Raw genomic sequence first — 57,671 nt, forward strand, 5'->3', positions numbered from 1 at the left:
CGCAATTTTGTGCCCCGCACAGAGATATTTACCCTGGGGTCGGCAAAGGGTATCTTACGCCGCTGTTTAAAGGAGAATGCCATGACTTCCCAAAAGCCGGGGTTGCACCCGCGTAACCGTCACCGCAGCCGTTATGATATGCAGGCGCTGTGCCTGAGTTGCCCACCGTTGCAGGACTTTATTGTGCAAACGCCTGCGGGTGAACCGTCGGTTAACTTTGCCGATCCGCAGGCTGTCAAAATGCTCAATAAAGCGTTGCTTGCCCACTATTACGGCGTTACGCACTGGGATATTCCCGAAGGCTTTCTCTGCCCACCGGTTCCGGGGCGCGCGGACTATGTTCATCATCTTGCCGACCTGCTGGCGGAAGATAACGCAGGCGTTATCCCGAAACAGGCCACGATCCTGGATATCGGCACTGGCGCGAACCTGATTTATCCGCTGATTGGCGCGCATGAATACGGCTGGCGTTTTACCGGAACGGAAATTGACGCCAGCGCCTTCTCCAGTGCGCAGGCGATTATCAACGCCAATGCCGGACTCAGCCGTACCATTCGACTGCGTCGGCAGAAAGATGCCGCAGACATTTTTAACGGCATTATTCATAAAAATGAGCAGTACGATGCCACCCTGTGCAACCCGCCGTTCCATGACTCTGCGGCTGCTGCGCGCGCTGGCAGCGAGCGTAAACGCCGTAATCTGGGGCAGGCGGAAGATGGCGCGCTGAATTTTGGGGGTCAGCAGCAGGAGCTGTGGTGTGAAGGTGGCGAAGTGGCCTTCATTCTCAAAATGATCGACCAAAGCAAAGCCTTTGGCCGCCAGGTGAAATGGTTTACGACCCTTGTTTCCCGCGGGGACAACCTGCCGCCGCTGTATCGTGCGTTAACGGAAGCGGGTGCGGTTAAAGTGGTGAAAAAAGAGATGGCGCAAGGCCAGAAGCAGAGCCGCTTTATCGCGTGGTCGTTTATGGACGATAACAAACGCAAAAAGCAGGCCTGAACCCGTAGGCCCGGTAAGCGCAGCGCCACCGGGCAATAAGGCTACAACGTCGGTTCCTGCGGCGGTGGCGCTGATGCCGGTGATGGCAATACCTGATAGGTCTGCACCGGCATTCGCACATCCGCCAGATCAAAGTGTTTTTTCACCATGCTGTCGAGCGCGAATCGCACGGTCCACTGTTTAAGCGGCTGAGTGGTAAACGACACGCGCAGCGTGAACGCCGTATTGGTAAGCCCGACAATGCCAGCGAAAGAAGGCTCGCCAATGATAAGCCCGCGAATGCCGTCCATCTCCAGCAACTCTTCCACCGCATCCTTTAGCGCCAGCTTTGCTTTATCGGCATCTTCATGGCGGTCAACATCGTAATTCGCCACTACTGAGCCAATACCGCGTACGAAGTTCGCGAAGGTGGTAATCGATGACCACGGAATAATGTGGTACGCGCCGGTATCCTGACGCACGCCAACAGAACGAATGGACATCCGTTCGACCGTGCCGGTTAATGGCCCGATAGTCACCAGATCCCCGGTGTTCATGCCGTTCTCAAACTGAATAAAGATACCGGTAATAATATCCTTCACCAGCGTTTGCGACCCGAAGGAGATAGCCAGCCCCAGTGCGCCAGCACCGGCCAGTAGCGGGGCGATATTCACGCCTATCTCTGACAGGACAATCATGATGGTAATGGTGCTGATAATGACCGCCAGCGCATTGCGAAACAGGGTTAACAGCGTGCGGGCGCGGGCGCTTGGCAGCGGCCTGCCGTGAATATCTGAAACCAGACGGTTCTCTATCAGGCTCGCCAGCAGCGTCCAGCCTACGGCGGAGAAGAACAGGATCAGCGCGATGCGAATCAGAATATCGACGGTCTTTTCCCCCGCGCCATTGTGCAGCCAGTTCCAGAAATCAAATAGTCCCCAGGCATTCAGCAGCAGCATCACGGCAACACAGACGGTAAGAATTCGCGCCACTTTAAGTGAAACCGACGCCCAGCCATTCACCCGCTTTTGCAGCTCCGGGTAGTTGCGCTGAACCTGCGGCGACAGGGTGATAGTTTTTGAGATCCAGCGTGAAAGCAGGCCCGAGACGAAGGCGGCAATACCGATAATGGCCAGACTTTTGAACGTTGCCCCCATCATAAATTTCAGGCTGTTGCCTGGGTCAAACAGGGAGAAGAAACAGAGCACAATAAAGTAAGCGCTTGCCAGCCAGTGCCACACCAGCGCGAAGGCGCGTATGAACAGGCTGAAGAACGAGAGAGAACGATCGGCCAGTTGCAGCAGACTTTCGGTGATGTGCTTTTTGTTGTGAAAGATCAGGTATAACGCCCAGACGGTAATACAGAGCATGATCAACACATTGGCCAGTGCGCCGAACTGGACATTCACCTGATTAGAAATGATCGGCACGGCAACCAGCAGCCCGTAGCCAATCAACCCGCTGAGAATACTCAACCGCAGAGCCCAGTATCTGGCGCTCTTATCCTGAATGGCAAAAGGACGAAGCTCCGGCACGCCCGGGCAAAAAATCAGCCGTAGCAGCGCCTTAAAGAATTCAATCAGGGCAAACGCGTTCAGGAACAGCGCCTGCTGAAAGGCGATGGTTTTACTGCCGGCATTCAGTGCGTCGCTCGATATCTGCCCGACAAACAGGGTGAGAGCCAGCAGCAGTAAATCAATGATAAATGCGCCGGTAATCATTAGCGGTAACGGAAACCAGCTGCCCTTGTCGCGGTTCTTTTTTCGTCCCCACTGGCCCATTTTGCGGTACAGCGGCCAGGCGCACAGGCGTGCCAGCCAGTAAAAAGCAAACACAACGGCTGCCAGCATCAGGAAATGGCTCACCGCGGTGGTAAAAGTCTGCGGGTTGAATGGCTTATGCGGAGAACCAATCAAGTTGCGCCAGAGCTGGGCAAAGCGTGACGAGAGGGCTTCACTGTAGAACCGGCTTACTTCGGTAACATTTTCCAGCACCGTTTTTTGTTCAGCTGTCTCTGGCGGCGCAATAGCGGGGACAGGCTCCTGAGATGGCGTGGCGGCGGCGTTACGTAACTGGCCGATGAGTGCCTGGCGTGAAGTATCGTTCTCAAGGATATCGGCCAGCGCGCTATAGGCCGCTTTTTTCTGTTCGGCATCAGGTTCTGGTGGGGGCGTATTCTGCGCGGTGGACGAGGTTCCGGTGGTAACGCCCGGGATCGCGACCGCAAGAGAAGGGGCGCAAAACAGGCTAAGTACAAGCAACAGTATCCACGGCACGGCGTCCTCCGGTGAAAATGTCGAATGAAATGATAAGTATAGAAGGCAGGAGGCGGTGGAGGATTTTTGGGAACAATCTGGCAAAAAAAAGCCGGGTGCAGCTTTCGCTGACCCGGCCCTGTGGCTGAAAGGTGTATCAGGAAACGTGTTGCAGGAATTCCTGCAAACGCTGGCTTGGCGGGTTCGCAATAAGTTCTTGCGGGTTGCCATCTTCAGCGATACGGCCTTTATCAATGAAAATCAGGCGGGAAGCCACTTTCTCGGCAAAGCCGATTTCGTGGGTAACGATAACCATCGTCATCCCTTCTTCTGCCAGATCCTGCATCACTTTCAGCACCTCGTGGCGCAGCTCAGGATCGAGTGCAGAGGTTGGCTCATCAAACAGCATCATTTTCGGTTTCACTGCCAGCGCGCGGGCAATCGCCACACGCTGTTGCTGGCCGCCGGACAGCTCAGAAGGGTAGTGGTGCGCACGCTCCGCCAGACCGACTTTCGCCAGCAGATCTTTCGCCAGCGCTTCTGCCGCCGCTTTGTTTGCCCCGCGCACGCGCAGTGGGCCAAACATCACGTTTTCGAGCGCCGTCAGGTGCGGGAACAGGTAGAACTGTTGGAACACCATTCCTGCTTCCTGACGGATCAGACGGTCGTCCACTTTCGGGTCATTGACTTTCAGACCGTCGACAATCAGATCGCCGCTGGTGATCTCTTCCAGCTTGTTGATGCAGCGCAGCAGGGTAGATTTACCGGAACCGGATGGCCCGATAATGACCACGACTTCGCCCTGTTTAATGTTTAAATCGATATTGTGCAGCACCTGGGTTGGACCAAAGTGCTTGGAAACGTTTTTAAATTCAATCACAGGATTTTCATCCTTCTTTCAAGACGACGCAGAACAAAGCTCAGAACCAGAGTGATAATCAGATAGACAACGGCTACCGCACTCCAGATTTCCAGCGCGCGGAAGTTGCCAGCAATAATCTCCTGGCCCTGGCGGGTCAGTTCAGCAACGCCGATAACAATAAACAGCGACGTGTCCTTAATACTGATGATCCACTGGTTACCCAGCGGTGGCAGCATACGGCGCAGCGCCAGCGGGAGGATAACGTGACGGATCGTTTCGCGACGAGAAAGACCCAGAGCCAGGCCCGCTTCGCTGAAACCTTTATGAATCGACAGTACCGCACCACGGGTGATTTCCGCGATGTACGCACCGGAGTTAATCATAATAGTGACAACGGCCGCGCTGAACGGATCGATGCGCAGGTCGGTGAATGCCATAGGCAGGGCGAAGTAGATGAACATGACCTGTACGACGATTGGCGTACCGCGGATCACTTCGATGAAAACCAGTGCGATGTGGTTAGCAATCCAGCCACCGTAGGTGCGAGCGAAACCGGCGACAAGACCGATAATCAACCCGCCAACCAGACCGAGGACCGAAATCCACAGGGTCATTTTGGCGCCTTCAAGCAAGAGAGGAATGGCAGGCCAGATGGCGCTCCAGTCAAACTGCATGATAATTTCCTGTTACTGTTACCGTGGTAAAAACAAAAAGTTAGCCGGAGGGATAACTAAAATTGTAGGCCCGGTAAGCGTAAACGCCACCGGGCTTTACTGTACCTGATGGATCAGGTTGATTTATTTAGGTTCAGTACCGAACCATTTTTTGTAGATTTCGTTGTACGTGCCGTTCTCTTTCAGGGTTTTCAGCGCGCCGTTAACTTTAGTGCGCAGGTCGTCGCTGCCTTTAGGGAACGCAATACCGTACTGCTGAGCTTCCAGAGAATCACCCACTGCTTTGAACTTGCCGTTGCCCGCAGTTTTGATGAAGTACAGGATGTTTGGCGTATCGTGCAGAACGGCATCAGCACGGCTGGTACCCAGTTCCATGTACGCGTTGTCGATGTTCGGGAACTGACGCAGATCTTTGGTTTTGATGTTTGCTTTTGCGTAGTCAACAGAACCGGTACCGCCTTTTACAGCAACCACTTTACCGTCGAGATCTTTAACGCTTTTAATGTCGTTATTGTCAGCTTTAACCATCACCAGCAGACCGCTTTTGTAGTAGCCGTCAGAGAAGTCGATCGCTTTTTTACGTTCGTCAGTAATGGTGATACCTGCCAGCGCCAGGTCAACGTTTTTGGTTTGCAGTGCCGGGATGATACCGCTGAAATCCATAGGCTTCAGGGTGTAATCCAGTTTGAGTTCTTTTGCGATAGCGGCCCACAGATCCACATCGAAACCAACGTATTTGTCACCCTGTTTGAATTCAAACGGAACGAACGCCGTGTCGGTCGCCACAACCAGTTTGTCGGCGGCCTGAGAAGACACCGCAAAAGCCAGGGTAAGTGCAGCCAGTGAAACTTTTAATACAGACTTCATAGCATTTCCTTTTATATCCACGGGGCGATCCCCTGCGAGAACAACAGACACTATGAAAAAATCGTGCCAACTTTACAACTTGTTGTTTTGCAAAGAGGATGATGTCACAGGTTGCACAATAAACGTGGCAACTCTGTTTTATTGCACCAAGATGGAGCACCCTTTTGGTGCGCTTCGTTTTGGTCAACTGACGGGGTGATATTTAGCGCAGATTCCGACGAAAAAACAATCTTCTGTTAACGGTTGTGTGAGGTGATTATTACATTTTGTTCACTTTTTCAGGGGGTGAACAAAAAAATGCGCACCATAAAAGTGCAAAACCCCCGCCGAAAGCGAGGGTTTGATAGAAAAATCGTATGGATTACTCGATGTTAGACTCGATGAACCACAGGAATTTATCCAGATCGCGGGAAGCGGCGGTGAAGATGTCCGCGGTGTCTTCGTCTTTGGCTTCACCAATCGCTTTACGAACGTCGTTAGCGACAATCGCGTACCTGTCCGCCAGCTCTTTCAGGTGATCCTGAACGGTGTGAATATCCAGCGGGTAACTTTTCAGCGGCGTTTTGCTGTTAATGACCTGCGTTGTACCTAGTGCAACGCCCCCTAGCTGAACAGCACGTTCGGCCATGGTATCCAGGTGGTCGGTCAGGGCGGTACGGAATCCATCCAGCATTTCATGGACGGCAATAAAGTTTGCGCCGCGCATGTTCCAGTGAGCCTGTTTCGTTATCAGCGACAGATCAATGAACTGGATCACCTGGCGATTCAGCAACTCAACAGTCGCTTTCTTATCGCTATCTGATACATCGTTGCGGGTATAAAGCAGATTAGATGATTTCGTTTTTACCAGTTTAGCGGTACTCATAATCTCATATCCTCTTGATGTTTGTGTCCCAGGTAATTAACGAAAATGAGTATAGCACCCGTTCAGGATATTGCGGCTTCGGTCCTGCCTATCAGTTTAATAGCGTAGAGTGTCTTGAGGGTGAAATGTCTTTATAATCATTGCGATAATGTATTGGTTGCAGAAATGTTACTATTTCCCATCGTGCGAAGCCGCACGGTAATGATATTTCAGAATAATGCGAAAATTGTGAGTGAATAATACAGGAAGGGATGCTGGCGTATATTCTGCATGGCTATTTCGCCATGCAGAATCAAGCTTATCAATTAATATCGATTTTTTCGACTTTGCTTTCGCGGCGCAGGGTCAGCGTGGAGCCCATTGACGCGGCAATAATAGAGCAGAGAGCAAGTGTCTGGGTGAAGGTCAGCGTCTCTCCGAGGAACACCATCCCGGAGATCGCCGCCAGCGCGGGCTCCATACTCATCAGCGTTCCAAAGATCCTTGTCGGCAGACGCGTAAGGGCAATCATCTCCAGGGAGTAGGGCAGTGCCGTAGAGAGGATGGCAACCGCAAGCCCTATCGGCATGACTGACCATTGCCAGATAGATTCCGTTGCCTGCGCCATGCCAACAGGGACAAAGACAATCGCGGCAATTAATGAGCCCAGGGCAACCGTTGCCGGGCCATGCTCTTCACCCGCACGCTGGCCCGTAAGAATATAGACCGCCCAGCAGGCTCCCGCGCCCAGCGCCAGTGCAGCACCTGTTAAATCAATCTGGGACACATCCTGGCCGAGCGGCAGCAGGAACCACAAGCCCAGTACGGCTAACACTACCCAGATAAAGTCTACCGGGCGGCGGGAGGAGAAAAGCGCTACGGCCAATGGGCCGGTGAATTCGAGAGCAACGGCAATCCCAAGTGGTATGGTCTGAATAGAGAGATAGAACATATAGTTCATGGCCCCCAGAGACAGCCCGTAAAACAGCAGAGGCAGGCGTTGTTCTTTTTTGAAGCGCAACCGCCAGGGCTTGAAAATGACCACCAGAATCGCAGTACCCAGCGCGATACGCAGCGCGGTTACGCCAGGCGCACCGACCAGCGGGAAAAGTGATTTTGCCAGCGACGCACCACTTTGAATGGAGAGCATGGCGATGAGTATGACTGCAACCGGCATCCAGACCGACGTTTTGCGGGATAACCCAGGCATCCTTTCTCCTGTCAATTTATGTCAAGTGAAGTAAAAGCCGCAGTGTATATGGAAATATGCTGCAACGGTTGAGACTCCGTTGAAAAAAAAAGGTGTGAAATCCGTAAAATGGTTAAGCGTTGATGGATTTATCGGCTATCAGATTAAGAATAATCTGGATGAATGCAGCGGCATGGACGCGCAGTATTAGATTTTTGATGTGGAAATTCTGCGTTATTTGAAAGAGATAGCTGATGCTGGAAACGTTCTGTTACAGGAAAGGCTTCATTAGACATCATGAATCAGAAAGAGTTTCACAAGAATTTTTGATATATTTAAAACTTACGGATTTACTTGAAGCACATTTGAGGTGGTTATGAAAAAAATTGCATGTCTTTCAGCACTGGCAGCTGTTCTGGCTGTTTCCGCAGGTACCGCTGTAGCTGCTACTTCTACTGTTACTGGTGGTTACGCTCAGAGCGATATGCAGGGCGTGATGAACAAAGCTAACGGTTTCAACCTGAAATACCGCTACGAGCAGGACAACAACCCACTGGGTGTGATCGGTTCCTTCACTTACACTGAGAAAGACCGTTTCGACAACAGCGCTTACAACAAGAGCCAGTACTACGGTATCACCGCTGGTCCAGCTTACCGTCTGAACGACTGGGCAAGCATCTACGGCGTTGTGGGTGTTGGTTACGGTAAATTCCAGCAGACTGAAAACGAAGGTGCTAACCGCACTGCAAGCACCAGCGACTACGGTTTCTCCTATGGCGCGGGCTTACAGTTCAACCCAATCGAAAACGTTGCTCTGGACTTCTCCTATGAGCAGAGCCGTATTCGCAGCGTTGACGTTGGCACCTGGATCGCGGGCGTAGGTTACCGCTTCTAATCACTCCGGTGAGCCAATAAAAAATCCGCCCAATGTGGCGGATTTTTTTTATGGAAGGTAAAAGCAAAACGGCAACCCAGGGTTGCCGTTTTTGGTGTTTACTCCCTCTCCTTTTTGGGGAGAGGGCTGGGGTGAGGGCATCAGACCGCACGAGGCTGCACAGGTCACTTACTCTTGATATCGAAGATATCCGTACCCAGGTGGTTATAGTCAACTTTCTGTAACTTGAAGTTGGTAATGTACACTGGGGAAGCCTTCTTACCCGAAACAAACGGGTAATCATTTTTTATCTCTTTTGCGGAAATCCCTGTCCACTGGGAGAAGAACTCCAGGAAATCATTTGCCGAACGGCGTGCTTTCACGATCCGATGCGTTTTATCATCGCTCGACAGCACCATAAACGGCACCTGGAAGTTTTGCTGGTACTTGTCGTCATGCGCCAGGTACTGCACCTCTTTTCCACGTTCTTTGAACGCTAATCCGTGGTCAGAGAAATAGACCATCGAGAAACTTTCCCCGGTATTACGCAACTGATCATAGAGCTTGCTCAGCAGCTCATCCGTTTGCGTCATGGTATAGAGGTAGCACGAGGTTTCCTTCGACTGAACGAATTCCGCGTATTTCCCCTGAGTGCGGTCGCAGGCCTGCGGGTGTGAACCCATCAGATGTAAGACAATCAGCTGTGGCTGCGTGCGCTGGTTGGCAAAGACCTGAGCGGTCATTTTCAGCAGCGCTTCATCTTTGGTGTTTTTATCGGCTTCAAAATCACCGCTTTTCAGGAACTGAACTTCGTCAGCGCGCTTTGCAATGCTGGCGATTGCCGTATCGTACTCGCCAATCTGCCCCTGATTTGAGAACCACCAGGTCTGGAAACCGGCGCGGTTAGCCAGGGTGACAAAGTTATCCTGATACTGCGGTTTACCGTCGACCACGCGGTTTAAGGTCAGACCGAGCGATTTTTGCGTCGAGCCGCTGGCGGCAATGTAATCGGTAAATAAAGTGCCATTAACCGAACTGGCAAACGGCGTGTTATCCCAGTGACCGCCAAATGCACCCATCGCATCCCGACGGGCGCTTTCACCAATCACCACCACGTAGGTATGGTACTTAGGCTTCACGGCCAGCACGTTCCAGGTGTCTTTCATGGTGGAGAGTTCAGCCATACGCGCCTGCTCGTCGAGAACCTCTTTATTATTAACCACGACGTCTTTCACGAAGCGGAAAACCGGATAGCCGATATTGATGAGCCTTAGCTTACCGTCCCAGGGAATATTCTGGATGGGGGCGACAAACGCCACGGCAATGCTGAACACCAGACAGAGTATGTCGATCTTACCCCAGGATTTTTTCTCGCCTGACTGACGGCGGATGGCGATAACGCCCAAAGCGAAGATAAAGAGCCCGACCACGTAGCTGTACCATGGGAAGATCGTCAGGATCTCCGTCGACTCTTCCATATTGGTCGAATGCAGAGCCAGCAGGGTATTAAAGTTTGGCGAGCCATAGGCCTGGCCAAACGGGAAATACATCGCAGCAACCAGCGAACAGACCCCGACCAATGCTTTCTGCACGCGCGGTGCACTCCGCCACAGCACGTGGAGCACGCAGGTAAAGGCCACGGCATAAAGCAGGCTAAATGGATAGCCAAGCGCAAAGTTAATCAGCAGCGATTGCAGAAAGTAGAATCCCGTCCACGGGCTTAAGGCCCGACTGCGGGTAACAAGTGTATCTTTCAGGGTTAAATTCATAGGTCACTATCATGAAAACGCCATGTGCTCACCCTGGCGTCAAGGGTCAAAGCCTGCCTGACAGTGCGTGGAAAGGGAATGTGGGTCCGCTTCAGCGAGCCGCAAATAGTGCAGGGCTGCACGAAGATAGTGCGAGCGGTAAATAAGATCAACAGTTGCTAAGCAGATGTTTTGCGAGGGGGATTGCAAATCCGCAAAAAAGTGCGGGAATTAGGCGGCCGGAAGCCAGTCTACACGGGGATTGTGACGAAAAAATGAAGCGGCGTACCGCGACGCCGCTTAGTGAGAAGGTTTATCGTCCTGCTGCGGTTTGTTGTTAAACATATCGCACAGCATGTTCAACAGCATTAAGCGCACTTTAAAAGGAGAGTGGGTAAACACGTTCATACACCTCTTGAATTCGTTCATAAGACCTCCTGATTTCTGATCCCTTCGATCCGTGAAGGGTGACTGCATTACATACAGATATAGCACAGGCTATATTGTATAGCTACGGCTATTTCGTTAATTTTTTGTGCTTGTACAGCTATGGTTTACAATGGCGCTCTCGTTACACGGCGCTGGAAGCGTCACCCCCATTGAGGACACACAATGAACCGTCGCGCAGGTAAGCCAACAATAAAAAAAACGACGCAACTGGTTAATGTTGAAGAGCATGTTGAAGGGTTTCGTCAGGTGCGCGAAGCGCATCGTCGTGAGTTAATTGATGACTACGTTGAGCTGATCTCGGATTTGATTCGTGAGGTTGGGGAAGCGCGCCAGGTAGATATGGCCGCGCGTCTGGGTGTTTCACAACCGACTGTCGCCAAAATGTTAAAACGACTGGCCTCGGTGGGCTTAATTGAAATGATCCCCTGGCGCGGTGTGTTCCTTACGCCTGAAGGCGAAAAGCTGGCCCATGCGAGCCGCGAGCGCCACCAGATAGTAGAGAACTTTTTACTGGTACTGGGTGTAAGCCAGGACATTGCGCGTCGGGATGCCGAAGGCATGGAACACCACGTCAGTGAAGAGACGCTGGCAAAATTCCACGAATTCACCATGAAATACGGACCATCTGCGGAATGACGTTCCCGGGATTGCAGGCGCTGAAACGCGATCGTTTCTTTCATCTCTTATTGATTATCGGGGCAGGGTTAAGCTTTTTTGTCCCTTTTGCTCCGCACACCTGGTTTGCGGCTATCGACTGGCGCACGATCATCACGCTCAGCGGTTTAATGATGCTCACCAAAGGTGTCGAGCTGAGCGGCTATTTTGACGTACTGGGGCGCAAAATGGTGCGCCGCTTTGCCACTGAGCGCAGGCTGGCGCTGTTTATGGTCTTGTCAGCTGCCGTGCTGTCGACCTTCCTGACCAACGATGTGGCGTTGTTTATTGTTGTGCCGCTGACTCTTACGTTACGTAAGCTCTGCGAGATCCCGGTCACCCGGCTAATCATTTTTGAAGCGCTGGCGGTTAATGCGGGTTCACTTTTAACGCCCATCGGTAACCCGCAAAATATTCTGCTGTGGGGGCGTTCCGGGCTGTCTTTTGTGGCATTTACCTGGCAGATGCTGCCGCTGGCACTGGTGATGATGGCGTCGTTGCTGGTGGTCTGCTGGTTTGCGTTCCCGAATACGAGATTGCAGTACCACAGCGGAACCACAGGCCCGGAGTGGAAACCGCGTCTTGTCTGGAGTTGCCTGGCACTGTATATCGTTTTCCTGACCGCGCTGGAGATGAAACAAGAGCTGGCCGGCGTGGGGCTGGTTGCCTGTGGGTTTTTAATTCTCGCCCGACGAGTTCTGGTTAGCGTGGACTGGACGCTATTGCTGGTATTTATGGCGATGTTTATTGATGTCCATCTGCTTATCCAGCTGCCGGTTTTACAGCATGTCCTGCACAGCGTCAGCGGTTTGTCGCAGGCAGGTTTGTGGCTCACGGCAATCGGTTTATCGCAGTTTATCAGCAATGTTCCTTCAACCATTTTGCTCCTCAATTATGTGCCTCCGACTGTGCTACTGGCCTGGGCAGTAAACATCGGCGGGTTTGGTCTGCTGCCCGGTTCGCTTGCCAATCTGATTGCCCTGCGCATGGCCAACGACCGCCGTATCTGGTGGCGCTTCCATTTATGGTCGCTGCCGATGCTGGCCTGGGCCGCGGCGATCGGATTCGGACTATTCCTTCTCATATAGTGCGCTATTTGTCAGTTTATCCTGGCAAATGTATAGCAACGTCCTAGCTTTAGTGAACGGCATAGTGTGATGCTGCTCACTGACAGGACCGTTGCTGAACTATGGCAGAAGATCAAAACCCACCTGCTGACGAGCAGGACAACAACAATAACGCGCGCAAGCGCCCGGGCAAAAAACCGTTAATTATCCTTGGCATCGTCGTCATCGCGATGGTGATGGTGGCGGCAGTCTGGTGGTTTTTGACCCGTAATGAAGAGACCACTGACGACGCTTTTACCGATGGTGACGTGGTGACCATTGCCCCGAAAACGGCGGGTTACGTGACCGAGCTTCGCGTGCGGGATAACCAGCGCGTGAAGAAAGGGGATGTGCTGGTGGTGATCGATCCTCGTGATACCACGGCCCAGCGCGATCAGGCTCAGGCCCAGCTTGGGCTGGCGCTGGCTCAGCTCCATCAGGCGCAGGCGCAGCTGGCGCTCTCCAAAGTGCAATATCCCGCTCAGCGCGACGAGGCCAAAGCCCAGGTGCTGAAAGCGCAGGCCGATATGGCAAACGCGCAGGCAGAGTACCGCCGTCAGCGCGGCGTTGACCCACGTGCAACGACCCAGCAAAGCATTGATTCCGCCAACGCCCAGTTGCGCAGCGCTCAGGCAGGGCTGGCGAGCGCGCAGGCGCAGCTGGAAGTGGCAGAGCAGGTTCAGCTGCAGATCCGCCAGCAGGAAACCAACGTTGAAGCCCGCGAGCGCCAGGTTGACCAGGCCAAAGCGCAGCTCGAAACCGCGAATCTCAACCTCTCTTATACCGAAGTCCGTGCCCCGTTCGACGGTTTTGTCACCAAACGCAACGTCCAGCCCGGCACGCTGGTGCAGGCGGGCACAGCGCTGTTCTCGCTGGTTTCCCCAAACGTGTGGGTCGTGGCGAACTTTAAAGAGTCACAGCTAGAGCGCATGAAGCCTGGCAATAAGGTGCAAGTCTCCGTTGATGCCTGGCCGGATATGGCGCTCGAAGGCCACGTTGATAGTATCCAGCAGGGCAGCGGCTCGCGCTTCTCCGCGTTCCCGTCGGAAAATGCGACAGGCAACTTTGTGAAGATCGTGCAGCGCGTGCCGGTGAAAATCGTGATTGATAAAGGGCTGGATCCGAATAAACCGCTGCCGCTGGGGCTGTCGGTTGAGCCGAAGGTTACGCTGGAATGACGGATCACAGTCACGATAACTGGAAGCCCGTCAGCAACCCGTGGGCGGTGGCGATTGTGGTCACCCTGGCGGTATTTATGGAAATTCTGGATACCACCATCGTTAACGTGGCGCTGCCGCACGTCGCAGGGTCGCTCTCGGCCAGCTATGACGAATCCACCTGGGTGTTGACCAGTTACCTGGTGGCGAACGGCATTGTTCTGCCCATCTCAGCCTTCCTTAGCCGATTGTTTGGCCGCAAGCAGTTCTTCCTGATCTGCATTGTGATGTTCACCATCTGCTCGTTTCTGTGCGGTATTGCCACCGAGCTGTGGCAAATCATCCTGTTCCGCGTGATGCAGGGCTTCTTTGGCGGCGGGCTGCAGCCTACCCAGCAGTCGGTTTTGCTCGACTACTTCAAGCCTGAAGACAGGGGCAAAGCCTTTGGTCTTTCGTCCATTGCCATCATCGTTGCACCCGTGCTTGGGCCGACGCTTGGGGGCTGGATCACCGATAACTACTCCTGGCGCTGGGTGTTCTTCATCAACATTCCGGTGGGGATTGTGACGGTGCTGGCAATCTATCAACTGCTGGAAGACCCGCCGTGGGAGAGCAAATCGAAAGAAAAACTGTCGATTGACTGGACGGGGATTGGTCTTATCGCCCTCGGCCTGGGCTGTCTGCAGGTGATGCTCGATCGTGGTGAAGATGACGACTGGTTCTACTCGAACTTTATCCGCACCTTCGCTGTGCTGACGCTGGTTGGCATTATCGGCGCCATCTACTGGCTGCTGTATGCCAAAAAGCCGGTGGTCGATCTGCACTGTATGAAGGATCGCAACTTCACCGTCTCCTGCCTGCTAATGGCGGGTATGGCGATGATCCTCTACGGCAGCTCGGTGGTGATCCCGCAGCTGGCGCAGCAGGATTTAGGCTATACCGCCACCTGGTCCGGGCTGGTGCTTTCGCCCGGCGCAGTGCTGATTGTGTTGACCATCCCGCTGGTTTTGAAATTGATGCCGGTGGTGCAGACGCGCTGGATTATTGCCTTCGGATTTACCTGCCTGGCAGTGTCGTTCTTCTGGTCGCGCACGCTGACGCCGGATATCGATTTCGAAACCCTGGTGCTGTTCCGCAGCGCCCAGTCGATTGGGCTGGGGTTCCTGTTTGTGCCGCTGACCACCATTGCCTTTATCTCGATACCGAGGCGGCTGAATGCCGATGCGGCGGCGCTGTTCACCATGTTCCGCAACGTGGCGGGTTCGGTTGGGATCTCGCTCTCGACGGCGGCGATAACCGAACGTTCACAGGCGCACAGCGCGCATCTGGCGTATCACGCCTCGCCGTTTAACGAACAGTTCCAGCTGGCGATCCGCGAAAGCGCTCAGGCGATCCAGAACTTCACCACCCAGGTGGGTGACCCGACCGGTATCGCCACCGGGCGCATGTACCAGACCATGATCGAGCAGTCGCGCTTCCTGGCCTATATCGACGTTTTCACCCTCCTGAGCGCGGTGGCCTTGTTACTGATCCCGTTTTGTTTGTTGCTCTCGCCGGTTAAGAGCGAGGGGAGTGCAGGAGCACACTGATGATACACAGACGTTTACACCCCCTGATGATAATGATGCTGCTGGTAGGCTGCGCCGTCGGGCCTGATTACCAGCAGCCTGCGCCACCTGCCCCTTCGCACTGGAACGACAAGGGCGACAGAGAGGTAAAATCAAAAACAGAATCGACGGCAACCAACCCGCGCTGGTGGAAAACCTTCGGCTCGCCACAGCTCGACAGCCTGGTTGAACGCGCCATCGCCGGGAATTTGTCCCTGCAGCAAACGGTGCTGCGCATCGCCGGCGCGCGCGAACAGATTAACCAGGCGGGTGGGGCCTTTTACCCGTCGGTGAACGGCAATCTGCAGGCAACCCGGCAGCAGCTTGGTCTGGAAGGGGAGCTAAAATCCCACGGCGCCTATCACCAGTTAGATAACGTCGATCCTGAGCTGAAAGGGGCATTAGGCCCGCTGACGCAGCCGGTTAATCTCTACCAGGGCAGCTTCGACGCCCAGTGGGAAATTGACCTGTGGGGCAAGGTGCGCCGTCAGGTGGAGGCCGCCGAAGCGCAGCAGAAAGCGGCGATAGAGCAGCGTAACGACGCGCTGGTGTCGCTGGAGGCCGAAGTGGCCCGGGCGTGGCTCCAGCTGCGCGGGGCGCAGAGCATTATCTCCACGCTCAATACCCAGATTGAGAGCGCCCAGCAGACGCTGGATCTGACCGAAAGCCGCCAGCGCGGCGGGCTGTCTCCACAGATGGATGTGGAAAATGCCCGGGCGCAGCTGGGGAATCTTGAAGCGCAGCTGCCGCAGTACCAGGCGCAGGAGCGGCAGGCGATGAATGGCCTGGCCATCCTGCTTGGCAAACCGCCGGGCGCGCTGGATGCGGAACTACAATCAGCACAGCCGATGCCCGCGCTGCCGGATATCGTGCAAACGGGCATTCCGTCCACGCTAGCGCGACGTCGCCCCGATGTGCGCGAAGCGGAGGCGAACCTTCACGCCGCCACGGCGCAAATCGGCGTCTCGGTGGCCGAGCTGTTTCCGAGCTTTACGCTTTCCGGGCAGTTTGGCCTGCGCAACAGCGAAACCAACTGGCTGACCGACTGGAGCAGCCACTTTTACAGCTTCGGCCCGCAGGTTTCTATTCCCATCTTCCAGGGCGGTCGGCTGGTGTCCAGCGTCAAGGTGGCGCGCGCGCAGCAGGGCGCGGCGGTGCTGGACTATCGCCAGACGGTGCTGACGGCGCTCGGAGATGTGGAAAATGCGCTGGTGAGCTATCGAACCGACCAGCAACGTGAAGCGGGGCTGGCGAAAACCATCGACGCGCTGCAAAGCGCCTTTGACCTGGCGAGCGACAGCTACCGGCAGGGCATCGCCAGCTTTATCGACGTGCTGGACGCCCAGCGCCAGCTGGCGCAGGCGCAGCAGCAGCGCGCGCAGGCGCAGGTGCAAAGCGCGCTCGACCTGGTCGCGCTCTATAAAGCGCTCGGCGGCGGCTGGGAGCCGTATCAGCAGGTGCAGCTGCCGGATTACAAGGTCTTCGGCGACGCCCCACGCGGGTAAAGATTCAGAGGATTGGGCAAGAAACGGACAGGAACGCCACATTCGCGATGGCTGAGGGGCGGGTATAACTAACAGACACCCAATCGACATGCGAGGAAAGCATTATGCGTTATCAAAAACTGGGCAATACCGGACTGTTTGTTTCTGAACTGTGCCTCGGCACCATGACCTTCGGCGGAGAGGGCGGCATGTGGGGCAAGATTGGCCAGCTGCGTCAGAGTGAGTCAGAGCAGCTGGTAGGGCGCGCACTGGATGCCGGGATCAACTTTATCGATACGGCGAACGTCTACTCAGAAGGGCGTTCGGAAGAGATAACCGGCCAGGCATTGAAAAACCTGAAAGTCCCGCGTGAAAACGTGGTGGTCGCCACCAAAGTGTTCGGCGAAACGGGCACGGCAGGAGTGAATTCCCGGGGTAACTCTCGCTACCATATCATCGGCAGTGTGAAAGAGAGCCTGCGCCGCCTTCAGCTTGATCATATCGATCTCTATCAATTACACGGCTTCGATCCTGCCACGCCAGTTGAAGAAACGCTTTACGCCCTCGATAACCTGGTGCAGCACGGCCACGTGCGGTACATCGGCGTTTCCAACTGGGCAGCCTGGCAAATCATGAAGGCGCTTGGGATCTCCGAGCGGCTTGGGCTGGCGCGTTTTGCGTCGTTGCAGGCCTATTACACCATTGCCGGGCGCGACCTGGAGCGTGAACTGGTGCCGATGATGCAAAGCGAGGGTGTCGGGCTGATGGTCTGGAGCCCGCTGGCGGGCGGTTTGCTGAGCGGGAAATATGGCCGTGACGGGCAGGGCGAGGCTGGCAGTCGCCGTCTGGAATTTGATTTCCCGCCAGTTAACAAAGAACGTGCGTTTGACTGTGTGGATGTGATGCGCACCATTGCCGAAAGCAAAGGCGTATCGGTTGCACAAATTGCGCTGGCGTGGCTGCTGCATCAGAAGGCGGTCAGCAGCGTCATCATTGGCGCCAAACGCGTGGACCAGCTTGATGACAATATCGCGGCAACTCACATCCGTTTAAGCGACGATGAGCTAAAACAGCTGGATGCCGTCAGCGAGTTGCCGCGTGAATATCCGGGCTGGATGCTTGAGCGCCAGGGCGAGTATCGTCGTAATCAATTAGCACAGCAATAACCCCGCTTTCCCCGGTAGCGATTCGCCTGCCGGGGTCACTATTTTTCCCGCACTGCTCACAAAAAACGATCCTTCTCTTTGATTGATTTTTCATCTTCACCTATATGACTAGTCATGAAATTTAAATGACTAGTCATATAGGGAGAGTCCATGAAGAAATTACTGCCGGCCAACTTTTTATGGGGAAACTCGGTTTCCAGTATGCAGACCGAAGGCGCATGGAATGAGGGCGGAAAAGGGATGTCGGTGTACGACATTCGGGAAGCCAGTGAACACGCCTCTGACTGGAAAGTGGCAACCGATTCTTACCATCGTTACCGTGAAGACTTTGATTTGATGCAGGATTTGGGCATGAACTGCTATCGGTTCCAGATTTCCTGGAGCCGCGTGTGCCCGCAGGGTGACGGTGAATTTAACGAAGAGGGTATCGCTTTTTACGACCGCTTTATCAACGACCTGATTACCCGCGGCATCGAGCCGATGATTTGCCTCTACCACTTTGATATGCCGCTGGCGCTGGCGCAGGAGTACAACGGTTTTAACGATCGCCACGTGATGGACGCGTTTGTCCGTTATGGCAAAAAGATGATCGACTGCTTTGGCGATCGCGTGAAGTACTGGCTGACATTTAACGAGCAGAACATTTTCCATATGCCGGAAGCCTTCAGAATTTCCGGTTACATGAAAGGGGAGAAAACCCTGCGCGAACTGTATGAGCTTCAGCATCATACGATGGTGGCGCATATGGCGCTGACGGAATATCTGCATCAGACCAAACCGGGCAAGCTGATGGGCGGGATGCTGGCGCACCAGCTTATCTATCCGGCCACCTGCAAACCGCGCGATATCTTCTGTGCCCAGCAGTATGACGAATTCCTTAATCAAAACCTGTTGCGCGTCTTTGCAGGCCAGGGTTATAGCCCGGCGGTGATGGCTGTTGTCGAACAACAAGGTTTTGAGGATATCTACCATCCTGAGGATCTGGCGCTGCTGGCGCGCACCAAAAACGACTACATGGCGTTCAGCTATTACGCCAGTAAAACCCTCGACAGCGATGCCATCCCGGAAGGGACGCCGGTTAACTATTACCTGCTGCATGGCGACAAAAACAACCCGTACCTGAAAGCGACCGAGTGGAACTGGCAGATTGACCCGTTGGGTTTCCGCACCATTATCACCCGCTACTACAACGACTGGCGTCTGCCGGTGTTCCCGATTGAAAACGGGATTGGGGTAATTGAATCCTGGGATGGCGTTAACCCGATTGACGATACCTACCGCATTGATTACCACCGCGCACACATCGAGGCCATGAAAGAGGCCATGTCTGAAGACGGAGCGCAGGTTATTGGCTATCTCGGCTGGGGGCTTATCGACATTCTGAGTTCGCAGGGCGACATGCGTAAGCGTTACGGCGTGGTGTATGTGAACCGCGAGAACCATGACCTGCGGGATATGAAACGTGTGCCGAAAAAGAGCTATGCGTGGTTGAAACAGGTTATCCATACCAACGGGCGCGAGATGTAAGTTGTACGCTGCCGGGCTGTTTTTGTGACTGATGAATGGGAATATCCGCTATGTCTGAAACAAAAATTACACCTGCGATGCAGTCCTTCGTCGACAGATTTGTTGAGTTTTCGGCGCGCCTGGCCAATCAGGTGCACCTGCGTTCCCTGCGCGATGCCTTCGCCACGGTAATGCCCATTTTTATCCTCGCCGGTTTAGCGGTGCTGGTGAACAATGTGGTATTTCCGTGGATCTTTCACGGCGACACGCTGACGCAGTTCAAAGTGTGGGGAGAGGCGATTATCAACGGTACGCTGAATATCGCCGCGCTTTTGCTTGCACCCATGATTGCCTGGTCGCTGGCACGCAACAAAGATTTCGACAACCCGGTTTCGGCAGTGGTTATCGCGGTCAGCAGTTTTATCATCATGATGCCAATGCATCTGCAACTGACCCCGGTCGGTAGCCAGACCACGGTCAATGTCACGCAAGTGCTGACGTTTGCCAACATCGGCTCCACCGGGATTTTTGCCGGCGTACTGATTGGTTTACTCTCGACGGAAGTGTTTATCGCCATTTCCCGACTGAGGGCACTGCACATCTCGCTTGGGGAAAATGTGCCGCCGGCGGTGAGTAAATCCTTTACCGCGCTGATCCCAACGATCCTTACGCTCTCGTTATTTGCCGTACTGGCCGCAGTGCTGGCAACCGTGATGCATACGGATCTTATCCATCTTATAACCACTTTTATTCAGCAGCCTTTGCGTCTGATTAACACCAGCCTGCCGGGCACGATTTTTATCTATAGCTTCGGCAATTTCTTGTTCACGCTCGGTATACATCAGTCGGTGGTCAACAGCGTGGTGCTCGAGCCGTTCCTGCTGATTAATACCAATGAGAACATGCTCGCCTTCGCCAACGGCCAGCCGATCCCACATATCATCAACAATATTTTTGTTCCGACCTTTGGCATGGTGGGTGGCACCGGCAGTACCATCTCACTGCTGATCGCTATTTTTGTCTTCTCACGGCAAAAGTCTGCCAAACAGGTTGCGCGCCTGTCTCTGGCGCCGGGCTTATTCAATATCAACGAACCCGTGATTTTTGGTCTGCCGATTGTCTTTAACCTGCCGCTGATGATCCCGTTTGTCCTGTTGCCTGCCATTGGCATTTACTTTGCCTGGCTCTGTACCACGTTCGGATTAATGTCGCGTTGTGTGGTGATGATCCCCTGGACAACACCGCCCATTCTGAGCGCCTGGCTGGCGACGGCAGGGGACTGGCGGGCTGTTGTCGTGCAGTTGGCAATCATTATATTTGGTGTATTCTTCTACCTGCCTTTCCTCAAGATTGCCGAGAGAGTGGCGTTGAGAAACAGCGGGACAGAAAACTAACGGAAGGAAAGGACGATGGCGGCGAAGTACATCACCATAGCGCGTGAAATCAAAAAACGTATTATCAGCCAACAGTATGCCGCCAATGAACCGCTGCCGGACCAGTTTGCGCTGGCAGCGGAGTTCAGTACCAGTCGTATGACTATTCAGCAGGCCATGCGGCAGCTGATTGTTGAAGGGCTGGTGTACACCCGTCAGGGGCAGGGGACGTTCATTCGCAAGAATTTCCTGCAACTCTCGCAGTGGGATCTTTCAGGAAGCGACTACTTTGGCGCGACAAAAACCTGGGAGCATCTGGGCACGGTCAGCAGCCAGGTTGTCCATTTCGAACTGCGTTTTCCCAATGAGAAAGAACAAGCCTCGCTGATGATTAACGGTGATGCACCCGTGTACGACTTTGTTCGCCTGCGGCTGCTCAATGGCGAGCCCATGTCACTGGATTCAACCGTGATGCCGCTCAATCTGGTGCCCGGTCTGAATAAAACACATCTGGAAAGCTCGGTGTTTCGCTACGTGCAGGAGACGCTGGGCCTGAAAATCATGGGGTCATACCGAGTGGTGCGGGCGCTAAAACCCAATGCGCTGGATATGCAGCATCTGGTTTGTGAGCAAACCGATCCGGTTCTGGAGGTTGAGCAGGTTATCTATCTGGAAGATGGCACACCGCTGGAGTATGCCCATTGTCACTACCGTTACGATCACGGCGGGATCGTGATCGTCAACAATGGCTAACGCGCTATTCAGCTTTCAGGAACACGTCTCAAAGTAGCTGTCGGTGTCTTTAATGTAGAGATCGTTCTGGCACAAATAGTTAATCTGACCAGGCTTAAACGTAAATCGAATTTTTTGAAAAAGTGAACGTTTAATTTTACTGGTATTTGCGCGAGACAAACCGTAGTCATGAATAATTTCATGAACAAAACGGATGCTCTGGGCCGAAACATAGACGGGCGTTTTGGTTAACTGGATAAGTTTACTGATCCAGATATCGTCCGCACGAGGACAAACTTTAAGGAAGTCCTCATTGTAGTGAAAATACTCCGGGATCATACTTTTCTTGAGCACAACACCACCCAGACCGGTGATGATATAGTCCTGCTCAATCACTTTCGGCACCGTAATTAACGGGAAATTACGATAGGTATCGAGGATATCTTTCTTCTTCTTTACCGTTTTACGCACGCGGGCCGCGACAACACATTTTTGATTATGACGATAAAAGTCATCAAGAAGAGTTTGCGCCCAAATTTCGTTATAAATGGCATCGTCATCGGCATAGATCAGAATATCGTCATCCGTGGCAACTTGCAGTGCCGGGAATAATTTACGATAAGGTCCTGTATTCTTTACCCATTTAAAGACGAGGTTAGTGCCTGTCTTGCGAATTTTATCCGCCCACTCAGGCTCTTCAGTGATGCCATCGTCACTGAGATATGCGGTGCTGGAAACCCACACAACAATTTGATCGACCCTGGTACTCTGGTTCGCAAGTGACCACACTGTTTGCGAACAGAGATAAAGGCGCGATTTTGTTGTTGTTAAGTTAATACTGATCATCGTGACTAAGCAGGCTCCAGAAAGAATTCACAACCCTACAAAATGCAGAAAAAACTGATTTTATAAGTTGGCGCATGATAGCACTTAGACGAAAAGAAGTAACCCCGAAGCTTTAGCAGAAGATGGCGGAATGGTGGAAATAGCAATTAATGTCTTTTGGCCGCGACAGAAATGTGGGATAGCGCAAATAAAAAACCCCGACAGTGCGGGGTTTTTCGGATTATCTAAATAACGGGTGCATTTAGTTTAAACGCACTGGCATCCCGGAACGGTTCTGAACCGCCTGGTCAACAATCGTGGATTCTACGTCAGCCTGGGAGGTCACAGATTGCACTGCGCTGGTCAGCGTAATTGGCACGATCTCATTGTTGTTGATCTGGTCTTCACTGGTAGACAGTGGGTTATGAACTTCGATGTAACGGCTGCCGTCCGGCTCGGAAGTGGCTTTTACCGGCTCGTTAATGAACTGCACGCGGGTCCCGACCGGTACGTTTTCGAACAGGAACTTGATGTCGTCGTTACGCAGACGCACACAACCGTGGCTCACACGCAGGCCGATACCGAAGTTGGCGTTGGTCCCGTGAATAGCATACAGACGGCCGATGTACAGGGCATAAAGACCCATTGGGTTATCCGGGCCTGCCGGTACAACGGCTGGCAGCGGCTCGCCTGCGGCAATATATTCCGCGTGCATTTTCGCCGTTGGGGTCCAGGTTGGGCCTGCTTTCTTACGCTCAACTTTGGTGGTCCAGTTCAGCGGGGTGTCTTTACCCAACTGACCGATACCGATAGGCAGCACGATCACGGTGTTGGTGCCTTTCGGGTAGTAGTACAGACGCATTTCTGCGCTGTTGATCACAATACCTTCATGCACGGTATCTGGCAGGATCAACTGCTGCGGAATGTTCAGCACGGTACCAGCTTTTGGCAGATACGGGTCAACACCCGGGTTTGCTTCCAGCATGTTTGACAGGCCGAGCTGGTATTGTGCAGCAAAATATTCCAGTGGCTGAGAGTTACCCTCTTCAACGGTGACAACCTGGTTTTGACCCACCAGACGGCTACCGTCTGTCGGCAGAGGATAAGTCACCGCAGAAGCGGTTTTGCAAAAACCTACTACGGCTAACGCCGCCGCAAAAAGCGTTTTTAATTTCATGTTCATGTTGTGCGAGGTATCTAAGCCACTCTGGCGATTAGTTGATAAGTCTGAATCTGTGATGGGAGCGCATTATATGTGCATTCCCTCTCACAGGGAATTCAGATGTGTACGAAATCACACTTTTTTCGATTTTGTTAAAGTTTAGTGGAAAGCTGCAACACGGGATCTCAATTCGGAATTGTGGCATAATGCCGTGTTTATCACACTTTTCGCAGGAATCTCCCGTGTTAGTTACCAGCAACGTCACTATGCAGTTTGGCAGTAAGCCGCTGTTCGAAAACATTTCCGTCAAATTCGGCGGCGGCAACCGTTACGGCCTGATTGGTGCCAACGGTAGCGGAAAATCCACCTTTATGAAGATCCTCGGCAGCGATTTAGAGCCGACGCTTGGCAACGTATCGCTCGACCCTAACGAGCGTATCGGTAAGCTGCGTCAGGATCAGTTCGCCTTCGAAGAGTTCACCGTGCTCGACACCGTGATCATGGGGCATGGGGAACTGTGGGAAGTGAAGCAGGAGCGCGATCGCATCTACGCGTTGGCCGAAATGAGCGAAGAAGACGGCTATAAAGTGGCCGACCTGGAAACGCAGTACGGCGAAATGGACGGATACTCTGCGGAAGCGCGCGCGGGTGAACTGCTGCTGGGCGTTGGTATTCCTGTTGAACAGCATTACGGCCCGATGAGCGAAGTTGCGCCAGGCTGGAAGCTGCGTGTGCTTCTGGCGCAGGCCCTGTTCTCTAATCCGGATATCCTGCTGCTCGACGAACCAACGAACAACCTGGACATCGACACTATCCGCTGGCTGGAGCAGACGCTGAACGATCGCGACAGCACCATGATCATCATTTCGCACGACCGTCACTTCCTGAATATGGTCTGTACGCATATGGCGGATCTGGACTACGGCGAACTGCGCGTTTATCCGGGCAACTACGACGAGTACATGACGGCTGCAACCCAGGCGCGTGAGCGTCTGATGGCAGATAACGCCAAGAAAAAGGCACAGATTGCTGACCTGCAATCCTTCGTCAGCCGCTTCAGCGCCAACGCCTCTAAATCCCGTCAGGCGACGTCTCGCGCGCGTCAGATTGACAAAATCAAGCTGGAAGAAGTCAAAGCCTCCAGCCGTCAGAACCCGTTCATCCGCTTCGAGCAGGACAAGAAACTGTTCCGTAACGCACTGGAAGTGGAAGCCCTGGCAAAAGGCTTTGAGAACGGCCCGCTGTTTAAAAAATTCAACCTGTTGCTGGAAGTGGGCGAGAAGATTGCCATTCTGGGCGCCAACGGCGTGGGTAAATCCACCATGCTGAAAACCCTGGTGGGCGAACTGCAGCCGGACAACGGCACCGTGAAGTGGTCTGAAAACGCGCAGATTGGCTACTACGCGCAGGACCATGAATACGAGTTCGAAAACGATCTGACCGTCTTCGACTGGATGAGCCAGTGGAAGCAGGAAGGCGATGACGAGCAGGCAGTGCGCAGCATCCTGGGGCGTCTGCTGTTCAGCCAGGACGACATCAAGAAGCCTGCAAAAGTGCTCTCCGGTGGTGAGAAGGGCCGTATGCTGTTCGGCAAGTTGATGATGGAAAAACCAAACATCCTGGTGATGGATGAACCGACCAACCACCTGGATATGGAATCTATCGAATCGCTGAACATGGCGCTGGAGATGTATCAGGGCACCCTGATCTTCGTCTCTCACGACCGTGAGTTCGTCAGCTCGCTGGCGACCCGCGTGATTGAAATTACGCCAGAGCGCGTGGTGGACTTCACCGGTAACTACGAAGATTATCTGCGCAGCAAAGGTATCGAGAACTAAAAAAAAGCCGGGTGGCGGCTTCGCCTTACCCGGCCTACGTTCTGTTCCCTCTCCCAGTGGGAGAGGGTTAGGGTGAGGGCATCAGGCCGCACTACATCACCCACTCGCTCCCTTCAATCCCATTCACCAGCAGCCTGCGTTTTTCCCCTGCCGGTAACGACACCTTCAGCGCTTTCCATGCCGGACGATAATCCCCACGCGCATTAACCTTCAGGTTAATGGTTGCACCATCGCACACCATTTCCCACTCAACCCACAGCGCATTACCTTTCTGATAACCCCAGCTTTCGCCATCGTCTTCAAACAGCAGTCCGCTTGTCGTGCCCACGCCTTTTACCGGGAACAGTTTCAGCTCGCGGGTATCGTCTTTTTCGGCACTCACGTGGGTAATACGTTCGCTCAGCGGCAGACCCGCACCGGCGCGTACCAGCAGCGGCAGTTTTTCCAGCGGCGCATCGCGGGTGATCCACTGGCCGCCAGAGAACCACTCGTGGGTGTAAAAATCATACCAGCCGGTTTCGTTATCCGGCAGCCAGACGCGACGTTCACGCTGCCCGGCTTCGACCACGCTTGCCACCAGCACGTCACGACCCAGCAGGAAGTCATCGCACTCCTCAAACGTCTGCGCATCGTGCTCGTGATCGAGGAAGGTCGGGCGCAGCATCGGTTCATCGTCGGCGTGCGCCTCCCAGAGCAGGGTGTAGAGATACGGCAGCAGACGGTAGCGCAGCTCAACCGCACCGCGAATGGCAGGGGTCACACCCGGATACATCCACGGCTCGTTCACGGTGTGGTCATCATTCCATGAGTGAATGGTAAAGCGCGGATGCATCACGCCGTTCTGCACCCAGCGAACGAACAGCTCGGCGTCTGGTTTATCCCCGGAGAAACCGCCGACATCGTGGCCCACGTTAAACAACCCGGACAGGCTCATGCCCAGGCCCATACGGGTGTTAAAGCGCAGCGTGTCCCAGTTGGTGCGGTTATCGCCACTCCATGTCTGCACGTAGCGCTGCATCCCGGCACAACCGGAGCGGGAGATCAGATACGGGCGTTTTTCCGGGGCAAAACGCTGCTGCGCTTCCAGCGAGGCACGCATCATCAGCAGCGGCATCACCGGGCGAATGTGCTTGATGGCGATCTCCTTGCCGAAGCCAAAGCAGCGCGCTTCCCCGTCCCACACTTCGTATTCGTTGTTGTCGTTCCAGGTGGAGTCGATACCCATCTCCAGCAACTGCGTGGTGACGCCGTTCTGCCACCACTGCACCGTCTGCGGGTTGGTAAAATCGAGGTGCGAGCCTTCGTCATCCCAGAAGCTGGAACGTTCCGGCGCATCGGCTTCTGAATCGCGGATGAACAACCCTTTTTCTGCCACTTCGTTATAGCGCGGATGATCCTGCAGCAGGCACGGTTTAATGTTCGCGGCGAGTTTCAGCCCCGCGTCGTGGAACGCCTGGCTCATCACCTTCGGCTGCGGCACCTTGTCATGGTTCCAGTTAAAGACGTAGCGCTTGCCGTTGATGGAGGTATAGCCGGAAGAGAGCTGGAACGAGTCGCACGGAATGGCGTGCTCTTCACACAGGCGGATAAAGTTCATCAGCTGGTTTTGCGCGTCCGGTGCGTCGGTGTAGTGCATGGTTGAGCCGCTGTAACCCAGGCTCCATTTTGGACCAAACAGTGTTTTCCCGGTCAGACGCACGAAGGCTTTGGTGACATCCAGCACCTTTTTGCCGGTAAAAATGTAGTAATCGATATCGCCCGCTTCCGCCTGCCAGCGGCGGTAGGCGGTGTGGTAGTTGTCGATCTCGTTGCCCAGATCCAGCCAGCAGCTGCTCAGGTTGTCATAAAACAGGCCGTAGCTCACGTCATCACGACGGGCGATAGTGAAAGGAATATGTTTGTAGAGCGGGTCGGTGCTGACCGCGTTATATCCCATGGCGTCAAGGTTACGCATCTCATAGCGCTTGCCGTTACGCTGCAAATCACCTGCTTTTTCACCCAGACCGTAGAAACGTTCGTCTTTACGACGGCTCAGGTAATGCGCAACGCCGTCGCCGTGGGCGTTCAGCAGGTAGGCGCTGGTCGGGCGGTCATTCACCAGAGGCTGCCACTCGCCCGCGTCATTCCGGTAATGCCACTCCAGCCACATCGGCTGATGCAGCGTCACCCGCAGTTGTTCAGTGGCGACCGTCAGGGTATCGCCCTGTTGCGTCAGCGTCCAGGCAGGGCAGGAGAACCCGCTCAGATCGTCGCGGCGACGGCCTTCCCACGGCACATCTTTCTCTGGCGCGATGCTCCAGGTGCGGTCCAGCGCCAGTTCGCCTTTGCGTTTAATCAGCACGCGGAACAAGTTCTCTTCCAGCACATACAGGCACAGGCGGTGCTGATTATCGACCACCAGTTCCAGATGGTTTGCTGACTGCTTATCTACAGTCCAGTTTTTCAGGGTTTTCATATGCAATACATCCACTATCAGGCGCGTTTAGCGCGACGTTCAGCAATAAATGCCACCAGGAAAACAGCGCCAATCAGGTCAAAGAAGCCCATGGCAATGAACAGCGGGTTAAAGCCGATTTTGTCGGCAGTAACACCAATCAAAAGAGAGAACAGGAAACTGGCGATCCACGCCGCCGAGCCGCGCATCCCGTTGACGGTGGCCATCTGGCCTTTATCAAACGACTCCACCACCAGGGCGCTTAACATGCAGGAGATAATCTGATGCCCAAAACCCCCGATGGAGATCAGCACAATAGTGATATACGGGTCGCGGGTAATGGCGACGATGCCCAATGAGATCATCAGGAACGCGCCGGTGACGGAACTGGCCACCACTGAGTTCACGCGGGAGCAACCGAACAGCCGGGTATAAAGACGTGTGAGGTAACCACTGGCCACGCTGCCGAGATCTGCGGCAAGGAACGGCAGCCAGGCGAACATCGCAATCTGTTTCAGATCCATGCCGTGCTCTTTGGCAAGGTACAGCGGCACCCAGAAACTCAGCACCGCCCAGGCGGGCTCAGCCATAAATGCCGGAATAGCGATACCGTAAAAGCGTTTGTTTTTAGAGACGGTTTTAAGCGCGGTCAGGAACGGCAGTCTCACCGCCGGCGGTTCGTTATCCTGCTTGATAAACGCCAGCTCGTCCTTGCTCAGATTTGGGTGCTGCTCTGGGTTGTGGTAGAACGCCCACCAGAGGATCACCCACAGCAGCGCCAGCACACCGGTGAACATAAATGCACCCTGCCAGCCGAATGAGGCATGGGCAAAGTAGATAATCGGCGGCGCCAGCATCGCGCCAATCGAAAAGCCGACACCCGCCCAACCGGCGGCCACAGGGCGTTCAGATTTCGGGAACCATTCGCCGATGGTTTTAGCATTCGCCGGGGTGGCCGCTGCTTCCGAGGCGCCCATAAAGAAGCGCAGGATCGCAAGATGCAGCCAGCTTCCAGCGCCCGCGTGGAAAATACACATCAGCGCCCAGATCCCGGCGCAGACCATAAAGCCAATCTTCAGGCCGATAACGTCAATCAGCCAGCCACACAGCGGCTGGAAAATGGTGTAGGCAATCTGGAACGCGCCGACGATCCAGGAGTATTGCTCGGTGGTGATACCCAGGCTCTCTTTCAGCTCGGGTGCAAGTATTCCCAGTGAGTTACGGGTGATGTAGTTAACGGTGACGCCAAGTAAAAACAGCACCAGCACGTACCAGCGCAGGTTCTTGATGACGCGACGGGTTTTGCTTGTCGCAACGGTGTTATTGATATCCTGACTCATTTCTCTCTCCACAAGAGGGACGGTAGGGGGCAGACGTTTCGGATGTCACACACATTTTTATATGGCTTTGATAGTTATCCGTTTTGCTGATACAAGTTGCTATACAACTAGTATGGAAGCTGTGTGATAAATTCACAGTAAGGGAGAAAATGGGCAGGCAATAGCAGATTTTGTGCAAGCTTTCTCATAACTGGCCGCAATCATTTGGCATCATTGCGTCTAACGCACTGTTTACCTGATATTCACGTTATGAAAATTTTTTCATTTCGCAAATGGAGCAAGATCACAAAATGGATAAAAGGCTAAAAATCGCTGAAATTGCCGCCCGCACTCAGCTTTCCATTAGCACGGTTTCGCGGGTGCTGGCAGGCAAAGCGAACACCAGTGAAAAAGCGCGCAGCAAAGTGCTGGAGTGCGCGCGGGAGCTGGGCGTGATGGACGGCATGGCAGCGGGCAGGCTGCTGCTGAATAGCCTGATGGTCTTTGCGCCGCAGCGGGCATTTGATGAGCGGTCCGACATCTTTTACTACCGTGTGATCCAGAGTGTGAGTAAAGGGCTGGCGTCTCATGAAGTCCGGCTGCGCTATTGCGCGCTGGAGGAGAACGACAGCGACGCCCAGCTCTTTCTGGCACGGATGAATGAAGTCGATACGCAGGCCGCGATTTTACTGGGAATAGACGATCCGCATATCCACGATCTCGCGGTGGATGTAGGTAAACCCTGTATGCTGATCAACTGCCGCGATCGCCTGATGCGCCTGCCTGCGGTTGCTCCTGACCACCGGGCCATCGGTGAACGCGCGGCTGAGTATTTGTTTGAAATGGGGCACCGTGAAGTGATGACCGTACTGTGCCTGCGTCGTTACACTATGGAGCTACGTCTGGCGGGCATTCGTGAAGCGTGGCAATACCATAACCTGAAATTTACGGACAAGCGTGACCTGCTGGTGGTGCCAAGCTTTAGCGCGAAAGAGACCGAACAGCTGGTCAGCGAATGGCTTCGTCAGCGAGAGGGGAAAGATCTGCCCACGGCGTTTTTAGTTGGCGGTGATTTTATGGCTGCGGGAACCATAAGCGCCTTGCAAAAGCACGGGCTGCGCGTGCCGCAGGATGTGTCGGTGATGAGTATTGATGGTTTTAACCTGGCGGCCATCCAGGATGTACCGCTCACGGCGATACACGTGCCGCGCGATGAACTCGGGACAGAAGCAGTGCATATGCTTCAGCAGCGGCTGATGCGCCCGACGGCACCGGTAGGCACGTTATTGCTGAACGGGACGCTGACGATTCGGGGATCGGTACGGCGGATACGTCAGGGGAAACGACGCACCGCCGTTGAGCGGGAAGGATTATACGACAGTTAGATCATGCCCAGCGCGCGCTTACCGTGGATATTCAGGTCATTCACGGTAAAGCGATCCTGCCAGGTGGTTTCATAATCTTCACGCGGGAAATCCCCCGGAGATGCGCCGGTTTCCAGCGCCGCTTTCACCTTTTTCGCATAGGCGAGGTTTTTCTCGCACATCGGTGCGGCAGGGATATACATCACGTTACCCCAGCCTTGTTGTTCCTCAACCGGTGCGACGGAGTGGATCACATCGCAGTGCCACCAGACGGAATCGCCCGCTTCCAGCGCCGGAATGCTGGTTAACGCTTCGATTAACAACGGATGCCATTTCTCAGAAATCGGCAGCACGCGGCCTGGTGCCACGCCACAAAGTTCATCTTCCGGTACATCGTCCAGCAGTGGGCGCAGCAGAATGTAAGCCATCGCTTCCGGGATAGGCACTACGTGCAGCAGGCCCTGACCCGGGATCATATCCGACAGCGCCGTCCAGCCCTGGAAGGTACGGAACACAGAACACTTCGTGGTGTTATCCACGGTGTACTCTTCCACTTCGGTACGGTGCGCGGCATTCCACGGATCGTATTTCTCCACATTGCCGTCAAACACGCGAGCAAACACCTGCTGGTAAGCCGGCAGCAGCCAGCGCTCCAGCGCGCCGGAATCGGTGTGCGCCCCCAGGCCTTTGGAGGTGGTTCCCGGCGGACGACGGCGAATACGGTCTGGATAAATGACGCTCACATCCGGGTTGAACCACTGTTTGCCGTTGCTCTCGAATGTCCATAAACGGTTCAGGAACGATTGTACCTGGGCCATCTCTTCGCTCTGGCGAGCCTGCATCTGCGCCTGTGACCAGTAGATCGGGTAAATTTCCGGGCGGGAAGCCGTTAAGGTGCCGAAAAAGTTATCGCCCGGGCCTTTATACACGTCATCGAACTGATTGAGATCGAGGTAGTCGAGCATCGAGTTATCCCATGCCAGCGCCTGCTCGCGAGGGAAGTGACCTTTGATCACCGCACAGCCGCGGCGTTTTACTGCGTCCCGCTGTGCATCCGTGATCTGACCGTTTTTGACATCCGCAAACGGGATCACCGGCCAGACGGACTCGCCCTTATTTTTCAGCGCATTAATCTCTGCCACACGGGTAGCGATTTTATCACTGAGCTTGTCGAACACCGCCTGAACGTCACCGATCTGCGCACGTAATTCGCGTTTCATCTGACGGATTGCTGCTTTGTGGTCCGCAGGCAAAATTTCACTGGTAAACGTCAACGTCATAACTGCCTCGCATCTTTCATTCGAAAGTAAAAGTATCTACAAGTGATACTTTAAGTTAAAAATAAGTTAATGCAAGTTTAAAAACTTGACGTGCAGCACAGGATGAAAAAAGAGTGAGGTGCCGGGGCTGTACCCCGGCGGGAGGCGATCAGAGGTCGAACGGGGAATGCGTGTCGAGCACGGCCTGAATGACATTCAGCGCGCCCTGATTATTGTTATCGTCGGTGCTATAGCGGCTGATCTCTTTAATGCTCTGCGCGGCGTTGCCCATCGCAAACGAGAATTTCACCAGCTTCAGCATTTCTGCATCGTTGCCGCTGTCGCCGATGGCCACACACTCCTGCGGGGAGATTTTCCAGCGTTTCAGCAGTCGGCTAATGCCGTTGGCTTTGTGCAGGCCCGGGATAATCAAATCAACAAAGCCGAAGCCGCTGGTGACAGGTTTCATAATACCGTCCAGCGAGACATGCAGTTTGTCGATAAGGTTCGGGATATCGCTGTCCGGCAGATTCAGGGAGAACTTAAACAGAATGTCGTCGATTTCGCGGTAATCGCTGATGCGTTTTAAGCGGTGATAGTGCTTTGACATCAGTTTCACGAATTCATCGGGGGCCTGATCGCTGACGTAAGCACTTTCGAGCCCGCAGGCCACGAAATTCAGTCCCTTGTCTTTCAGCAGCTCGCCGACGACGATTTGCGACTCATGACGGGTGAGCTCGCCATGGAAAATCTGTTCGCCATGATCGAAAACCAGAGCGCCGTTTTCCGCCACGAAGGAGATCTGCTCTTTCAGCTCCGGGAAGAAGGAGATGAGCTGGTAATACTGGTTGCCGCTGGCGACAACGAATTCAATATTACGGGCTTTAAGCTGCTCAAACTGTGCCTGAAAGCGGTCTCTGTCGTACTGCTTGGCATCATCAAGGAAAGTTCCGTCCATATCGGTGACGATAACTTTAACGGTCATACTGTGCTCCTGGGTCACTGCGTTTGAAACATTCTAATAACAAGGTGACGGGGAGCACAAATTTAATTTCATTCGAAAGTAAAAGCAAAACGGCAACCTCGGTTGCCGTTTTTAATGTTTTCTCCCTCTCCCCGTGGGAGAGGGCCGGGGTGAGGGCATCAGCGTGCGCCTTCCCCCCTCACCCTAACCCTCTCCCTCAAGGGAGAGGGGATACACCGTTACAGCGTATGTTCCGTACGCGCAATAATATCGTCCTGCGCATCCGGCGACAGGGCGGTAAAGAACGCCGAGTAACCTGCGACACGCACCACCAGGTCGCGGTACTGGTCTGGGTGTTTCTTCGCTTCCATCAGCGTTTCGCGCGACACGATGTTGTACTGAATATGCCAGCCCTTATGCACCTCAAAGAAGGTGCGCAGCAGGACCATCAGCTTCTGGCGGTCGCTATCGTTTTCCAGCGTCGCCGGGTTCAGCTTCTGGTTAAGCAGCACGCCGCCGAGAATCGCCTCGGTAGGCAGTTTACCGACTGAACCAATCACTGCCGTTGGGCCAAGATGGTCAGTACCGGACGCCGGACTTGCGCCTTCCGCCAGTGGCGTATGCGCTTTACGTCCATCCGGGGTTGCCATCGTCGCAGCGCCGAAGGGTACGTTTGCGGAAATAGAAGAGGTGCCCGCGTAGTAGTTACCGCCAATCGGGCCACGGCCGTAGCGCGGGTTATGGTACTGCTTAAGTTCCGCAATATAGGTTTCATACGCGCGGGTTAACAGTAAATCGACGCTGTCATCGTCGTTACCGTATTTCGGCGCACCGTTGATCAGACGCTGGCGCAGCTGCTCGTGGGTTAAGCCTTCGTAATCGTCTGCAAGTGCTGCCGCCAGCTGCTGCTGACCGATTACGCCCTGATCGAACACCAGCTTCTTCACCGCCGCCAGGCTGTTGCCAAGGTTGGCGATCCCCACCTGCAGACCGGAAACCCAGTCATACTTCGCGCCGCCCTGCTTGATGCTTTTCGCGCGCTCAATACAGTCGTCCACCAGCGCCGAGCAGAGAATATCGTGGACGTTCTCTTCCAGCATGGTGTCCACCACGTACTCAATCTCGATGGATTTGCGGGTGTAGTAACGGATCTGGGTATCCCAGGCGGCCATCACTTCGTCGAAGTTGTTGAAGTTACCGGCGGAAAGCGCTTTTTCCTGCGGCAGGAACACTTTACCGCTGGTGGCATCACGGCCGCCTTCCAGCGCGGCCAGCATCACGCGCGCAAAGTTAATAAAGCTCATGCCGGTGCAGCGGTAGCCCCATTTGCCACCGACGGCGGTTTCGATACAGCCAATCGCCGCATAATCGTAGGCATCGTCTTTTTCAACGCCGAGTTTGATGAATTCCGGGATCACGATTTCATCGTTGTTAAAGGCTGGCATCCCGAAACCACAGCGGATCACCTGCACGCAGGCGTCGAGGAAATCGTTGCTCATTCCCGCATGGTAACGCACGCTCAGGTTTGGCTGGGTAGAGCGCAGACGGCCACAGGATTCGAGAATGGCGTAAGAGAGCGGGTTCACCGCATCCATCGGCTCGCCGTTCACCAGTTTCTGACCGCCAATGGTGACGTTCTGGTACAGCGGGCTGCCCGCAGACGCTTTCGAGTGTGAGCCCGAGCGGATCTTGTTCACTTCCAGCAGCTTCAGCCAGCAGCTGTGCAGCAGCTCAATGGCGTGTTCGCGATCGAGAGACTGGCTCAGTTCGACATCGCGACGATAGTAAGGGTAGAGATACTGGTCCATACGGGCGAACGACACGGAGTGGCCGTTGGACTCAATCTGCAGGATCAGTTGAATGAAGTAGCACAGCTGCAGCGCCTGCCAGAAGGTTTTTGGCGGTTCGTGGGCAATCACATCACAGTTTTCAGCCATCGCCAGCAGTTCGTCACGGCGGCTTTCACGGGTTTCTGTTGACGCCATTTCACGTGCCAGCGCGGCAAAACGTTCAATGTGCAGGCTGACCGCTTCCAGCACAATATCAATCGCTTTCAGGAACTGATCGCCGTGCAGATCGTCCAGCACGGTCAGGTTAATGCGGGTGCGGCGTTCGGCAACTTTGGCACGCATCCCGTCAAGGCCTTTCTCCAGCACCAGCGGGAAGTTCACGGCCAGGTGCGCGTCACCGGATGTCATATTGCCTTCTGCCTTGATGATGCCGGTTTCCAGCAAGCCTTTTTGCTCGTCGGTAAACATGCCGTAGCAGCGATCCTGCACCGTCTGCCCACGCCACCACGGGCAAATTTCATGCAGCACGCGTTTATTCTCTTCGCTTACCGCGAAACCTGCCCCCGGGCGATCTGCCAGGTCATCAATCTCTTTTTCAATCCAGGAGACGGTGTATTCCGGGAAGATCGGCGCAGCGCGCACTTCGCTTGCCTGGTTACCGATGATCAGCTCATCGTGCTTGATCCAGATGGTGCGTTCAGCCAGGTGATGCGCCAGAGCCAGCGCACGACGTACCGGGATCGGCTTGTCCATGTGCTGCTGATACATTTCGGTGTAGTGCTGCGCGCGCTCGGTACAGACCGGTGGCTTAACAATGTGCACCAGTGCCGTTTTGTGTGCCTTAATGCGGTCGCTGAGGGTGTTGAGATTCAGGGTAGTCATAGGTTTATCCTCGTAAGGTCGCGGTTAACCCTTTCCGGCAGGCATACTGTTGCGCGAAATCCAGCAGCGCAGGGTTATCCAGCGGTTTATCAGGGGCAGAGTAGGGTTGGCTGAGCAGGGTGTATTTGTTCATGCCCAGCGTGTGATACGGCAGAAAATGAATATCGCGGACGTTCAGTTCATCGGCGGCGAAATTAGTGATGGCGGTGATGGAGGCCTCATCGGCGTTAAAGCCCTGGATCAGCGGCACGCGAATGGTGAGCTGTTTTCCGGCAGCGGCAAGGCGCTTAAGGTTATCCAGCACGCGCCTGGCCGAGCCGTCCGTCCACTGTTTGAAGATGTCGCCATCCACGTGCTTCAGGTCGGCCAGAAACAGATCGACATAGGGTAATGAGGGTTCAATATAGTGCCACGGCACGTGGAGACAGGTTTCGACCGCGGTATGAATTCCCTGGTCGTGGCTGGCTTTAAACAGTGCGTGCGCCAGATCCGGGTTCATAAACGGCTCGCCACCGGAGAGAGTGATGCCGCCGCCGCTGCGGTCGTAAAAGGGTTTATCGCGCAGCACGGTCGCCATAATCTCCTCGACCTGCTGTTCTTCACCGCAGACGGTGAGAGCCTGAGTCGGGCAGCAGTCGGTGAGGGCGTCCAGCGTTTGTTCGTTCAGCTTTTCGCGGTGGATGAGCAGCCCGTTTAATGCCCGCTCAATATACCCCGGGGCAGCCTGCTGGCACAGGTCGCAGCCGTCCAGGCACAGGCGAGCGTCAAACAGCACGTCCCGGGTTCGGGAGCGGCTTTCCGGGTTCTGACACCAGCGGCAGCCCAGGGAGCAGCCTTTCAGGAACACCACGGTACGAATACCTGGGCCATCGTGGGTAGAATAACGCTGTATATTGAAGATCATTATTTCGCCTCTCACCTTGCATATGAAGATTAAATTACTTTCGAATGAAAGTTATCTTGATGCAGGTCAACTCTTGAGCGGGTTTTGCCGTGGTAGGGTAAATGCAGGCTAATTTTGAGGGTTACATCATGGAACTTTATCTCGACACATCCGACGTTGCGGCAGTCAAAAAACTGGCCCGCATCTTCCCGCTGGCTGGTGTAACCACCAACCCGAGCATTGTTGCGGCAGGTAAAACACCGCTGGATGTTTTACTGCCCGAGCTGCACGACGCGCTGGGCGGCAAAGGTCGCCTGTTTGCACAGGTGATGGCGACCACTGCAGAAGGCATGGTGGAAGATGCGCGTAAGCTCCGTGCCATTATCAATGACCTGGTGGTGAAAGTGCCGGTGACGGCAGAAGGGCTGGCTGCAATCAAAATGCTTAAAGCTGAAGGTATTCCAACGCTTGGCACGGCGGTATACGGTGCCGCGCAGGGGATGTTGTCCGCGCTGGCAGGCGCTGAGTATGTTGCACCATACGTTAACCGTGTGGATGCGCAGGGCGGTGACGGTATCCAGACCGTTGTGGAATTGCAGCAGTTGCTGTCGCTTCATGCTCCGGAGTCCAAAGTGCTGGCCGCCAGTTTCAAAACGCCGCGTCAGGCCCTGGATTGCCTGCTGGCGGGCTGTGAGTCAATTACGCTGCCACTGGATGTGGCGCAGCAGTTTATTACCTCACCGGCAGTGGATGCGGCGATTGTGAAGTTTGAGCAGGACTGGCAGGGGGCGTTTGGACGGACGTCTATCTGATGGGTGCGGCCTGATGCCCTCACCCCAACCCTCTCCCACAGGGAGAGGGAGCAAACATTAAAACGGCAACCTGAAGGTTGCCGTTTGCTTTAACCTCCGCAAACCTCACACCCCGGATTACGCATCAGCTTCATCTCGCGGAACTGGCAGGTCATCGCGTCATACATCACGATTTTGCCTGCCGCAGGGGTGCCGTAACGGGTCAGCACCTTGATGGCTTCCATCGCCTGCATAGAGCCAATCACCCCCACTAACGGAGCCATCACTCCCGCCTCAACACAGGTCAGCGCATTCTCACCAAACAAGCGGCTCAGGCAGCGGTAGCAGGGCTCGCCTTCGGCGTAAGTGAATACGCTGATTTGCCCTTCCATACGGATTGCTGCCCCGGAAACCAGCGGCGTTTTATGGGCAAAACAACCTGCATTGAGCTGATTACGGATAGCCACGTTATCGGTGCAGTCCAGCACCAGGTCATGCCGGGCGATTTGCGCGAACAGCGCGTCTTCATCCAGCATGGCGTTAATAAGGGTGAACTGAACGTGAGGATTGATGCGCGTCAGTGCCGTTTTTGCTGACTCGACTTTGGCTTCGCCGAGCGTGGCATCGCTGTGCAGCGTCTGGCGTTGCAGATTCGACAGCGACACGGTGTCAAAATCCAGCAGCGTCATGTTGCCGACGCCTGCCGCAGTCAGGTACTGCGCGGCGGCACAGCCAAGGCCACCCAGACCCACCACCAGCACACTGGCGGCTTTAAGCGCTTCCTGGCCGTCGAAGTCAAAACCGCGCAGCACAATCTGGCGGTTATAGCGCAGCATCTCCCGATCGCTCAGTTCCACCGTCATGATTACCCCCCGAACAGGTGGTTAAAGGTTTCCACCTCAACCCATTCGCCTGCTTCCACATGGCCGCGTTCGCGCTCGAGCACGATAAAGCAGTTGCCCTGGCTGAATGAGCTGAAAATATGTGAACCCTGATGCCCCGTGGTGCTCACTTCCAGCTCGCCATCGGCGTTGCGCGCCAGAATACCGCGCTGGAAATCAAGACGACCCGGTGATTTCTTCAGACGGGTCGCCGCCCGAACGCGCAGGCGTTGCGGAAGCGGGCTGGCGTTATTGCCAGACAGTTTTGCCAGCAATGGCTGCACCAGCTGATAGAAGGTCAGGGCGGCGGATACCGGGTTGCCCGGCAGGCCGCAAAACCAGCTGTGCTCCAGCTTGCCAAAGGCGAACGGTTTACCCGGTTTGATGGCCAGTTTCCAGAAGCCGATTTCACCCAGCTCTTCAAGAATGGTTTTGGTGTAATCCGCTTCACCAACAGACACACCGCCGGAACTTATCACCACATCCGCGCATTTATCTGCTTCAATAAAAGCGGCACGCAGTTGTTCGGGATCGTCAGGAATAATGCCCAGGTTGACCACTTCACACCCAAGCTGTTCCAGCATCAGGTGCACCGCCAGGCGGTTGGTGTCGTAAATCTGCCCCTCTTGCAGCGGCTGACCCGGCAGTTGCAGCTCATCGCCGGTAGAGAAAACCGCAACGCGCACGCGACGGATGACGTCGATATCGGCGATACCCAGAGACGCCAGCACCGGCAGCTCTGCTACCGTCAGTTTTTGCCCGGCGCTGAATACGGTCGCGCCAAGCGTAATATCTTCACCCGTGCGGCGGATGTTCTGGCCTGCCTTGACGCTGGCGGTAAAACGCACGCCATCGTCGGTTTGTTCTGTCTCTTCCTGCATCACCACGGCATCGCAACCGGCTGGCACTGGTGCACCTGTCATGATCCGGATGCAGCTACCGGCAGGCCATTCACCGTTAAACGGCTGTCCCGCAAAGGCTTTGCCCGCCACCGGGAGCGCCAGGCCCGTCTGGATATCCGCCAGGCGTACTGCGTAACCGTCCATCGCGGAGTTATCGAATCCCGGCACATTGAGCGGAGAAACGATATCACGCGCCGCAATGCGCCCGAAACAGCGTACTAAGGGCAGCGTTTCGTGGTCTTGCAGCGGGGAAATGCGGTCGAGCATCTGGGTCAGTGCCGTGTCGAGCGGCATCAGTCCGGCGGTAAAATCCATGGGTGGCTCCTGCGGAGTAACAACGAAAGCGCTCATTATGGCAGAAAAGTGCCACTAACTGTATGACCCGATGGGTGTACCCTTTACATCACCGTGGCGTCTTTCTATATTCAAAAATTATCTGAAGAATCAGCAACGATAATGATATTTATAGAAAAAGCCGCTGGTCAGGCGGATGGGTGATGCGAAATGGTTAATGCGGTAATCGCAATTCATGGCGGCGCTGGGGCAATCACCCGTGCGCAGCTCAGTCCCGAGCAGGAAAAGCGTTATATCGACGCGCTTTATAATATTGTGGAAACAGGGCAGCGAATGCTGGAAGCGGGCGAGAGTGCGCTGGATGTCGTGACTGAAGCCGTTCGTCTGCTGGAGGAGTGTCCGCTGTTTAATGCCGGGATTGGTTCGGTCTTTACCCGCGACGAAACGCACGAGCTGGACGCCTGTGTGATGGACGGCATCACCCTTAAAGCCGGCGCGGTTGCCGGGGTAAGCCATCTGCGTAACCCTGTTCTGGCGGCGCGTCTGGTCATGGAAAATAGTCCTCATGTCCTGCTGACAGGCGCAGGGGCGGAACAATTTGCCGTCGCGCACGGGATGGAATCGGTATCGCCTGACCTGTTTTCGACCCCGGAGCGCTACCAGCAGTTGCTGGATGCCCGTTCAGAGGGGATTACACAGCTTGACCATACCGCACCGCTGGATGAGAAAAGCAAAATGGGTACGGTGGGGGCGGTTGCGCTGGATAAAGCTGGCAATCTTGCCGCTGCAACGTCTACCGGTGGCATGACCAACAAGCTGCCAGGGCGGGTCGGCGACAGCCCACTGCCTGGTGCGGGATGCTATGCCAATAACGCCACGGCGGCGGTCTCCTGTACCGGAACCGGTGAAGTATTTATTCGCGCACTGGCAGCGTATGACATTACCGCGCTGATGGATTACGGCGGCTTAAGCCTGGCGGAAGCCTGCGAGCGTGTGGTAATGGAAAAACTCCCGGCGCTGGGCGGTGTGGGCGGGTTAATCGCTGTGGATCATGAGGGGAACGTAGCGTTGCCATTCAACAGCGAAGGTATGTACCGCGCCTGGGGCTATGCCGGAGATGCGCCCAGTACGGGGATTTATCGTGAATAAGGGGGTTATGCGTGCCGCACAGTGAAAAGCTGGACAGCCGTGAGGTTCTGTCGGTTCAACAACTGAATATTGCGTTTCAGGAAGAGCGGCAGTTCGTCCCCGCAGTAAAAAATCTGTCGTTTTCGCTTAACCGCGGCGAAACGCTGGCAATTGTGGGTGAATCCGGTTCGGGTAAGTCAGTCACGGCGCTGTCATTAATGCGTCTGCTCGAACAGTCGGGGGGAAAGGTAGAGTGCGACACGATGCTGCTGCGTCGTCGCAATCGCCAGGTTATTGATTTAACCGAACTGAGTTCATCGCAAATGCAGGGAGTTCGCGGCGCGGATATTGCGATGATTTTCCAGGAGCCGATGACCTCTCTGAACCCGGTTTTCCCGGTAGGTGAGCAGATTGCCGAGTCTATCCGCCTCCATCAGGGTTTAAGCGGCGATGAAGCGCTGGCTGAAGCCAAACGGATGCTGGAGCAAGTGCGTATTCCGGAGGCACAGGCCATTTTGTCGCGCTATCCACATCAGCTTTCTGGCGGGATGCGCCAGCGCGTGATGATTGCGATGGCGCTGTCATGTCGACCGGCGGTGCTGATTGCCGACGAACCGACCACCGCGCTGGATGTGACTATTCAGGCCCAGATCCTGCAACTGATTAAAGTGCTGCAACAGGAAATGGAGATGGGGGTCATTTTTATCACCCATGACATGGGCGTTGTGGCGGATGTCGCCGATCGTGTGCTGGTGATGCACCAGGGCATTGCCGTTGAAATGGGCAGTGTTGAGCAGATATTCCATGCCCCGGAACATCCCTATACCAAAGCCTTACTGGCTGCCGTACCACGTCTGGGCGCAATGAACGGCAGCGCGTTACCGCGGCGTTTTCCGCTGATTTCGCCGGGTGATACCGGGCGACAGGAAGCTGAAACAGAACAGGACACGGTTGTGCCGGGTCAGCCTGTTTTGCAGGTACGCAATCTTGTGACCCGCTTCCCGCTGCGCAGCGGGTTGTTTAATCGCGTGAAGCGGGAAGTTCATGCTGTAGAGAACGTCAGTTTTGATCTCTGGCCAGGTGAAACGCTGGCGCTGGTCGGGGAGTCGGGCTGCGGTAAATCCACCACCGGGCGGGCGCTGTTGCGGCTGGTGGCGTCTCAGGAAGGGAGTATCACCTTTAACGGGGAACGTATTGATACTTTGCCTTCCAGCAAGCTCCAGCCGCTGCGTCGGGATATTCAGTTTATTTTCCAGGATCCCTACGCCTCGCTCGACCCGCGTCATACCGTTGGCTATTCGATAATGGAGCCGCTGCGGGTGCATAACCTGCTCGACGGTGAGGCGGCCCAGCGGCGGGTGGCCTGGTTACTGGAACGTGTTGGATTACTGCCTGAACATGCCTGGCGGTATCCACATGAGTTTTCCGGTGGTCAGCGACAGCGGATCTGTATTGCACGCGCGCTGGCGCTGAACCCGAAAGTGGTGATTGCCGATGAATCGGTGTCGGCGCTGGATGTCTCTATTCGCGCGCAAATCATTAACTTATTGCTCGATCTACAGCGGGATATGGGCATCGCATTTTTATTTATCTCGCACGATATGGCCGTTGTTGAGCGCATCAGCCACCGGGTCGCGGTGATGTTACAAGGGCAGATTGTTGAGATTGGCCCCCGTCAGGCGGTATTTGAAAACCCGCAGCATCCCTATACCCGTAAGCTGATGGCGGCTGTACCGGTTGCTGATCCTGCCCATCGTCACGCCCAGCGCGTGCTGTTGCAGGATGAGATGCCGGGCAATATTCGTAAACCTGGGGAATCGGTGGAGCGCGTGACGCTTCGCGAAGTCAGTCCGGGTCATTTTGTGGCACCTCCGCGTCAGGACAATGCATTCTCGCGGTTATAACTTACAACAGGCAGGAGAACACAATGGTTAAATTTGTTGCTCGTACATGGCTGTTAGCCGCGAGCGTGACGGCAGCCCTGGCCGCAGCCCCCGCGTTCGCTGCCAAAGATGTGGTTGTTGCGGTTGGTTCTAATTTCACGACGCTTGATCCGTATGACGCCAACGACACCTTGTCGCAGGCGGTCGCCAAATCTTTCTATCAGGGCCTTTTTGGCCTCGATAAAGAGATGAAGCTGAAAAACGTGCTGGCCGAAAGCTACACCGTGTCGGACAACGGGCTGGTGTATACCATTAAGCTTAAAAGCGGCGTGAAGTTCCAGGATGGCACCGATTTCAATGCTGAAGCCGTCAAGATTAACCTCGATCGCGCCAGCAACCCGGAAAATAGCCTCAAACGCTATAACTTGTTTAAAACCATCGCCAGCACCGAGGTCGTTGATCCTTCGACGGTGAAGATCACTCTGAAAGAGCCGTTCTCCGCGTTTATCAATATTCTGGCGCATCCGGCAACGGCGATGATCTCCCCGGCAGCGCTGAAAAAATACGGCAAAGAGATTGGCTTCCATCCTGTTGGCACCGGGCCGTACGAACTGGTCACCTGGAATCAGACCGATTTTGTGAAGGTGAAAAAATTCGACGGTTACTGGCAGAAGGGCTTACCGAAGCTGGATACCATTACCTGGCGTCCAGTGGTTGATAACAATACCCGTGCGGCGATGCTGCAAACGGGTGAGGCGCAGTTTGCCTTCCCAATCCCTTACGAGCAGGCGGCAATCCTTGCAAAAAACAGCAAGCTTGAGCTGGTGGCCAGCCCGTCTATCATGCAGCGCTACATCAGCATGAACGTCACGCAAAAACCGTTTGATAACCCGAAAGTGCGTGAAGCCATCAACTACGCGATTAACCGCCAGGCGCTGGTGAAAGTGGCGTTTGCCGGTTATGCAACTCCTGCAACCGGCGTGCTGCCGCCAGCCATTGCTTATTCGCAAAGCTATCAGCCGTGGCCGTACGATCCGGCCAAAGCGCGCGAGCTGCTGAAAGAAGCGGGTTACCCGAATGGCTTCAGCACTACGCTGTGGTCATCGCATAATCACAGTACCGCGCAAAAAGTGTTGCAGTTCACCCAGCAGCAGCTGGCGCAGGTGGGGATCAAAGCGCAGGTCACGGCGATGGATGCCGGACAGCGTGCCGCCGAAGTGGAAGGTAAAGGGCAGAAAGAGAGCGGCGTAAGAATGTTCTACACCGGCTGGACGGCTTCGACCGGCGAAGCAGACTGGGCGTTATCGCCGCTGTTTGCCTCCCAGAACTGGCCGCCAACGCTGTTTAACACCGCGTTCTACAGTAATCCGCAGGTGGACAAAGACCTGGCGGATGCCCTGAAAACCACAAAACCGGAAGAGAAGGCACGTCTCTATAAAGATGCGCAGGACGTTATCTGGAAAGAGTCTCCGTGGGTACCGCTGGTGGTGGAAAAACTGGTTTCGGCGCATAACAAAGCGCTGAGCGGGTTCTACATCATGCCGGATACGGGCTTTAGTTTTGATGACGCTGATTTGAAATAAAAGACTCATTCCCGCAGGCGACGGCCTGTGGGATGAGAGGGAAAGGCATGTTGAATTATGTTTTTAAACGCCTGCTGGGGCTTATCCCGACGCTGCTGATTGTGGCGGTGCTGGTGTTTTTGTTCGTCCATATGCTGCCGGGTGATCCCGCGCGGTTAATCGCCGGGCCAGAAGCGGATGCGTCAGTGATTGAGCTGGTCCGCAAACAGCTGGGGCTCGATCAGCCGTTGTATAAGCAGTTCCTGCACTATATTGGCAACGTGTTGCAGGGCGATTTTGGCATGTCGATGGTATCGCGCCGCCCGGTAGCAGAAGAGATTGCCAGCCGCTTTATGCCAACGTTCTGGCTCACTATCGCCAGCATGACCTGGGCGGTGCTGTTTGGCCTGGTGGCCGGGATTGTCGCGGCCGTCTGGCGCAACCGCTGGCCGGACAAACTGGGCATGGCGCTGGCCGTGACCGGTATCTCCTTCCCGGCGTTTGCGCTTGGGATGCTGCTGATGCAGGTTTTCTCCGTTGAGCTTGGCTGGCTGCCGACCGTAGGGGCAGACACCTGGAAACACTACATTCTGCCATCGCTCACGCTGGGGGCAGCCGTGGCGGCGGTGATGGCGCGGTTTACGCGCGCGTCGTTTGTCGATGTGCTGAGCGAAGACTATATCCGCACCGCGCGGGCGAAAGGGGTGAGCGAGAAGTGGGTCATCCTCAAGCATGGTTTTCGCAATGCGATGATCCCGGTGGTCACGATGATGGGGCTTCAGTTCGGCTTTTTGCTGGGCGGCTCGATTGTGGTGGAAAAGGTGTTCAACTGGCCAGGGCTAGGGCGCTTATTGGTTGATTCCGTCGACATGCGTGATTACCCGGTTATTCAGGCCGAAGTGCTGCTGTTTTCGCTGGAGTTTATTCTTATCAACTTAGTGGTGGATGTGCTCTACGCCGCCATTAACCCGGCTATCAGGTATAAGTAAGATGCGATTGTTAAACTGGCGTCGTCAGGCCGTTTTGAACGCCATGCCGGGGTTAAAGCCGGACCATATCAGAACCCCGTGGCTGGAATTCTGGCGGCGATTTCGCCGCCAGCCGGTTGCCATGACGGCAGGGTTGTTTGTGCTGCTGCTGATAGTGGTGGCGATCCTCGCCCCGTGGATAGCCCCCTTTGATGCGGAAAACTACTTTGATTACGACCGCCTGAATGACGGCCCCTCGATGCTGCACTGGTTTGGGGTAGATTCGCTCGGGCGTGATATTTTTAGCCGCGTACTGGTGGGCACGCGTATCTCACTGGCGGCCGGGGTGTTTGCCGTGTTGATCGGCGCAGCCATAGGCACGGTGTTCGGCCTGCTGGCGGGGTACTACGAAGGCTGGTGGGACAGAATCATCATGCGCATTTGCGATGTGTTATTCGCGTTTCCTGGCATCCTGCTGGCCATCGCCGTCGTGGCGATTATGGGCAGCGGCATGGCGAACGTGATTATCGCCGTCGCGGTTTTTTCTATTCCCGCGTTTGCCCGCCTGGTACGCGGAAATACGCTGGTGCTTAAGCAACAGACCTTTATCGAATCGGCGCGCAGTATGGGGGCCAGCGATACCACCATTCTGTTCAGCCATATTCTGCCGGGTACGGTGTCCTCCATCGTGGTCTATTTCACGATGCGTATCGGGGTGTCGATTATCTCTGCGGCGAGCCTGTCGTTTCTGGGGTTAGGGGCTCAGCCTCCAACACCGGAGTGGGGTGCAATGCTCAACGAGGCAAGAGCGGATATGGTGATAGCGCCGCATGTGGCGATATTCCCGAGTCTGGCGATTTTCCTGACCGTGCTGGCGTTTAACCTGCTGGGTGATGGGTTGCGCGATGCGCTGGATCCACGGATAAAAGGGTAGTGCAGTAAAATGTGCCGGGTGGCGGCGACGCCTTACCCGGCCTACAAAACAGGAGTCGGGAGATTAAACCCGGCTACCCCACAGATCATACTCGTCCGCGTTTTCGACTTTCACACGTACGATATCACCCGGTTTCACGTTGGTTTCACCGTTCAGGTATACCGCGCCGTCGATTTCCGGGGCGTCTGCCATACTGCGGCCGATAGCACCTTCTTCGTCAACTTCATCGATAATGACCAGAACTTCGCGACCCACTTTTTCCTGCAAGCGTTCAGCAGAGATCTGCTGTTGCAGCTGCATAAAGCGGTTCCAGCGCTCTTCTTTCACCTCTTCCGGCACCTGATCGGCCAGTTCGTTTGCCGTCGCGCCTTCTACCGGGCTGTATTTGAAGCAGCCTACGCGGTCCAGACGCGCTTCTTTCAGGAAGTCGAGCAGCATCTGGAAATCTTCTTCCGTTTCACCCGGGAAGCCAACGATAAAGGTTGAACGCAGGGTCAGGTCCGGGCAGATTTCACGCCACTGTTTGATGCGCGCCAGCTGGCGATCAACAGAGCCTGGGCGTTTCATCAGCTTAAGAATACGCGGGCTGGCGTGCTGAAGCGGGATATCCAGGTATGGCAGGATCTTGCCTTCAGCCATCAGTGGGATCACGTCATCAACGTGCGGGTAAGGGTAGACGTAGTGCAGACGCGTCCAGATACCCAGTTTAGAAAGCTGCTCGCACAGGCCAACCATGCTGGTTTTCACCGGCTCGCCGTTGTGGAAGCCGGAACGGTGCTTCACGTCAACGCCGTAAGCAGAAGTATCCTGAGAGATCACCAGCAACTCTTTCACGCCAGCATCGGCCAGACGCTTGGCTTCTGCCAGCACTTCGCCAATTGGGCGGCTCACCAGGTCGCCACGCATGGACGGAATGATGCAGAAGGTGCAACGATGGTTGCAGCCTTCAGAAATTTTCAGGTACGCATAGTGGCGCGGAGTCAGTTTTACACCCTGCTCTGGCACCAGACTCAGGAACGGGTTGTGCTTTGGTTTTGGCACATAGTGGTGCACGTGCTCCAGCACTTGTTCGTAGCTGTGCGGGCCGGTGATCTCCAGCACTTTCGGGTGCACTTCGCGGATTTGATCCACTTTGGCGCCCAGGCAGCCGGTCACAATCACTTTGCCGTTTTCAGTCAGGGCTTCACCGATGGCTTCCAGAGACTCCTGAACCGCGCTGTCGATGAAACCGCAGGTGTTTACGATCACCATGTCGGCGTTGTCGTAGCTTGGCACCACGTCATAGCCCTCGGTGCGAAGTTCGGTCAGGATACGTTCAGAATCCACCAGGTTTTTCGGGCAGCCCAGGGAGACGAAGCCGATTTTCGGCTGGTGCGTAACATTGCTCATAGGTTAAAAATTCATCAATTATGGAGTTATCAGGGCGGGATTTTACAGCGTTCCGCGGGGGATTTATACAGATCTGTGTGCTGAAGTGGCCTGGCTTGCCTGCCGCAGGTTAACTGCTTTACTGGCAAACACTGTTTAGAATTACTTATCCCGGCTTTAAGCGCTGCTAATTGGCTAAAAAGTCACCAGGCGATATCTTTCACCCCATCAACAACACCTGCGAGGTTCTCAATGAAAGATATCGATGTTCAGTCAAAATTAGCTATGGCCAAAACGCTTCATTCTCATGGCGTCTCCGTTCCTTATATCGCTGTCGCGACCGGATTAACTCAGCGAAGAATTCGGTCTGAATTAAAAACAACGATCAAAAATCATATTAAAAAACATCAGGCATAATATCTCAGCTTTATTTTAAATAACATTTTACCTGTTTATTTCTACAATTATTCAGATACCTGAAGAGGGTCGCTTATGCAAAATATAATTGATGGGCGACAGAAAGAGACGCCTGATTATTGGCTAGAATATGGTAATGGAACCCCCGACCTTCAGGAAGGGGTTATTGCAACAACCCTTCCAGTACAGAGGAGAGCAACGCGTTGTTCTCCTTTCTGTATGAGGAGTAGATGCTGAACTGCGGCAGCGGAAAATGCGTTTCGATGCGTTTGAGCTTATACATTTCCGAATAGGTGGCGAAGGCCCGCTCAGGGATAATGCCCAGACATTCGGTTCTGGCAATGAGGATTAAAATCGAGGCAAACGAGGTGGTCAGCAGACACCTGTCGCTGGAGCGAAATTTTTTATCCACGATGCTGCGATAATAAATAATCTTCTCATTGCGCGTGTTGTACCCCACCAGACTGGCATCGCGGAACAATGCCTCGGTGATCGTATCGCCATAACGGGGGTTATCCTGCGCGGCGACCAGTACCAGTTTCATTTCGCACACTTTGCGACAGGCAATAGTGCTGTTTTCATTGGCAAAGGTGGAGAACACCACGTCTGCCTGGCGCATATTCAGCAGCTCTATTATTTTTTGCTCATTGAGGTCGGCTGTGCGGTGTAACAGGCTGATATCGGAATTGGCCAGCAGCAGTTTTTCGGTTAATTCAGGCACCACCAGTGGGGAGATAAAAGATTCGGTATACAGGGTCAGGCGCTTTTTGAGCGTCGGTGTCGAGCCGGGCAGTAGCGTCGAGAGACGGTCGATAATAGAGATAGTGTTATCGTACAGTTCATCGGAAAAGACCGTAGGCAGCAGCATGTTCCCGCTGCGGACAAACAGGTTGTCGCCCATCATTTCACGCAGTTTTCTCAGTGACTGGCTCACCGCCGATGGCGAGATATTCAGCATGTCGGCCACTTTGGAAATACTTCCCACACTATAAATTAAGCAAAAGATGGTCAGCAGGTTCAGGTCAATCTTTGATAATGAACATATTTTTTCTGACACTGGAATTGTCGACATATTCCCCTCAGCGCCCGCATGGTCACAGACAAAACGATCCTGTTAAAAAAATAGCATAGGCCTGGCTGGCGCGCCTTCCGGGGTAGAAGTTGTAACATTGTAAATGATGTTAATCAGTTATGTTTTATTGATCTGAGCCAGTAAATTGTACAAAAATTGTACTTATCCTGAAGGTGCACAAAGGCTGACAGAGGAGGAAATAGCATGTCCGTTGACAGACTGAAACGCGATCTGCTGAACAAGCTGATCAACGCCCGAATCGATCTTGCGGCTTACCTGCAACTGAGGAAGGCGAAAGGGTATATGTCAGTCAGCGAAAGCGAACATCTGCGTGATAATTTCTTTGAACTTTGCAACTTCATGCGTGAAAAAGCACCCATCCTGAAGGCGGAGTACGGCGAAAGTGAGCTGTTGGCTCTGCGACGTGCCGCCGAGGTGCTCTCCATCGCAGGGGTATGTCTGATGACCGGACACCATGACTGCCCAACGTTTATTGCCGTCAACGCGGAGAAGCTCGAACACTGCCTGACTACGATCTCTCTTTGCATCATGTGCCTGAACGAGCACGCCCAGCTCGAACAGCACTAAGCCCTGGGGGAGGCAACTCCCCCATCTGATTAAGCTTTTGTAAAAGTGACAACGCGCGCGGGCTGAGTAGCTAACCTTTATGCCATCTGCTGATAAAGGAGCGCGTTATGCATCGATCCTCGCTGATTTTCCTGCCTGCATTGTTATTTCCCGTTTCTTTGCTTGCTGCGCCCGATGCGGTGAAGGTCGAGGTGTTGCAAAACAGGCTCGATCATCCCTGGTCGCTGGCATTTTTACCCGACAACAATGGCCTGCTGGTGACCTTACGTGGCGGCCAGCTCAGGCACTGGCAGGCGGGTAAGGGGCTTTCCGATCCGATTATTGGCGTCCCTAAGGTCTGGGCGAGCGGGCAGGGTGGCTTGCTGGATGTGGTGCTGGCACCTGATTTCGCGCAATCGCGGCGAGTCTGGCTAAGCTATGCCGAGGTGGGCAACGACGGGAAAGCCGGTACTGCGGTGGGGTATGGCCGCCTGAGCGACGATGTATCGCGGATTGAAGGGTTCCAGGTGGTATTCCGCCAGATGCCAAAACTCTCGACGGGGAATCACTTCGGTGGACGGCTGGTGTTCGACGGCAAAGGGTATCTGTTTATTGGCCTTGGCGAAAACAATCAGCGCCCGACCGCGCAGGAACTGGACAAGCTTCAGGGGAAAGTGGTGCGTCTGACGCAGGACGGGAAAGTCCCGCCAGATAACCCTTTTGTGAATACCCCCGGTGCGCGGCCTGAAATCTGGTCTTACGGCATTCGTAACCCGCAGGGTATGGCGATGAATCCCTGGAGCAATACGCTGTGGCTTAATGAACACGGCCCGCGCGGCGGGGATGAAATCAATATCCCGGAAAAAGGCAAAAACTACGGCTGGCCGCTGGCGACATACGGTATCAACTACAGCGGCCTGAAGATCCCGGAAGCAAAAGGCGAACAGGTTAACGGCACCGAGCTACCGCTGTTTTACTGGAAAGTCTCGCCCGCCGTGAGCGGGATGGCGTTCTATAACAGCGATGTACACCCGCAGTGGAAGAACAAACTCTTTATTGGGGCGCTGAAGGAAAAGGCAGTGATTGTACTGAGCGTTAAAGGCAACAGCGTAACCGAGGATGGCCGCATTCTGGAAGACAGAGGGCAGCGTATTCGCGATGTCCGCGTGGCGCCAGACGGGGCGCTGTATGTCCTGACGGATGAATCGGACGGGCAACTGCTGAAAGTCAGCCCGTCCGGGGGATAATCAGGTAACAGGCGTCATGACCGCATGTTGGTAGGCCGGGCGCTCGCTGAGCTGTTTGATCCAGCGTTCAAGGTGAGGACGTGGCGTCCACTTCAGCCCCATGTTGGTCAGATTCCAGACAAATGGCGCGACGGCAATATCGCCCACGCCAAACGCGTCGCCCGAGAACCATTTATGTTTCGCCAGTTCATCGTCCATTAACGCAAACAGCGTTTCGCAGGCATCCTGCGCGGCGTGAATGGCCGGGTAGTCACGCTCTGCTTCCGGAGTTCTGATAAGCCCCATCAGGATAACCCGGTGAGTTGGAGAGAGCGTCTGGTTCGCCCAGTCCATCCATTTTTCACCCTGGGCGCGTTTTGCCGGGCTTTCCACCCACAGGCGGCTCTGACCATACTGCGCGGCAAGGTAACGCACGATGGTGTTAGATTCCCAGAGCGTAATGTCCGTTTCATCATCACGCAGCAGTGGCACCAGGCCGTTCGGGTTCATGGCCAGGTATTCGGCCTCTTTGTTCACCCCATACTGCAAACCCGCCATAATCTGCTTAAACGGTAAATCCAGCTCTTCCAGCGTCCAGAGGACTTTCTTAACGTTGGTTGAGTTGTTCCTGCCCCACAGCGTAATCATATTAACTCCCGAAATAGTCAAACAACCTTGAGATGTGAATCAGAGCCAGCAATTCGACATGGTGAGATAAACCTAACAATTACGCAACAGAAGACAAAAAAATCGCGCTGATCAAAGCGTATCCGGATGTTATTGCATAAACTTTAAAAACTTTACCTGGTTTAGGTTTCTTTAACAGATTTAGTGCGCTATTACTCATCGCTTCTTGCGACACGGTGATGTGACGTAATTTTTTGAATGGACACTCGGGTGGCATTTATGACGCAAAAAACTTCTTCTCTGCGCAGCCTGGCGGCAGGCTCTGCGCTTCTTTTTCTTTTTGCACCGACACTCTATGCAGCTGAACAGGCGGCTCCTGAAGCCCCGCCGGTTGATGCGCGTGCCTGGATCTTAATGGATTACGCCAGCGGCAAAGTGCTGGCGGAAGGCAATGCCGATGAGCAGCTTGACCCGGCCAGCCTGACCAAAATCATGACCAGCTACGTGGTCGGCCAGGCGTTAAAGGCCGGCAAGATCAAACTGGAAGATATGGTTACCATCGGGAAAGATGCCTGGGCGACTGGTAACCCCGCACTGCGCGGCTCTTCGGTAATGTTCCTCAAGCCTGGCGATCAGGTTTCTGTCTCAGATTTAAATAAAGGGGTGATTATTCAGTCAGGTAACGATGCCTGTATTGCCCTGGCGGATTATGTTGCGGGCAGTCAGGACTCCTTCATCGGCCTGATGAACGGCTATGCCCAGAAGCTCGGGCTGAGCAATACCAGCTTTAAAACCGTGCACGGCCTTGATGCACCGGGCCAGTTCAGTACCGCGCGCGACATGGCGTTGTTAGGGAAGGCGCTTATTCACGACGTGCCGGACGAATACGCCATCCACAAAGAAAAAGAGTTTACCTTCAATAAGATCCGCCAGCCGAACCGCAACCGCCTGCTGTGGAGCAGCAACGTGAACGTTGATGGCATGAAGACCGGGACAACGGCAGGCGCGGGTTACAACCTTGTTGCTTCTGCAACTCAGGGCGATATGCGCCTGATTTCAGTGGTGCTGGGCACCAAAACCGACCGTATTCGCTTTAACGAATCGGAAAAACTGCTGACCTGGGGCTTCCGTTTCTTCGAAACCGTCACGCCGATCAAGCCTGATGCCACCTTCATTAGCCAGCGCGTCTGGTTTGGTGACAAGAGCGAGGTCAACCTTGGCGCAGGCGAAGGTGGCTCGGTCACCATTCCGCGCGGTCAGCTGAAAAACCTGAAAGCCAGCTATACCCTGACCGACAGCCAGCTCACTGCACCGCTGAAAAAAGGTCAGGTGGTCGGGACGATTGATTTCCAGCTTAATGGCAAATCGATTGAACAGCGTCCGCTGATTGTGATGGAAGCGGTGGAAGAGGGCGGGTTCTTTAGCCGGATGTGGGACTTTGTAATGATGAAATTCCACGGCTGGTTTGGTAGCTGGTTCTGATTTTTTTTGCCGGGTGGCGGCTTCGCCTTACCCGGCCAACACTTTTAGCCCTTTCGCTGTGGGAGAGGGCTAATACATCAACCTAATCTGCTGTGCCTTCGCATGGGCGACCAGCCCATCATCCGGGCGACAATCGCTTGCGATCGCGTCAAAGCGTGCCAGCTCGGCCATTCGCGCTGAACGGACCTTGCCAAACTTACTGTGATCAACCACCAGGACATGATACTGCGCTGCGTTTAACGCCCAGTGCTTCACCGGCAGCTCTTCCAGGTTAAAACAGGTTGCCCCCTGCTGCACATTGACCCCGGCCGCGGAATAAAAGGCGATATCCGGGCACAGGTTGCTGAGCGTGTCCTGGAGGTTAAGCGGCTTGAAGATAGCATTGCTGGCGTGGAACTCACCGCCGCAGAGAATCACCCGACACTCGGGCTTTTCCTGCAAGGCAAGAAAGGTATTCAGCGAATAGCAAACGGCGGTAAAAGGCAGACTGCTGTCGATGGCTTCGATTATCCACGGGGTTGTTGTCCCGCAATCAAAGAATAACGTCTGATGCGGTTGTACCAGTGAGGCGGCCTGACGTGCGGCTTTGCGCTTTTCTTCGACCAGACGGGTCTTCTGGTCGCTTATCAGATAATGGCTGGCGCTGCGGGGCTCAAGAACAATATACCCGCCCAGCAGCACAACGGGTGCGCTGTCGCTGTTCAGGTCACGACGAATGGTCATCTCAGAAACGCCAAGCAGGTTTGCGGCTTCCTTGAGATGCAGCTTATCACTGCGCTTCAGCGCCTGAAGCAGCTGAGCAATACGGTCATCGCGACGTGTTTCCATAGTTCCTCGGGGTAAAAAAGTGAGCCCCCGCATTGCGGGGGCTCAAGTGTAACCTGTTGGACTGGGGTTAGTCACGCACCCAACCCTTGCGGATTAGGATAGCAAAGAGCGTGCGATAAAGCTGCGACAGCCCGTTGTAAAGCGCCTGACCAAACAGACTCCACAGGATCGCCGCGCTCACGCAGCCAATCAATCCGACGAGGAAACCGCCCACCATATCCAGCGGCCAGTGCACGCCAAGATAGATGCGCGACCAGGCGATAGCGACGGCAACAACCATCAGCAATGCGCCAGACCAGACGCGGTGCCAGAACAGGAACGCCAGCGCGAAGGTAAAGATCACCGTCCCGTGATCGCTTGGGAAGGAGTCATCCGGTGCGTGGTGCAGGAAGGTATAACCCACATGATCAACGAAAGGACGATCGTGAGGAAAAATATGCCCCAGTACAAAGCTTGCCAGCACGCTCACCGCAAGCGCCATGGCAACTTTAATCACCAGCTGACGCTGGGAGTTGACCTGGCTGCGCGGGCCCCACAGCCAGAGGATCGCGGCAAGAAGTGGAACAATGCTAATCAGATCCTTTGCAAAAAAGGTGGCGATATCGATAGACCACTCCGGGGAAGCCGGCGTGGCGTTGATCAGATAAAACAGCCCGTAGTTCAGATGTTCTAACATAGTGTCATTACTCTTTAGCAAACCGGGTGGAAACAAGTCCGTAGACCGCCACCTGAGAAAACCAGACCCACCACCCAGCCCACAGGTTGTGAGAGAAGAAATGCGCCCCGCGCATAACCTGGCCGTAACCCATTGCCAGGCCTAACACAACGCCCAGCACAACGAAGCTCCATGCCAGCCGAGGGCGCTCACGCCAGAAGGCAAAAAACAGACCCATGACCATAAAGCCGCTGGAGGCATGTCCACCCGGGAAGCAGCGACCCGGGCCACTGTCTGCCGGGGCAGCGCTGAACAGGGGGTAAGAGACAGCCTTACCGCCATATTCCACCAGATCCCACGGACAGCTGTGATGGCTTACGCTTTTCAGCACGCCAACAACCAGCGCGCCAAGCCCCATCAACAGCGCGGCGGTAACCAGCCTCGCGTTACGCTTGTACGCGCCGTAGAACAATGCCACCGCGCCTAAAGCAATGGCGATGTACTTCGCCAGCCGGTGATTTAATAAATCCAGCAGCGGGTTTTGCTGCAACGGGAAGCGCTGCGCTGCGGCGTCATACCAAAAGCCTGTGATCCATCTGTCGAGCGTTTCATCGCGAGATAGCCAGGTAAACAAAACAGCAAGAACTATCAGCACGAAAAGCTGATAACCATAAAAGCGGCCCGGCAAACGGTAAAGTCGTTTTGTCTTATTTGTCGGTAACTTAGATAATTCTGAACGGCTGGAGGTTTGTGCCATAATTAAGGTCAGTGACGTGAAATGTGGTTATCATATTAGTGTCAACTTAAGGAAACCTTAAACAACGACGATATACTCGCGCTACTCCAGGTTGCCTGTGCCTCGCCGCCTTTATGCAATCTGAATTATTCAGGATATAAGTGCTTTATTTCTGTTTCTCCTCGATAAATGACTATCTCAGGAAGCAGCATTTCATTACACTCACCGCGATTTTTTCATCATAAAGAGACTGCATGTTAAACCGTTCTTCTTCCGGTAATCGTCTGGGGCGTCAGGCGTTACTTTTCCCTCTGTGTCTGGTGCTCTACGAATTCTCAACCTACATCGGCAACGATATGATCCAGCCGGGCATGTTGGCTGTTGTCGAACAGTACAACGCTGGTATTGAGTGGGTACCGACCTCCATGACCGCCTATCTGGCTGGCGGCATGTTTTTACAGTGGCTGTTAGGCCCGCTGTCAGATCGTATTGGCCGTCGTCCGGTGATGCTGACGGGCGTGGTGTGGTTTATCGTGACCTGCCTTGCCACGCTGCTGGCGCAAAACATCGAACAATTTACGCTGCTGCGTTTCCTACAAGGGGTGAGCCTGTGCTTTATCGGTGCTGTGGGCTATGCGGCAATTCAGGAATCCTTTGAAGAAGCGGTGTGCATCAAAATTACTGCGCTGATGGCGAACGTCGCGCTGATTGCCCCTTTGCTTGGGCCGCTGGTGGGGGCTGCATGGGTGCATGTCGCGCCGTGGGAGGGGATGTTTATTCTCTTTGCCGCACTTGCCGCCATCTCCTTCTTTGGCCTGCATCGGGCGATGCCGGAAACCGCCACCCGGTTGGGTGAAAAGCTGTCCCTTAAAGAGCTGGGGCGCGATTACAAAGAAGTGCTAAAAAACGTCCGTTTTGTGGCGGGCGCGCTGGCGACGGGTTTTGTCAGCCTGCCATTGCTGGCGTGGATTGCGCAGTCACCGGTCATTATCATCAGCGGCGAGCAGCTCAGCAGCTATGAGTACGGCCTGCTACAGGTGCCGATTTTTGGCGCGCTGATTATCGGTAACCTGGTGCTGGCGCGTCTGACGTCGCGTCGTACCGTGCGTTCGTTGATTATCATGGGCGGCTGGCCGATTGCAACCGGGCTGATTGTGGCGGCGGTGGCTACCGTGGCGTCATCACACGCTTACCTGTGGATGACCGCCGGGCTGAGCCTGTATGCCTTTGGCATCGGTCTGGCAAATGCCGGGCTGGTTCGCCTGACGCTGTTTGCCAGTGACATGAGTAAAGGTACGGTATCTGCCGCGATGGGTATGTTACAGATGCTGATTTTTACCGTCGGTATCGAGGTGAGCAAACACGCTTACGCGTTGGGTGGCAATGGATTGTTCAGCCTGTTTAACCTCGCCAACGGCGTGCTGTGGGTTGCCCTGATGGTGGTGTTCCTGAAGGATAAACGTGTCGGGAATGCGTTGCAGCCGTAATCTGTTGATACCCTCTCCCCGGCGGGAGAGGGAACATCAACTCAATTAAACGGTGCTTCCCCGTTCAACACCTTCTCAATCACATCCAGCACGCCTTCATCATTATTGTGCGGCGCTTCAAACCGGGCGACCTCTTTAATGTGAGGTCTGGCGTTGGCCATCGCAAAGCTATAGCCCGACTGACGCAGCATCTCCACGTCGTTTCCGCTGTCGCCAAAGGCCACCACCTCACCGTTTTCGATGCCCCAGTGCTGCTGTAAAATCCGCAGGCCATTGGCTTTATGCACGCCGGGGATAATCAGGTCGATACTGCCGTGGCCCGTGGTGACGGGCACCATGATATCGCCCAGCTTCTCATGCAGCATCGGCTGGATGCGCGGGATTTCATCATCTGAAACGTTAAGCCCAAACTTGAAGAAGATATCGTTCAGATTGTCGAAGTTATCCACCATTTCAAGTCGGTGGTAGTACTGGGCGGCAATCGCCTTAAAGCCGTCATTGTAGGATTTCAGCGTATAGGCGCTGCCTTTCCCGCAGGCGATGATCTCCACTTCCGGGACATCGTTTAACACGGCCGCCACGGTGGCGAAGTCGGCTTTCGACAGCTCACCGTTAAACACGTCTTCACCGGCATTCACCACCCAGCCGCCGTTTTCGGCCACGAAGGCTATCTCACGCGCAATTTCCGGGAAGAATGAAATCAGCTGGTAATACTGGTTTCCGCTGGCGACAACAAAGCGAATACCTTGTTCTTTCATGCGCGCATATTGCGCCAGGAAACGCTCGCGATTGTAAGTTTTCGCATCGCTCAGGAAGGTGCCATCCATGTCGACTGCAATCAGTTTAACGCTCATATCCCTTCTCCAGTGTCGTGTGTTCTGCTTCTGGTTTTGCCACCGCGCGTGCCACCAGCGCCGCAATCATGACCAACCCTAACACCACCAGCATGGCGCTGCGCAACCCATAGTGCTCACCCAGGAAGCCAAGCAGTGGCGGCCCCACCAGGAAGGCGAGGTAACCCGTCGTGGCAACCACGCTGACGCGCGTTGGCGCATCCGGGCCGGTGTCGCTGGCGGCGGAAATTGTCAGCGGGAAGCCCAGCGATGCGCCAAGCCCCCACAAAATCACCGAGACGCCGGCAATCCAGTCAACATCCACAAAGATGATCATCGCAATCCCCAGCCCGCCCAGCAGGGCACTGGCACGAACCACCGTCACGCGGCTGTAGCGGTCGATGAACCAGCCGCCGGTAAAGCGGCCAACGGTCATCCCCAGCGTAAACCCGGCGTAAATCAGCGAGCCGGAGGTTGGGCTAAACCCGTGACCATCCACCATCAGCAGCGGTAGCCAGTCATTTGCCGAGCCTTCGGCAAAGGCCATGGCCAGCACCACCACGCCAATCAGCATCAGCTGCATGTCGCGGTAAAACGGCAACCCTTTCTCCGCCGATTTTTGTTCGTCAGCGGTGTTTTTGCCCGTACCGCCAGGGATTGCCTTGATCCCGGTGAGAATGGGCACGATGCAGACCAGCGCTGCCAGGACGATATGCAAACTGGCGGCGATCCCAAACGCCGTGAGTGCCATTCCGACGCCAGCGCCTGCCAGCGTGCCGAGGCT

General features: G+C 54.7%; 50 protein-coding genes (1 of these 50 running past the window's edge). 24 read left to right on the plus strand and 26 right to left on the minus strand.

The window, feature by feature from the left end; translation table 11 throughout:
- The first annotated feature begins 81 nt into the window (after positions 1–81).
- Positions 82–999 (plus strand): 23S rRNA (adenine(1618)-N(6))-methyltransferase RlmF, encoded by a 918-nt coding sequence (gene rlmF / locus N1249_RS06745; RefSeq protein WP_259835822.1) that lies wholly within the window; start codon positions 82–84, stop codon positions 997–999.
- Between the two features lie 41 nt (positions 1,000–1,040).
- On the opposite strand, the gene ybiO is transcribed toward rlmF, so the two are convergent.
- The 6 genes from ybiO to rhtA form a co-directional block, all read right to left on the minus strand.
- Positions 1,041–3,254: a mechanosensitive channel protein gene (gene ybiO / locus N1249_RS06750; RefSeq protein WP_259835825.1), complete on the minus strand. Its 2,214-nt coding sequence runs from the start codon at positions 3,252–3,254 to the stop codon at positions 1,041–1,043.
- 136 nt (positions 3,255–3,390) lie between these two features.
- Complete coding sequence (gene glnQ / locus N1249_RS06755) at positions 3,391–4,113, minus strand: glutamine ABC transporter ATP-binding protein GlnQ (RefSeq protein WP_014069454.1); 723 nt, start codon at positions 4,111–4,113, stop codon at positions 3,391–3,393.
- Positions 4,110–4,769 (minus strand): glutamine ABC transporter permease GlnP, encoded by a 660-nt coding sequence (glnP, locus tag N1249_RS06760; RefSeq protein WP_003858462.1) that lies wholly within the window; start codon positions 4,767–4,769, stop codon positions 4,110–4,112. Before glnP ends, glnQ begins: the two co-directional genes overlap by 4 nt.
- Before the next feature lie 123 nt (positions 4,770–4,892).
- Positions 4,893–5,636, minus strand: a complete 744-nt coding sequence (glnH, locus tag N1249_RS06765; RefSeq protein ID WP_217186087.1) for a glutamine ABC transporter substrate-binding protein GlnH — start codon at positions 5,634–5,636, stop codon at positions 4,893–4,895.
- Positions 5,637–5,997: 361 nt separating this feature from the next.
- Entirely contained in the window at positions 5,998–6,501 is a 504-nt protein-coding gene (dps, locus tag N1249_RS06770; protein ID WP_259835842.1) for a DNA starvation/stationary phase protection protein Dps, read from the minus strand.
- 301 nt (positions 6,502–6,802) lie between these two features.
- Complete coding sequence (rhtA, locus tag N1249_RS06775) at positions 6,803–7,690, minus strand: threonine/homoserine exporter RhtA (protein ID WP_014069458.1); 888 nt, start codon at positions 7,688–7,690, stop codon at positions 6,803–6,805.
- A 355-nt stretch (positions 7,691–8,045) separates the two neighbouring features.
- On the opposite strand from rhtA, the gene ompX reads away from it, so the two are divergent.
- The gene (gene ompX / locus N1249_RS06780) at positions 8,046–8,564 is read left to right on the plus strand and encodes an outer membrane protein OmpX (protein ID WP_014069459.1); all 519 of its coding nucleotides are present in this window, start codon (positions 8,046–8,048) and stop codon (positions 8,562–8,564) included.
- 164 nt (positions 8,565–8,728) lie between these two features.
- Here the strand turns inward: ompX and N1249_RS06785 are convergent, their stop codons facing one another.
- Both N1249_RS06785 and mntS read right to left on the minus strand, forming a co-directional pair.
- On the minus strand, positions 8,729–10,312 hold the full coding sequence (locus N1249_RS06785; protein ID WP_259835846.1) for a phosphoethanolamine transferase: 1,584 nt from the start codon (positions 10,310–10,312) through the stop codon (positions 8,729–8,731).
- 279 nt (positions 10,313–10,591) lie between these two features.
- On the minus strand, positions 10,592–10,720 hold the full coding sequence (gene mntS / locus N1249_RS06790) for a manganase accumulation protein MntS (RefSeq protein WP_259835849.1): 129 nt from the start codon (positions 10,718–10,720) through the stop codon (positions 10,592–10,594).
- 183 nt (positions 10,721–10,903) lie between these two features.
- Between mntS and mntR the strand changes: the two genes are divergently transcribed.
- The 9 genes from mntR (at position 10,904) to N1249_RS06835 (ending at position 21,547) form a co-directional block, all read left to right on the plus strand.
- A complete protein-coding gene (mntR, locus tag N1249_RS06795) occupies positions 10,904–11,377 on the plus strand; it encodes a manganese-binding transcriptional regulator MntR (RefSeq protein ID WP_014069462.1) in 474 nt (157 codons plus the stop codon).
- Positions 11,374–12,483 carry an anion transporter gene (locus N1249_RS06800; protein ID WP_259835862.1) on the plus strand — a complete coding sequence of 370 codons (1,110 nt, stop codon included), beginning with the start codon at positions 11,374–11,376 and terminating at the stop codon, positions 12,481–12,483. Before mntR ends, N1249_RS06800 begins: the two co-directional genes overlap by 4 nt.
- Before the next feature lie 101 nt (positions 12,484–12,584).
- Positions 12,585–13,679, plus strand: a complete 1,095-nt coding sequence (locus N1249_RS06805) for an HlyD family secretion protein (protein WP_259835865.1) — start codon at positions 12,585–12,587, stop codon at positions 13,677–13,679.
- Positions 13,676–15,247 carry a DHA2 family efflux MFS transporter permease subunit gene (locus tag N1249_RS06810; RefSeq protein WP_259835884.1) on the plus strand — a complete coding sequence of 524 codons (1,572 nt, stop codon included), beginning with the start codon at positions 13,676–13,678 and terminating at the stop codon, positions 15,245–15,247. The genes N1249_RS06805 and N1249_RS06810 overlap by 4 nt, the downstream gene beginning before the upstream one ends.
- Positions 15,247–16,770 carry an efflux transporter outer membrane subunit gene (locus N1249_RS06815; RefSeq protein WP_259835887.1) on the plus strand — a complete coding sequence of 508 codons (1,524 nt, stop codon included), beginning with the start codon at positions 15,247–15,249 and terminating at the stop codon, positions 16,768–16,770. The genes N1249_RS06810 and N1249_RS06815 overlap by 1 nt, the downstream gene beginning before the upstream one ends.
- A 104-nt stretch (positions 16,771–16,874) precedes the next feature.
- A complete protein-coding gene (locus tag N1249_RS06820) occupies positions 16,875–17,915 on the plus strand; it encodes an aldo/keto reductase (RefSeq protein WP_259835890.1) in 1,041 nt (346 codons plus the stop codon).
- Positions 17,916–18,065: 150 nt separating this feature from the next.
- Positions 18,066–19,442, plus strand: coding sequence for a glycoside hydrolase family 1 protein (locus tag N1249_RS06825; RefSeq protein ID WP_259835893.1), 1,377 nt, complete (start codon positions 18,066–18,068; stop codon positions 19,440–19,442).
- A 50-nt stretch (positions 19,443–19,492) separates the two neighbouring features.
- Positions 19,493–20,815, plus strand: coding sequence for a PTS sugar transporter subunit IIC (locus N1249_RS06830; protein WP_259835896.1), 1,323 nt, complete (start codon positions 19,493–19,495; stop codon positions 20,813–20,815).
- Positions 20,816–20,830: 15 nt separating this feature from the next.
- The gene (locus tag N1249_RS06835; RefSeq protein WP_217186076.1) at positions 20,831–21,547 is read left to right on the plus strand and encodes a GntR family transcriptional regulator; all 717 of its coding nucleotides are present in this window, start codon (positions 20,831–20,833) and stop codon (positions 21,545–21,547) included.
- Between the two features lie 15 nt (positions 21,548–21,562).
- Here N1249_RS06835 and N1249_RS06840 read toward each other — a convergent pair whose 3' ends face one another.
- Positions 21,563–22,372 carry a glycosyltransferase gene (locus tag N1249_RS06840; protein WP_259835900.1) on the minus strand — a complete coding sequence of 270 codons (810 nt, stop codon included), beginning with the start codon at positions 22,370–22,372 and terminating at the stop codon, positions 21,563–21,565.
- Between the two features lie 241 nt (positions 22,373–22,613).
- The gene (gene ldtB, locus N1249_RS06845; RefSeq protein ID WP_259835915.1) at positions 22,614–23,534 is read right to left on the minus strand and encodes a L,D-transpeptidase; all 921 of its coding nucleotides are present in this window, start codon (positions 23,532–23,534) and stop codon (positions 22,614–22,616) included.
- A 221-nt stretch (positions 23,535–23,755) separates the two neighbouring features.
- On the opposite strand from ldtB, the gene N1249_RS06850 reads away from it, so the two are divergent.
- A complete protein-coding gene (locus N1249_RS06850; protein ID WP_259835918.1) occupies positions 23,756–25,351 on the plus strand; it encodes an ABC-F family ATPase in 1,596 nt (531 codons plus the stop codon).
- Between the two features lie 91 nt (positions 25,352–25,442).
- Here N1249_RS06850 and N1249_RS06855 read toward each other — a convergent pair whose 3' ends face one another.
- Positions 25,443–27,806 (minus strand): glycoside hydrolase family 31 protein, encoded by a 2,364-nt coding sequence (locus tag N1249_RS06855; RefSeq protein ID WP_259835920.1) that lies wholly within the window; start codon positions 27,804–27,806, stop codon positions 25,443–25,445.
- Positions 27,807–27,823: 17 nt separating this feature from the next.
- Positions 27,824–29,125, minus strand: a complete 1,302-nt coding sequence (locus N1249_RS06860) for an MFS transporter (protein WP_023335029.1) — start codon at positions 29,123–29,125, stop codon at positions 27,824–27,826.
- Positions 29,126–29,415: 290 nt separating this feature from the next.
- Here N1249_RS06860 and N1249_RS06865 point away from each other — a divergent pair, with 290 nt between their 5' ends.
- Entirely contained in the window at positions 29,416–30,489 is a 1,074-nt protein-coding gene (locus N1249_RS06865; protein ID WP_259835924.1) for a LacI family DNA-binding transcriptional regulator, read from the plus strand.
- On the opposite strand, the gene N1249_RS06870 is transcribed toward N1249_RS06865, so the two are convergent.
- The 4 genes from N1249_RS06870 to N1249_RS06885 form a co-directional block, all read right to left on the minus strand.
- Positions 30,486–31,748, minus strand: a complete 1,263-nt coding sequence (locus N1249_RS06870; RefSeq protein ID WP_259835927.1) for a DUF1479 domain-containing protein — start codon at positions 31,746–31,748, stop codon at positions 30,486–30,488. The two genes, N1249_RS06865 and N1249_RS06870, sit on opposite strands and share 4 nt — an antisense overlap.
- A gap of 148 nt (positions 31,749–31,896) precedes the next feature.
- Positions 31,897–32,712, minus strand: coding sequence for a Cof-type HAD-IIB family hydrolase (locus N1249_RS06875; RefSeq protein ID WP_259835929.1), 816 nt, complete (start codon positions 32,710–32,712; stop codon positions 31,897–31,899).
- A gap of 218 nt (positions 32,713–32,930) precedes the next feature.
- Positions 32,931–35,363, minus strand: a complete 2,433-nt coding sequence (locus N1249_RS06880; protein WP_259835931.1) for a formate C-acetyltransferase/glycerol dehydratase family glycyl radical enzyme — start codon at positions 35,361–35,363, stop codon at positions 32,931–32,933.
- Between the two features lie 4 nt (positions 35,364–35,367).
- Complete coding sequence (locus N1249_RS06885) at positions 35,368–36,267, minus strand: glycyl-radical enzyme activating protein (protein ID WP_259835934.1); 900 nt, start codon at positions 36,265–36,267, stop codon at positions 35,368–35,370.
- A 128-nt stretch (positions 36,268–36,395) separates the two neighbouring features.
- On the opposite strand from N1249_RS06885, the gene fsa reads away from it, so the two are divergent.
- Positions 36,396–37,058, plus strand: coding sequence for a fructose-6-phosphate aldolase (gene fsa / locus N1249_RS06890; protein WP_259835937.1), 663 nt, complete (start codon positions 36,396–36,398; stop codon positions 37,056–37,058).
- Between the two features lie 89 nt (positions 37,059–37,147).
- On the opposite strand, the gene moeB is transcribed toward fsa, so the two are convergent.
- Both moeB and moeA read right to left on the minus strand, forming a co-directional pair.
- A complete protein-coding gene (moeB, locus tag N1249_RS06895; RefSeq protein ID WP_259835940.1) occupies positions 37,148–37,900 on the minus strand; it encodes a molybdopterin-synthase adenylyltransferase MoeB in 753 nt (250 codons plus the stop codon).
- A 2-nt stretch (positions 37,901–37,902) separates the two neighbouring features.
- Positions 37,903–39,135 carry a molybdopterin molybdotransferase MoeA gene (gene moeA / locus N1249_RS06900; RefSeq protein ID WP_259835943.1) on the minus strand — a complete coding sequence of 411 codons (1,233 nt, stop codon included), beginning with the start codon at positions 39,133–39,135 and terminating at the stop codon, positions 37,903–37,905.
- A 189-nt stretch (positions 39,136–39,324) separates the two neighbouring features.
- Here moeA and iaaA point away from each other — a divergent pair, with 189 nt between their 5' ends.
- From iaaA to gsiD, 5 genes are read left to right on the plus strand one after another with little or no spacing between them, the layout of a single operon-like run.
- Positions 39,325–40,263, plus strand: a complete 939-nt coding sequence (gene iaaA / locus N1249_RS06905; RefSeq protein ID WP_259835946.1) for a beta-aspartyl-peptidase — start codon at positions 39,325–39,327, stop codon at positions 40,261–40,263.
- A gap of 11 nt (positions 40,264–40,274) precedes the next feature.
- Complete coding sequence (gsiA, locus tag N1249_RS06910) at positions 40,275–42,146, plus strand: glutathione ABC transporter ATP-binding protein GsiA (protein WP_259835949.1); 1,872 nt, start codon at positions 40,275–40,277, stop codon at positions 42,144–42,146.
- 23 nt (positions 42,147–42,169) lie between these two features.
- A complete protein-coding gene (gene gsiB, locus N1249_RS06915) occupies positions 42,170–43,708 on the plus strand; it encodes a glutathione ABC transporter substrate-binding protein GsiB (protein WP_259835952.1) in 1,539 nt (512 codons plus the stop codon).
- A 47-nt stretch (positions 43,709–43,755) separates the two neighbouring features.
- On the plus strand, positions 43,756–44,676 hold the full coding sequence (gene gsiC / locus N1249_RS06920) for a glutathione ABC transporter permease GsiC (RefSeq protein ID WP_259835954.1): 921 nt from the start codon (positions 43,756–43,758) through the stop codon (positions 44,674–44,676).
- 1 nt (position 44,677) lies between these two features.
- On the plus strand, positions 44,678–45,589 hold the full coding sequence (gene gsiD, locus N1249_RS06925) for a glutathione ABC transporter permease GsiD (RefSeq protein ID WP_259835957.1): 912 nt from the start codon (positions 44,678–44,680) through the stop codon (positions 45,587–45,589).
- Positions 45,590–45,652: 63 nt separating this feature from the next.
- On the opposite strand, the gene rimO is transcribed toward gsiD, so the two are convergent.
- Positions 45,653–46,978 (minus strand): 30S ribosomal protein S12 methylthiotransferase RimO, encoded by a 1,326-nt coding sequence (rimO, locus tag N1249_RS06930; RefSeq protein WP_014069489.1) that lies wholly within the window; start codon positions 46,976–46,978, stop codon positions 45,653–45,655.
- Between the two features lie 231 nt (positions 46,979–47,209).
- Here rimO and N1249_RS06935 point away from each other — a divergent pair, with 231 nt between their 5' ends.
- Complete coding sequence (locus tag N1249_RS06935; protein ID WP_259835960.1) at positions 47,210–47,374, plus strand: hypothetical protein; 165 nt, start codon at positions 47,210–47,212, stop codon at positions 47,372–47,374.
- 163 nt (positions 47,375–47,537) lie between these two features.
- Here the strand turns inward: N1249_RS06935 and N1249_RS06940 are convergent, their stop codons facing one another.
- Positions 47,538–48,446, minus strand: coding sequence for a LysR family transcriptional regulator (locus N1249_RS06940; protein ID WP_259835962.1), 909 nt, complete (start codon positions 48,444–48,446; stop codon positions 47,538–47,540).
- Between the two features lie 204 nt (positions 48,447–48,650).
- Between N1249_RS06940 and bssR the strand changes: the two genes are divergently transcribed.
- Both bssR and N1249_RS06950 read left to right on the plus strand, forming a co-directional pair.
- Positions 48,651–49,034: a biofilm formation regulator BssR gene (bssR, locus tag N1249_RS06945; RefSeq protein WP_259835965.1), complete on the plus strand. Its 384-nt coding sequence runs from the start codon at positions 48,651–48,653 to the stop codon at positions 49,032–49,034.
- 107 nt (positions 49,035–49,141) lie between these two features.
- On the plus strand, positions 49,142–50,260 hold the full coding sequence (locus N1249_RS06950; protein WP_259835967.1) for a PQQ-dependent sugar dehydrogenase: 1,119 nt from the start codon (positions 49,142–49,144) through the stop codon (positions 50,258–50,260).
- Here the strand turns inward: N1249_RS06950 and N1249_RS06955 are convergent, their stop codons facing one another.
- Positions 50,261–50,887 carry a glutathione S-transferase family protein gene (locus tag N1249_RS06955; RefSeq protein WP_259835969.1) on the minus strand — a complete coding sequence of 209 codons (627 nt, stop codon included), beginning with the start codon at positions 50,885–50,887 and terminating at the stop codon, positions 50,261–50,263.
- Between the two features lie 258 nt (positions 50,888–51,145).
- On the opposite strand from N1249_RS06955, the gene dacC reads away from it, so the two are divergent.
- Complete coding sequence (gene dacC, locus N1249_RS06960) at positions 51,146–52,348, plus strand: serine-type D-Ala-D-Ala carboxypeptidase (protein ID WP_259835972.1); 1,203 nt, start codon at positions 51,146–51,148, stop codon at positions 52,346–52,348.
- Positions 52,349–52,417: 69 nt separating this feature from the next.
- On the opposite strand, the gene deoR is transcribed toward dacC, so the two are convergent.
- From deoR to N1249_RS06975, 3 genes are all read right to left on the minus strand, one after another.
- On the minus strand, positions 52,418–53,176 hold the full coding sequence (gene deoR, locus N1249_RS06965; protein WP_259835974.1) for a DNA-binding transcriptional repressor DeoR: 759 nt from the start codon (positions 53,174–53,176) through the stop codon (positions 52,418–52,420).
- 67 nt (positions 53,177–53,243) lie between these two features.
- Complete coding sequence (gene ybjG / locus N1249_RS06970) at positions 53,244–53,852, minus strand: undecaprenyl-diphosphate phosphatase (RefSeq protein ID WP_259835977.1); 609 nt, start codon at positions 53,850–53,852, stop codon at positions 53,244–53,246.
- A gap of 7 nt (positions 53,853–53,859) precedes the next feature.
- Entirely contained in the window at positions 53,860–54,588 is a 729-nt protein-coding gene (locus tag N1249_RS06975) for a phosphatase PAP2 family protein (protein WP_259835979.1), read from the minus strand.
- 233 nt (positions 54,589–54,821) lie between these two features.
- Here N1249_RS06975 and N1249_RS06980 point away from each other — a divergent pair, with 233 nt between their 5' ends.
- Positions 54,822–56,054, plus strand: a complete 1,233-nt coding sequence (locus N1249_RS06980; protein WP_259835981.1) for an MFS transporter — start codon at positions 54,822–54,824, stop codon at positions 56,052–56,054.
- 41 nt (positions 56,055–56,095) lie between these two features.
- Here N1249_RS06980 and N1249_RS06985 read toward each other — a convergent pair whose 3' ends face one another.
- Together N1249_RS06985 and N1249_RS06990 are read right to left on the minus strand one after the other, a co-directional pair.
- The gene (locus N1249_RS06985; RefSeq protein WP_259835984.1) at positions 56,096–56,908 is read right to left on the minus strand and encodes a Cof-type HAD-IIB family hydrolase; all 813 of its coding nucleotides are present in this window, start codon (positions 56,906–56,908) and stop codon (positions 56,096–56,098) included.
- Positions 56,898–57,671, minus strand: the 3' portion of a protein-coding gene (locus N1249_RS06990; protein WP_259835987.1) for an MFS transporter. The gene runs 441 nt beyond the window's last position; 774 of the gene's 1,215 nt are visible here — the last part of the coding sequence; the start codon falls outside the window, past its right edge; its stop codon occupies positions 56,898–56,900. The genes N1249_RS06985 and N1249_RS06990 overlap by 11 nt, the downstream gene beginning before the upstream one ends.

The sequence above is a fragment of the Enterobacter sp. CP102 genome, assembly GCF_025152625.1.
Taxonomy (GTDB): domain Bacteria; phylum Pseudomonadota; class Gammaproteobacteria; order Enterobacterales; family Enterobacteriaceae; genus Enterobacter; species Enterobacter soli.

Coding starts and splice junctions, on each gene's coding strand:
- rlmF (WP_259835822.1), top strand. CDS start 82: ATGACTTCCCAAAAGCCGGGGTTGCACCCGCGTAACCGTCACCGCAGC.
- glnP (WP_003858462.1), bottom strand. CDS start 4,769: ATGCAGTTTGACTGGAGCGCCATCTGGCCTGCCATTCCTCTCTTGCTT.
- glnH (WP_217186087.1), bottom strand. CDS start 5,636: ATGAAGTCTGTATTAAAAGTTTCACTGGCTGCACTTACCCTGGCTTTT.
- dps (WP_259835842.1), bottom strand. CDS start 6,501: ATGAGTACCGCTAAACTGGTAAAAACGAAATCATCTAATCTGCTTTAT.
- rhtA (WP_014069458.1), bottom strand. CDS start 7,690: ATGCCTGGGTTATCCCGCAAAACGTCGGTCTGGATGCCGGTTGCAGTC.
- ompX (WP_014069459.1), top strand. CDS start 8,046: ATGAAAAAAATTGCATGTCTTTCAGCACTGGCAGCTGTTCTGGCTGTT.
- N1249_RS06785 (WP_259835846.1), bottom strand. CDS start 10,312: ATGAATTTAACCCTGAAAGATACACTTGTTACCCGCAGTCGGGCCTTA.
- mntS (WP_259835849.1), bottom strand. CDS start 10,720: ATGAACGAATTCAAGAGGTGTATGAACGTGTTTACCCACTCTCCTTTT.
- mntR (WP_014069462.1), top strand. CDS start 10,904: ATGAACCGTCGCGCAGGTAAGCCAACAATAAAAAAAACGACGCAACTG.
- N1249_RS06800 (WP_259835862.1), top strand. CDS start 11,374: ATGACGTTCCCGGGATTGCAGGCGCTGAAACGCGATCGTTTCTTTCAT.
- N1249_RS06805 (WP_259835865.1), top strand. CDS start 12,585: ATGGCAGAAGATCAAAACCCACCTGCTGACGAGCAGGACAACAACAAT.
- N1249_RS06810 (WP_259835884.1), top strand. CDS start 13,676: ATGACGGATCACAGTCACGATAACTGGAAGCCCGTCAGCAACCCGTGG.
- N1249_RS06815 (WP_259835887.1), top strand. CDS start 15,247: ATGATACACAGACGTTTACACCCCCTGATGATAATGATGCTGCTGGTA.
- N1249_RS06820 (WP_259835890.1), top strand. CDS start 16,875: ATGCGTTATCAAAAACTGGGCAATACCGGACTGTTTGTTTCTGAACTG.
- N1249_RS06825 (WP_259835893.1), top strand. CDS start 18,066: ATGAAGAAATTACTGCCGGCCAACTTTTTATGGGGAAACTCGGTTTCC.
- N1249_RS06830 (WP_259835896.1), top strand. CDS start 19,493: ATGTCTGAAACAAAAATTACACCTGCGATGCAGTCCTTCGTCGACAGA.
- N1249_RS06835 (WP_217186076.1), top strand. CDS start 20,831: ATGGCGGCGAAGTACATCACCATAGCGCGTGAAATCAAAAAACGTATT.
- N1249_RS06840 (WP_259835900.1), bottom strand. CDS start 22,372: ATGATCAGTATTAACTTAACAACAACAAAATCGCGCCTTTATCTCTGT.
- ldtB (WP_259835915.1), bottom strand. CDS start 23,534: ATGAACATGAAATTAAAAACGCTTTTTGCGGCGGCGTTAGCCGTAGTA.
- N1249_RS06855 (WP_259835920.1), bottom strand. CDS start 27,806: ATGAAAACCCTGAAAAACTGGACTGTAGATAAGCAGTCAGCAAACCAT.
- N1249_RS06860 (WP_023335029.1), bottom strand. CDS start 29,125: ATGAGTCAGGATATCAATAACACCGTTGCGACAAGCAAAACCCGTCGC.
- N1249_RS06865 (WP_259835924.1), top strand. CDS start 29,416: ATGGATAAAAGGCTAAAAATCGCTGAAATTGCCGCCCGCACTCAGCTT.
- N1249_RS06870 (WP_259835927.1), bottom strand. CDS start 31,748: ATGACGTTGACGTTTACCAGTGAAATTTTGCCTGCGGACCACAAAGCA.
- N1249_RS06875 (WP_259835929.1), bottom strand. CDS start 32,712: ATGACCGTTAAAGTTATCGTCACCGATATGGACGGAACTTTCCTTGAT.
- N1249_RS06880 (WP_259835931.1), bottom strand. CDS start 35,363: ATGACTACCCTGAATCTCAACACCCTCAGCGACCGCATTAAGGCACAC.
- N1249_RS06885 (WP_259835934.1), bottom strand. CDS start 36,267: ATGATCTTCAATATACAGCGTTATTCTACCCACGATGGCCCAGGTATT.
- fsa (WP_259835937.1), top strand. CDS start 36,396: ATGGAACTTTATCTCGACACATCCGACGTTGCGGCAGTCAAAAAACTG.
- moeB (WP_259835940.1), bottom strand. CDS start 37,900: ATGACGGTGGAACTGAGCGATCGGGAGATGCTGCGCTATAACCGCCAG.
- moeA (WP_259835943.1), bottom strand. CDS start 39,135: ATGGATTTTACCGCCGGACTGATGCCGCTCGACACGGCACTGACCCAG.
- iaaA (WP_259835946.1), top strand. CDS start 39,325: ATGGTTAATGCGGTAATCGCAATTCATGGCGGCGCTGGGGCAATCACC.
- gsiB (WP_259835952.1), top strand. CDS start 42,170: ATGGTTAAATTTGTTGCTCGTACATGGCTGTTAGCCGCGAGCGTGACG.
- gsiC (WP_259835954.1), top strand. CDS start 43,756: ATGTTGAATTATGTTTTTAAACGCCTGCTGGGGCTTATCCCGACGCTG.
- gsiD (WP_259835957.1), top strand. CDS start 44,678: ATGCGATTGTTAAACTGGCGTCGTCAGGCCGTTTTGAACGCCATGCCG.
- rimO (WP_014069489.1), bottom strand. CDS start 46,978: ATGAGCAATGTTACGCACCAGCCGAAAATCGGCTTCGTCTCCCTGGGC.
- N1249_RS06935 (WP_259835960.1), top strand. CDS start 47,210: ATGAAAGATATCGATGTTCAGTCAAAATTAGCTATGGCCAAAACGCTT.
- N1249_RS06940 (WP_259835962.1), bottom strand. CDS start 48,446: ATGTCGACAATTCCAGTGTCAGAAAAAATATGTTCATTATCAAAGATT.
- bssR (WP_259835965.1), top strand. CDS start 48,651: ATGTCCGTTGACAGACTGAAACGCGATCTGCTGAACAAGCTGATCAAC.
- N1249_RS06950 (WP_259835967.1), top strand. CDS start 49,142: ATGCATCGATCCTCGCTGATTTTCCTGCCTGCATTGTTATTTCCCGTT.
- N1249_RS06955 (WP_259835969.1), bottom strand. CDS start 50,887: ATGATTACGCTGTGGGGCAGGAACAACTCAACCAACGTTAAGAAAGTC.
- dacC (WP_259835972.1), top strand. CDS start 51,146: ATGACGCAAAAAACTTCTTCTCTGCGCAGCCTGGCGGCAGGCTCTGCG.
- deoR (WP_259835974.1), bottom strand. CDS start 53,176: ATGGAAACACGTCGCGATGACCGTATTGCTCAGCTGCTTCAGGCGCTG.
- ybjG (WP_259835977.1), bottom strand. CDS start 53,852: ATGTTAGAACATCTGAACTACGGGCTGTTTTATCTGATCAACGCCACG.
- N1249_RS06975 (WP_259835979.1), bottom strand. CDS start 54,588: ATGGCACAAACCTCCAGCCGTTCAGAATTATCTAAGTTACCGACAAAT.
- N1249_RS06980 (WP_259835981.1), top strand. CDS start 54,822: ATGTTAAACCGTTCTTCTTCCGGTAATCGTCTGGGGCGTCAGGCGTTA.
- N1249_RS06985 (WP_259835984.1), bottom strand. CDS start 56,908: ATGAGCGTTAAACTGATTGCAGTCGACATGGATGGCACCTTCCTGAGC.